The sequence below is a fragment of the Pseudomonas sp. 5P_3.1_Bac2 genome (assembly GCF_025465995.1).
Classification (GTDB): Bacteria; Pseudomonadota; Gammaproteobacteria; order Pseudomonadales; family Pseudomonadaceae; genus Aquipseudomonas.
The window spans coordinates 450,835-508,505 of sequence record NZ_JANLNY010000006.1; the positions used below are offsets into that span (position 1 = coordinate 450,835).

The following is a 57,671-nucleotide window of genomic DNA, read 5'->3' on the forward strand; positions in this document are numbered from 1 at the left end:
CTCGGATGCAAATTAGCTATTACAGGGTAGTAATCGCTTTGCTACTCAGTCAGGCCTTTCTAGCAATACTCATGCACAAAAATTTCTTTTTGATGAATTTCTCGAGCAATGGCTAAATTTAATGGTTTATATCGTGATTTGTTGTTGTTATGCAGTGATATTACTCGTTTTTAGTCTATTTTTTAGTGATAATGTTGAGCAAATATTGATCTGCTGCGCTTTATCCCGTGGCACAGCTGATGGGGCGGTATACAAGGTCGGTCTGGGGGATTACTGAAGGAAACAATCTGGTGCAGTGGTGTGGTTCAAAGTGGCGACAATGCTGTGTATTGGTGCACCATGGCGTAGTTACTGCGCGCTGGCGTGCGGCTGATTGTGAGCGCTGCTGCAGAGCCTCGGCAATCTGACTAGTCTTAGTTGTCATGCCGGCGTGGCAAACAGTCGCAGGCTTAAAATTTAGTTAAAAAGTGTGAAGTTAAGCAGGTTAGGGGTATTAGATGTTTGAACTTGATTCGCGGTTGCGGCAGGACACTATTTGGCTGGGCGACTTTGCTTTATCCAACTTGTTACTTATGAATGATTCTCAATACCCTTGGTTTATTCTTGTGCCGCGGCGGGCGCAGGTCAGTGAGTTATTTCAATTAAGTGCCGAAGACCAGCAACAGTTATGGAGCGAAACCACTCAGTTGGCCCAATTGCTTAAAGACTGTTTTGCTGCCGATAAAATGAACGTTGCCACTTTGGGTAACGTCGTCAGTCAGCTGCACATGCATGTGGTGGTGAGGCGGCGCGAAGATGTATCTTGGCCTGCGCCGGTGTGGGGGCGTCACCCGGCTAAGCCCTATACTGCTGAGCAGGTGCAGGCCTTGAAGGCACGTCTGCAACCGGTACTGGCCAAAGATTTTAGTTTTGCAGAGAGTTAATGGTGGAAAACGACGAGCGTATCAATGACCTGCAAAGCCGTCTGGCTTTCCAGGATGACACCATCCAGGCGTTGAATGATGTGGTGGTTGAACAGCAGCGCTTACTTGAGCGTCTGCAAATGCAGGTGGCTGCTCTGGCTCGGCGTCAGGCTGAAGTGAGTGCGCAATTTGGTATTGAGGAAGACGAGGCGCCGCCTCCGCACTATTAGAAACTCGCCATAAAAAAGGCCCGCTTTAAGCGGGCCTTTTACTTGCTGCGCTGTCTGGGGCTAGCGGCGGCTAGGCAGGGCGGCGATTACGTCTTCAGCTTGCAGGCCTTTGTCGCGCTGCATCACGGCGAACTCTACGCGCTGGCCTTCGACCAACACGCGATGGCCTTCGCCACGAATAGCGCGGAAGTGGACGAAGATATCGTCGCCAGAGTCGCGGGAAATAAAACCAAAGCCCTTCGAGGTGTTGAACCATTTAACCGTGCCAGTCTCGCGATCGCCGAGATCTTCACTGCGTACTTGGCTGCGCGCGCGTGGCTGCAGGCGCAGATTGGTGAGTAGGTGAATCAGTACCGCCAGTGCAGTCAGGCCGAGGCTGAACAGGTTGGCGGGCAGGTCGGCAATAACATCCAGCGGTGCCAGCAGGATCAAGGCTTGCAGCAGGGTGGCCAGAATTAACAAGGCATAGACTAAGTTTTGCCCTTGATTGCGCAGACCTTGTTGCCAGATTGGCAGTTGTGGGGCGAACAGCAGATTAAGCAGGCCAAGCAGGGCCAAGCACAGTGCGTTAGGTTGTTGCAGGAAAGGACTAGAGGTATCACTAAAGCTTGGAACGAAGGCAAGCACTAGGGCGATAGCGCCTATTGCCAGGTGGAGGATTTTCAACATGGTGGGTGAACTCGCTTAAATTAACTAAGTATCAGGACGTGCTGCTAAGGCAAAGTTGTCGCATTGAAAAGAAAGTGAGCACGAGAACTTTGCGCAATTGCTGGAAATCAGTGTCCGGCAATTCGGGGCGTATTTAACAGTAAAGAGTGGGGCTTCTCAATCAGCTGCTTGGCGGCCTGCCAAGTGGATCGCGCTGATTGGATCAAGCGGTGAGCGCTGGGTCGGTGGGTAGTAGGGCGTTAGTCTGGTGTGCCGGATTGGCTGGGGGAGTGTCTAGCTCGGCTGCTTGCATGTATGGCGGCTGGGATTAGAGGTCCGCCAGGCGAACCTCTAAGCGACTCGTTAGGCGGCCAGCAGGCTGCGCAACATCCAGGCATTTTTTTCGTGGGTGTGCATGCGCTGGGTCAGGAGGTCGGCAGTGGGTTCGTCACTGACTTTGTCCAGCAGAGGGAAAATGCCGCGAGCAGTGCGGGTGACGGCTTCTTGACCTTGCACCAGTTTACGGATCATCTCTTCGGCGTTCGGTACACCTTCCTCTTCTTTAATAGAGGACAGGCGCGCATACGCGGCGTAGGTGCCAGGTGCCGGGAAGCCCAGGGCGCGGATACGTTCGGCGATCAGATCAACAGCCAGCGCCAGTTCGTTGTACTGACCTTCAAACATCAGGTGCAGGGTGTTGAACATTGGACCGGTGACGTTCCAATGGAAGTTATGGGTTTTCAGGTACAGGGTATAAGTGTCGGCAAGTAAGCGTGACAGGCCTTCAGCGATGGCTGCGCGGTCCTGTTCGGCAATACCGATATTAATTTCCATACCATTTCTCCTCTCAAGTGACTGGGCTTGGCTGCCCGCTACAGTGCGCAGAGCCTAACATGGCTTAGTGCTTAGGTTGTGTGGCTTATGACTATTTAAGCCATTGGCACTAACGCAGCGCTGTAGTTTTTGTGGGCTGAACTATTTAAGTCGATTTTAACGGTGCCCCGGTTTATTGATCTGTCTGTGCTGCGGTTAATGCAGGCGTTGTGGCTTTCAGGGCTGCGCGCAAGGGGCGGCTGTACGTGGCGTGTTAACCATATATAATCCCCAGCTTTGTCGCGTTTTATAGGGGTTGCCAGTCGCGTGCAGCGCGCCGCTGGTCGTTAGTGTCCCTGCAAGATTGCGCAATTACGGAAAATGGCGCGTGCGCCTGCCGGCTCGCCGGCCAATCAGCGTCGCAGTCACTGCGGCCCACGAATTCAAGACCCAAGAGAAGCGATTACCACCATGATGCGCAGCCATTATTGCGGCCAACTGAACGAGAGCCTGGACGGCCAGGAAGTCACACTTTGCGGTTGGGTACACCGCCGCCGCGACCATGGCGGGGTGATCTTCCTCGATATCCGTGATCGTGAAGGCCTGGCTCAGGTGGTGTTTGACCCGGATCGCGCCGAGACCTTTGCCAAGGCTGACCGCGTGCGCAGCGAATACGTGGTGAAAGTCACCGGTAAAGTGCGTCTGCGCCCTGAAGGTGCACGTAACGCCAACATGGCCAGCGGCGCTATCGAAGTGCTGGGCTACGAGCTGGAAGTGCTCAACGAGGCCGAAACGCCGCCGTTCCCACTCAACGAATACACCGACGTGGGTGAAGAAACCCGCCTGCGTTATCGCTTTATCGACCTGCGCCGTCCGGAGATGGCGGAGAAGCTCAAGCTGCGTTCGCGCATCACTTCGAGCATTCGTCGTTATCTCGATGAGAACGGCTTCCTCGACGTGGAAACCCCGGTTCTGACCCGGGCAACCCCAGAAGGTGCGCGTGATTATCTGGTCCCCAGCCGTACCCACGCTGGTAGCTTCTTCGCGCTGCCGCAATCGCCGCAGCTGTTCAAGCAACTGCTGATGGTGGCTGGCTTCGACCGTTACTACCAAATCGCCAAGTGCTTCCGCGACGAAGACCTGCGTGCTGACCGCCAGCCAGAATTCACCCAGATCGACATCGAAACCAGCTTCCTTGATGAAGCCGACATCATGGCCATCACCGAGAAGATGGTGCGTCAGCTGTTTAAAGAAGTGCTGGATGTCGAGTTCGGCGAGCTGCCGCACATGACCCTGGCGGAAGCCATGCGCCGTTACGGCTCGGACAAGCCAGACCTGCGTAACCCGCTGGAGCTGGTGGACGTTGCCGATCAGCTGAAAGACGTCGAGTTCAAAGTCTTCGCCGGCCCTGCTAACGATCCGAAGAGCCGCGTCACCGCGCTGCGCGTACCGGGCGGGGCAAGCATGCCGCGCAGCAAAATCGACGAGTACACCAAGTTTGTCGGCATCTACGGCGCTAAAGGTCTGGCCTATATCAAGGTCAACGAGCGCGCCAACGGTGTTGAAGGCCTGCAATCGCCGATCGTGAAAAACATCCCGCTGGACAACATCAATGTGATCCTTGATCGCGTGGGTGCGGTGGATGGCGATATCGTCTTCTTCGGCGCCGACAAGGCCAAGATCGTCAGCGAGGCTCTGGGCGCGCTGCGGATCCGTGTTGGTAACGAACTCAACCTGCTGACCTGTGAGTGGGCTCCGCTGTGGGTAGTCGACTTCCCGATGTTCGAAGAGAACGACGACGGCAGCCTGACCGCTATGCACCACCCGTTCACGGCGCCTAAGTGCTCGCCGCAAGAGTTGCAAGCTGACCCATCGGCCGCGCTGTCGCGTGCTTACGACATGGTGTTGAACGGTACTGAACTGGGTGGCGGTTCGATCCGTATCCACGACAAGGCCATGCAGCAGACCGTGTTCCGCGTGCTGGGCATCAGTGAAGAAGAGCAGCAAGAGAAGTTCGGCTTCCTGCTTGATGCGCTGAAATACGGTGCACCACCCCACGGCGGCCTGGCCTTTGGCTTGGACCGTCTGGTCATGTTGATGACTGGCGCGCAGTCGATTCGTGAAGTAATCGCCTTCCCGAAAACCCAGAGCGCCGCTTGCGTCATGACGCAGGCGCCGGGCGAGGTGGACAACAAGTCGCTGCGTGAGCTGCACATTCGCCTGCGTGAACAGCCCAAGGCTGAATAAAGCATGACAAGAAGCCTGGTTTACCAGGCTTCTTGCATATGGCGGTGGCGAAAACGCGGCACAGGCTGCTGACAATAACCATGAGACAACCGGAGTGAGTTATGGCTGGTCATTCCAAATGGGCCAACATCAAACACCGTAAAGGGCGCCAAGACGCCAAGCGCGGCAAGATTTTTACCAAGCTGATTCGCGAGCTGACTGTCGCGGCCAAGCACGGCGGGCCAATCCCGGCGGATAACCCACGGCTGCGCCTGGCGGTAGATAAGGCGTTGACCGCCAACATGTCCCGCGACGTGATTGATCGCGCCATTGCCCGTGGTGCTGGCAACAACGAAGCCGACAACATGATCGAGCTCAGCTACGAGGGCTATGCGCCCAGTGGTGTGGCGATCATCGTTGAGGCCATGACGGATAACCGCAATCGCACGGCCGCCGAAGTGCGCCACGCCTTTACCAAATGCGGAGGCAACCTCGGCACCGACGGCTCGGTGGCTTATATGTTCGAGCGCAAAGGGCAGATCAGCTTTGCCGCAGGGGTGGATGAAGATGCCCTGATGGAGGCAGCACTGGATGCCGGCGCCGATGACGTGGAAATGGCCGAAGATGGCTCGGCCGTGGTCAGCACCAGCTTCAGTGAATTCCATGCGGTGCTCGAAGCGCTGAGCCAGGCTGGCTTCAAGAGCGAAGAGGCGGAGATCGCCATGGTGCCGTCGATTAGTGCACCGGTAAGCGATCTGGAGACTGCGCAGAAAGTCATCAAGCTGCTCGACATGCTGGAAGACTCGGATGACGTGCAGAACGTCTACCACAACGCCGAGATCCCGGATGAGATCATGGAGCAGTTGGTTTAAGCGTTAAGCCCGACAGCAGAGCCGGAACGCCTGGGCAGTTATGTTTGGGCTTCCGGCTTTTTGTTAACTGCGCGGCAATCGGGTGGGTGACGTGCGCGCGGCCTGCCCCTATACTCGCCAACTGGATAAATAGACAGTGCCCCTCGTGGGTGCGCTGGCTTGGCGAAGTGAGTACTCAGGCATGACCTTGATTCTGGGAATCGACCCCGGCTCGCGCATCACCGGGTATGGCGTGGTGCGCGATACCGGGCGTAAGTGTGAATACGTCGCTTCGGGCTGCATCCGTACCGGCTCTGGCAGCATGCCGGAGCGCTTGCAGGCGGTGTTTCGTGGTGTGGCTGAAGTCATCGCCACTTACGGGCCGGTGACCATGGGTATCGAGCAGGTGTTTATGGCGCGCAACCCGGACTCCGCGCTTAAGCTCGGCCAGGCTCGCGGCGCGGCGATTGTCGCGGGGGTTGAGGCCGGTTTAGACGTGGCCGAATACACGGCCACCCAAGTCAAGCAGGCCATTGCCGGCACGGGTGGGGCAGATAAAGAGCAGGTACAAATGATGGTCATGCATTTGCTTAAGCTGGTGCAAAAGCCGCAGATCGACGCTTCGGATGCCTTGGCGATTGCTCTGTGCCATGCCCATCATCGGCAAAGCCTGATCCCGCACGGCTTGCTCGGGGCGAAGCGGCGTGGTGGCCGTTTGCGCCTGTAGATGATGCGGGATAACAAGACTGACGCTTTTCAAAAGGAATTAGCTGGTGATCGGACGTTTGCGCGGGACCTTGGCAGAAAAACAGCCACCCCATGTGATAGTGGATGTAGGCGGCGTGGGCTACGAGTTGGAAGTGCCCATGACCACTCTCTATCGTTTGCCCAGTGTGGGTGAGCCACTGACCCTGCACACCCACTTGGTGGTGCGTGAAGATGCACAGTTGCTCTATGGCTTTGCGGAAAAACGCGAGCGCGAACTATTTCGCGAACTGATTCGTCTCAACGGGGTTGGTCCTAAGCTGGCCCTGGCCTTGATGAGCGGCCTGGAGGTGGACGAGCTGGTACGCTGCGTGCAGGCGCAAGACACCTCGGTGTTGGTCAAGGTGCCAGGGGTGGGTAAAAAGACTGCCGAGCGCTTGCTGGTGGAGCTTAAAGATCGCTTCAAGGCTTGGGAAACCTCTCCGACTATGGCCGGTTTGGTGGTTGAACCGCGAGCTGGCACTGCCAATAGTGCGGAAAATGACGCCGTCAGCGCATTAATTTCGCTAGGCTATAAACCCCAAGAGGCCAGTCGCGCCGTCTCAGCAATTAAGGAAGACGGTTTGAGCAGTGAAGATATGATTCGTCGAGCCCTGAAGGGAATGATTTAGTGCTAGAAGCTGATCGTTTGATTACCGCCACCAGTCGCGAGCGCGATGAGCAGGTGGATCGCGCTATTCGTCCGCTTAAACTGGCGGACTACATCGGTCAGCCGACGGTGCGTGAGCAGATGGAGTTGTTTATCCAGGCGGCGCGCGGGCGCAATGAGGCGCTGGATCACACGCTGATCTTCGGCCCACCTGGTTTGGGCAAGACCACCCTGGCCAACATCATTGCCCAGGAGATGAACGTCTCGATCAAAAGCACCTCCGGGCCGGTCCTGGAACGCCCCGGTGATTTGGCCGCGTTGCTGACCAACCTTGAGCCCGGCGATGTGTTGTTTATCGATGAAATCCATCGCTTGTCGCCCATCGTTGAAGAAGTGCTGTACCCGGCGATGGAAGACTTCCAGCTCGACATCATGATCGGTGAAGGCCCGGCCGCACGCTCGATCAAGCTGGATCTGCCGCCTTTTACCCTGGTTGGCGCCACCACTCGTGCTGGCATGCTGACTAACCCGTTGCGTGATCGCTTCGGGATTGTGCAGCGCTTGGAGTTCTACAGCATCGATGACCTGGCGACCATTGTGCTGCGCTCCGCCGGCATTCTGGGGTTGCCTATCGAGCCCTATGGCGCCTTGGAAATTGCCCGCCGCGCCCGCGGTACACCGCGTATCGCTAACCGTCTGCTGCGCCGCGTGCGCGACTTTGCCGAGGTGCGCGGGCAGGGTGACATTACCCGCGACATTGCCGACAAGGCGCTTAACCTGCTGGATGTGGATGAGCGTGGTTTTGATCATCAGGACCGTCGTCTGCTGCTGACCATGATTGAGAAGTTTGATGGTGGCCCGGTGGGTATCGATAACCTGGCGGCGGCGATTAGCGAGGAGCGACACACTATTGAGGATGTGTTGGAGCCCTATTTGATCCAACAAGGCTATATCATGCGCACACCGCGCGGGCGCGTGGTGACGCGGCATGCCTATCTGCACTTCGGTTTGAACGCGCCCAAGCGCATGGGTGAAGCAAGCACAGGGGATTTGTTTGCTCAGGATGATGACTAAGAAAAAATACTTGGCCAATGAGATTGGCAAGATCAGAGGCTGGCACTAGAGTATGCGCGCGCAAAACGAAGTTAAGCCGTTCACCCATCGTTGCCGGGTTTATTTCGAAGACACCGATGCGGGCGGTATCGTCTATTACGTCAACTACCTCAAATTTATGGAACGGGCCCGTACTGAGAGCCTGCGTGAGCTGGGCTATTTCCAGTCGACGTTGGCGGCAGAGGGTCTGTTGTTCGTTGTGCACACGGCCCAGGCGCGCTATCACGCGCCGGCTAAGCTCGACGATGAGTTACTGGTAAGTGCGCAAGTGGTCGAATTAAATCGCGCCAGCTTGAGCTTTAAGCAGCAAGTGCGGTTGGCAACGGACGGAACGCTGCTCTGCGAAGGGCAGTTTATGGTGGCCTGTGTGCGCGCCGACAATTTGAAACCGCGGGCGATACCCCCGGCAATGCGTACGGCTTTTGCCGAGCAGAGCGGGTTGGGTGGAGCTGTCGCGGGTCTATCTACAGCAGGAGAGTAAGTGTGGAAGCCAACGCCGTTGACCACATGTCGATGTGGAGTCTGATCAGCAACGCCAGTTTGGTGGTGCAACTGGTAATGCTGACACTGGTGGCCGCGTCGGTCACTTCGTGGATCATGATTTTCCAGCGTACATCGCTGCTGCGCGCGGCCAAGCGCGCACTGGATAGCTTTGAGGAACGTTTCTGGTCGGGTATCGACCTGTCCAAACTGTATCGTCAGGCCGGCAGCAACCCGGACCCAGATTCGGGCTTGGAACAAATCTTCCGTGCGGGCTTTAAAGAGTTTTCCCGTCTGCGTCAGCAGCCTGGTGTTGATCCGGCGGCGGTGATGGACGCGGTGGCCCGTGGCATGCGGGTGGCGATTTCCCGTGAAGAAGAGAAGCTCGAGCAGAGCCTGCCATTCTTGGCCACTGTCGGCTCGACCAGCCCTTACATCGGCCTGTTCGGCACCGTGTGGGGCATCATGAACTCCTTCCGTGGACTGGCTCAGGTGCAACAAGCCACCTTGGCCACTGTAGCGCCAGGTATTGCTGAGGCACTGATTGCCACTGCGATTGGTCTGTTCGCAGCAATCCCTGCGGTGATCGCGTACAACCGTTTCTCCGCCCGTGGCGAGATGCTGATTGCGCGTTACTACACCTTCGCCGATGAGTTCCATGCGATCCTGCACCGCAAAGTGCACACCAGCGACGACTAAGCCCTAGGCTTTTCACTATAGGTTTAAGCCATGGCCAGAATTCGCAACAGACGCAAACCCGTCGCCGAGATGAACGTGGTGCCGTACATCGACGTGATGTTGGTGCTGCTGGTGATCTTTATGGTGACCGCCCCGATGCTCAATCAGGGGGTTAAAGTTGATCTGCCGCAAGTCAGCAGTGAGGCCTTGCCGCAGGACAACAACTCGCAGGTGTTGACCATCTCGATCAAGGCCGACAAAACCTACTACTGGAATATGGGTACTGAGGTTGATGTCGATACGGTGCAGGATAAAGCCCTGACCCTGGAACAGATGACTCAGGCCGTGAAGGCCATCATCAGCCAGAGCCGCGCCACGGGTAAGCAGGTGCAGGTCTTTGTACGGGCTGACAAGCGCGTTGATTACGGCAGTGTGATGGCCGCCATGGGTGGCCTGCAAGAAGCTGCGGTGGGCAACGTCGGGCTGATTACTGAGGCTCCCTGATGCACTACCAGCGCGAGCGCTCACCTTCCGAAAGCCTGTTCTGGCCCATCCTTTGGGCAGTCGGCTTGCACCTGTTTATCTTCACCATGCTGTTTGTCAGCTTTGCCTTCACGCCTGAGTTGCCGCCGGCCAAGCCGGTGGTGCAGGCGACTCTGTATAAATTGCAGTCGCAGAGTCAGGCCACCACGCAAACCAATCAAAAAATCGCCGGCGAAGCCAAGAAGACTTCTGCACCTGTTTATGAAAGCGAGCAGTTAGAACAGAAGAAGGCAGAGCAGGCCAAAGAGGCTGCTAAAGCCGCGGAACAAAAGAAAGCCGCTGAGGCTCAGAAAGTAGAAGCTGCAAAGGCCGCAGATGCGGCGAAGAAAGCTGAAGCGGCTAAGGCCGAAACGGCGAAGAAAGAAGCCGAGCAGAAAGCAGTTGAGCAGAAAAAACTGGCGGATGTAGCTAAGAAAAAAGCGGCTGAGGAAGAGGCCGCGAAGAAAAAAGCCGCAGAAGACGCGAAGAAAAAAGCGGCTGAGGATGCCAAGAAAAAAGCCGCTGCCGACGCTGCGAAGAAAAAGGCTGCGGACGATGCCAAGAAGAAGGCGGCAAGCGAGGCATCGCAACGTAAAGCTGTAGAAGATAAAAAAGCGGCTGCTTTGGCTGAATTGCTTTCTGAGGATGTCGGGCGTCAACAGGCCCTGGCGGATACCGTAGGTGATGAGGTCGCAGGCAGTTTGGATGATTTGATTGTGAAGCTGGTGAGTGAACAGTGGCGGCGTCCACCCTCTGCGCGTAACGGGATGAGTGTCGAAGTGCTGATTGAGATGTTGCCCGACGGCACCATCACCAATGCCAGCGTGACACGCTCCAGCGGTGATTCACCTTTTGATAATTCGGCCGTGCAAGCAGTGCGCAACGTAGGCCGTATCGCTGAAATGCAACAGCTTGACCGCGCCACATTTGATCGACTTTACCGGCAGCGTAAAGCTGTCTTTAAACCGGAGGACTTAGGTCTGTGAATATCCTAATGCGAGTTGTTCTGCTCGGTCTGACCCTCATGGTCGGTGCCGTGCAGGCTGCTGATCCATTGGTCATTAGTAGTGGTACTGACCGTGCAACGCCCATCGCAGTCGTGCCGTTTGGCTGGCAGGGCGGCAGCGTGTTACCTGAGGATATGTCTACCATCATTGGTAATGACCTGCGCAACTCGGGCGTGTTTGAACCTATCCCGCGGCAGAACATGATCAGCTTGCCAGCCCAGGCCAGCGAAGTGATCTATCGCGACTGGCAAGCCCTCGGCGCGCAATACGTGCTGATCGGCAACATCGTGCCCAACGGTGGTCGTCTGCAGGTGCAATTTGGCCTGTTCAACGTCACCACGCAGCAACAGGTTCTGACCGGCAGTGTTGCCGGTGGCACTGACCAATTGCGCGACATGGCGCACCACATTGCTGACCAGTCCTTTGAAAAACTGACTGGGGTTAAAGGCGCGTTCTCCACTCGCATGCTCTACGTGACGGCCGAGCGTTTCGCCGTAAACAACACTCGCTATACCCTGCAGCGCAGTGACTATGACGGTGCCCGTGCAGTGACTCTGTTGCAGTCGCGCGAACCAATCCTGTCGCCTTCGTTTGCCCCCGATGGCCGTCGTATTGCCTATGTGTCGTTCGAGCAGAAGCGTCCGCGCATCTTCGTGCAGCACATTGATACCGGTCGCCGTGAGCAGATCACCAACTATGAAGGCCTCAACGGCGCACCAGCTTGGTCGCCTGATGGCAATCGCTTGGCGTTCGTTCTGTCGCGCGATGGCAACCCGGAAATCTATGTGATGGACATGGGGTCGCGCCAGGTTAAGCGCGTGACCAATTCTCCGTCGATTGATACCGAACCTTTCTGGGGCAAAGACGGCCAGACGCTGTACTTCACTTCTGACCGTTCCGGTAAGCCGCAGATTTATAAAACCAACATCAATGGTGGTTCGGCTGAGCGTGTGACCTTCGTGGGGAACTACAACGCCAACCCGAAACTGTCGGCGGATGAGAAGACCTTGGTAATGATCCATCGCCAAGAAGGCTACACCGTGTTCAAGGTAGCGGCGCAAGACCTGCAGCGCGGCAATTTGCGTATTCTTTCTGATACCAGTCTAGATGAGTCGCCTACTGTTGCGCCCAACGGCACCATGGTAATCTACGCCACCCGCCAGCAGGGTAGGGGAGTCTTGGTATTGGCGTCCACTAACGGACGCATCAGGGTTCCTCTTCCAACCGCTCAAGGTGAAGTTCGAGAGCCATCTTGGTCCCCTTACCTGAACTGATGCGGTGCTGTATTTCTCTGTAAACGGAATACTGCTTAACACACTGGGGTTCATTAGGAGTTACACATGGAAATGCTGAAATTTGGTAAGTTTGCTGCCCTGAGCTTGGCTCTGGCTGTAGCGGTTGGTTGCTCCTCCAAAGGCGGCGACGCTGCTGGCGAAGGCAATGTTGATCCAAACGCTGGTTACGGCGCTAACACTGGCGCTGTTGATGGCAGCCTGAGCGAAGAAGCTGCTCTGCGCGCTATCACCACCTTCTACTTCGAGTACGACAGCTCCGACCTGAAACCAGAAGCCATGCGCGCTCTGGATGTTCACGCGAAAGATCTGCAAGCCAATGGCGCTCGCGTAGTTCTGGAAGGCCACGCTGACGAGCGCGGTACTCGTGAATACAACATGGCTCTGGGCGAGCGTCGTGCCAAAGCTGTGCAGCGTTACCTGGTACTGCAAGGCGTTTCCCCAGCTCAACTGGAGCTGGTTTCCTATGGTGAAGAGCGCGCAATCGCTACTGGCCATGACGAGTCCTCCTGGGCTCAAAACCGTCGCGTCGAACTGCGTAAGTAATTCGGTATGCGTACGTGCCGTCGTGCTTTAACCGTTTTGGCGCTCAGCCTGCCGCTCGCGGCATTGGCTGAGGTTCCTGTAGTGGATAGTAATGCCGGTTACGGCAGCAGTTATCCGCCTGCAGGTTATGGTACGGCTGGCACCTCCGCCGCAGCTGGGGCTTCGGCCCCGGCTACGGCGCAGGGCATGCTGTTCAACCAACTGCAGCAAATGCAGGATGAGATCGCGCAATTGCGCGGCACGCTGGAAGAACAACAGAACGAAATTCAGCGCTTGAAAAAAGAGGGCCTGGAGCGTTATCAGGACCTTGATAAGCGTTTGAGTGGTGGTGCAGCAACGCCTGTAACTAACCAAAATTCCTCTGCCACTGGTGCGATTGACGCCGGGGCTACACCTGCAGCGCCCGCTGCGCAGCAGGGCCAAGCAGCGGCCGGCAATGAGTCGGCTGATCCTGCTAAAGAAAAGCTTTATTACGATGCCGCCTTTGACCTGATTAAGGCCAAGGACTTCGATAAAGCGGCGCAAGCTTTTAACGGCTTCTTGCGCAAATACCCGAACAGTCAATACGCGGGCAATGCCCAGTACTGGCTGGGCGAGGTGAATCTAACTAAAGGTGATCTGCAAAGCGCTGGTCAGGCCTTTGCCCGTGTCAGCCAGGCTTATCCGAACCACGCTAAGGTGCCGGATTCTCTGTTCAAGCTGGCTGATGTAGAGCAGCGTTTAGGCCATAGCGATAAAGCCAAAGGCATCTTGCAGCAAGTGATTGCTCAATATCCCGGCAGCTCGGCTGCCCAGTTAGCTCAGCGCGATCTGCAGCGTTTGCCTTAAAACTGTGCTGCTGATCAACAAACCCGCGCTTTGCGCGGGTTTTTTCGTTAGAATCCACGCCCCTTTTAACGCAACGGAGGCGGACAGCCTGTTTAGCTGTTACGCCCGTGGCTGATATGCAAGATACCCTGCGCATTACCGAGATTTTTTACTCGCTGCAGGGCGAGACGCGCACCGCCGGTTTACCGACTGTGTTCGTTCGCCTGACCGGCTGCCCATTACGCTGCCAGTACTGCGATACCGCCTACGCCTTTAATGGTGGCGAGATCATGACGCTGGAGGCCATCCTCGCCCAAGTTGCCAGCTACCGGCCGCGCTATATCTGCGTGACTGGCGGTGAGCCGTTGGCGCAACCTAATTGCATCCCCTTGCTCAAGGCGCTGTGCGACGCAGGCTACGAGGTGTCGCTGGAAACCAGCGGGGCCATGGACGTAGCCGCGGTTGATCCGCGGGTGAGCAAGGTGATGGACTTGAAGACGCCGGGCTCAGCGGAAGTAGGGCGCAACCGCTACGAAAATATTCCGTTGTTAACGCCGAACGATCAGGTCAAGTTCGTCATTTGCAGTCGTGAAGACTATGACTGGGCGGTGAGCAAGCTGATTCAGTATCAGCTCGACCAGCGCGTCGATGAGGTGCTGTTGTCGCCGAGTCATCATCAGGTCAGTGCGCGCGAGTTGGCCGAGTGGATCATCGCCGACAACTTGCCTGTACGCCTGCAGTTGCAACTGCACAAAATCCTCTGGAACGACGAGCCGGGACATTGATATGAGCAGCAAAAAAGCAGTCATCCTGTTATCGGGCGGCCTTGATTCGGCCACCGTCGTCGCCATGGCTAAAGACCAAGGCTACGCCTGCTACAGCATGAGTTTTGACTACGGCCAGCGCCATCGCGCCGAACTGCAAGCGGCGGAGCGGGTAGCCAAGCAGTTGGGGGTGGTTGAGCACAAGGTGATTGGCCTGAACCTCAATGGCATGGGTGGCTCAGCCTTAACCGACAGCTCCATCGATGTGCCGGAAAGCCCCACTGAGGGTATTCCGGTGACCTATGTGCCGGCGCGCAATACCGTGTTCTTGTCGCTCGCTCTGGGTTGGGCTGAAGTACTCGGGGCGCAGGACATTTTTATCGGGGTTAATGCCGTGGATTACTCCGGTTACCCGGATTGCCGTCCTGAGTTTGTAGAAGCGTTCGAGCGCATGGCCAACTTGGCGACTAAGGCAGGGGTTGAAGGTCAGGGATTCCGTATCCAGGCGCCGCTGCAGAATATGAGTAAGGCGCAGATTGTTCAGGCCGGCGTGCGTCTGGGTGTCGACTACGGGCTCACCGTGTCGTGCTATCAGGCGGATGAGCAGGGACGTGCCTGCGGTAAGTGTGACAGCTGCCGTCTGCGTGCGGCGGGCTTTGCTCAAGCTGAGGTGGCGGACCCAACGCGATATTTCTAAAAAAATATTTCGTTAAGTGTTGAATTCCTCAATAAAATCAGTATTATACGCCTCGCGTTGGGTCGTTAGCTCAGTTGGTAGAGCAGTTGGCTTTTAACCAATTGGTCGTAGGTTCGAATCCTACACGACCCACCATTATTTAAGGTGGATGAGTGTGATGCTGGGGTAGCTGAGAAATCGGTTTATCTAACCCGTCACTTATCCCAGCAGCAGGTGTTGATTAACTTGCTGCATGATGTCAATGTGCATCGGTTTTCCGCTGCATATACCGGGGTATAGCGCAGTCCGGTAGCGCGCCTGCTTTGGGAGCAGGATGTCGGGAGTTCGAATCCCCCTACCCCGACCATACAGCAACAAGCGGAGCCTGCTCAGGCTCTGTGTTTACACAGCAAGCGCATCGCTAAAAGCTCCGTATCGAAAGATGCGGAGCTTTTTTTATGGCTATATCCCACTAAATAGTGCGCTCAGATCCCGGTTGCGCTTTCTCTGGAGCGTTAGCTCAGTTATCTGTGTGAGCAGCGCTTACCTCTCGCCATGGATGCTTGTGCGCCTCGTATATCGCAAGGCGTCGAGCATGACTATTGCGATCCTGTTGAGCCGTTATAGCAAGGCTTCGGCGGCTATTTTCCGGCTGCTTGCTTATTGCCGTCCCTGTACTGTCCAGGCGACTCCTGCCGTGTGCGGTCGATGCTCAATCAAAGTTGTTTTGGCCGCTAATCGGTATTAAGCGCCTGCCTGCATTGACGCTCTACTTATCTCTGCCCAGGCCTTTATGGTCGATTCGCGGCCGTGATAGCGGCTTGGAATATATTAGTGAGTTAAATATTAGGCAGTGATGGCTATTACATGTCATGTGAGGATGCTTGCACTGTTAATTACCAGCTGAAACATTGATCTAGATCAATAGATATGAACTGCTCTGCTCGAGAGAGAGGGTATTTTTTTTAGAACTTATTACAAATTCCAAATTTATTACATTTGTACTGTCTGGTTATATAGGTTTCTATCTATTTGATTTTGTATTGGTTTTTGTTAGTTATTGGACGATTGTTCATTGTTAAGGTGGCGAAAATTAAGCGCCATTTTTGAAATCTGGAAATACTATTTTTCATGTTGCTTTTATTTTCATCTGGTGCTTACTATTTTAAAGCATATTTATTCTTCGAATAAATAATTGCTATTCAACGGAATGAAAAAGGTGGGAGTTTTATGGCAAATTCATTTGATAATGATGAGTTGGAATTTCTGGTGTTGATTAATGATGAGCAGCAAAGGTCGTTGTGGCCTGAGTTCATCGCACGGCCACAGGGTTGGCTATTGGAATTCGGTCCTGCAAGTCGCCAGGAGTGCCTGGATTATATCGATACGCATTGGAAGGATATGCGTCCTGCGAGCTTGGTAGAGGCGATGCGTAGAGAGGAGTTGTTAAATAAATAGGTATAGCATCTATCGAGATGTGTTGGTTTTTGTGCAATCGCTAGGTTAGGCATGATCTAACTGGTTATGCCGCCTGCTATTGCTTGGATGTGTTGATGTGGTGCATGGAGGCACGCATGAATAATATAGTTGGATTGCCAGCGCACTTTCCTTTGACGTCTGCTCAAATGGGGGTTTTCTGGGGGCATGAGCTAAGTGAGCACCCTCAGAACTTTAATGTCAGTGGTTACTGGCTGATTGATGGTGTTGTCGAGATGCAAAGCTTTAAATCGGCGGTCCGTCTGGTGGTCGCAGAAATTCCAACTTTGCATATTCGGCTTGTTCGTCAGCAGCATGAGATCCGCCAGCTATTTGAGATAGATGTGGACTTTGAGCTGACTGTTCTGGATTTTAGCTCAGATGCGGATCCCCTTCATGCAGCACATCAATACATGGCGGGCGACAGCGAAAAGGCGTGTGACTTATTTGTTTCGCCGTTGTTCCACTTTGCTTTAATCAAATATGATAAAGATAAGTTTATTTTTTATGAGCGATACCATCACATTGTCCAGGATGCGTTGGGTACTCATTTATTCATTAATAGGCTGGCTGATGTTTACAATGCAACGTTGCTCAAGCTGTTGCCGCCAGCTTGTGAGTTTGGATCTTTCGAAAGTCTGATTTCTTCTGATCTTGTTTATCGCAGTTCTTCTAAATTTGAAGACGATAAAAGTTTTTGGATCTCGCGTTTTTCTGATTTACCCGAACCTACTAGTTTGTCAGGTAAAGAAGCACCTGACGGCAGCGTTTGCCGTTATAGAAAGACTTTATCTCCTGCCTTGGTCACGCGGTTGCGTGAACAGTCGAAAGAGTTGGGCGCCAGTTTTTCTCAATTTTTGATAACACTGACTTGTCTTTATCTCTATAAAGTGGCTGATCAGCATCATGTTGTTATTGGCTTGCCCGTGACTGGGCGAGTAGGGCGGGCTCTACGGGCTATTCCTGGGTTAATGTCAAATATCTTGCCCATGCGCTTAACGTTACTGCCAAGCAGCAGCTTGCAGACAGTGTTGGGACAGGTTCGATCAGAAATTAAAGCAGTATTACTGCATCAGCGATTCCGTTATGAAGATCTTCTTCGTGAACTAAACTTGCTGACTGGCCAGCAGGAGTTATTTAAAACCACTATCAATATCGAGAGTTTTGGCAGCCTTCCGCAGTTCGCTGATTGTGTGGCGAATCCGCACCATATTGGTAATGGCCCTGCTAAAGATCTAAATATATTTTTCTTCTGCAATGATGCAGCGGACAGCGTGGTTTTGGGGTTGGATGGCAATAGCCATTTGTACGATGAAAGTCAGTTGCAAGCCCATGCAGAGGGTCTGTCAGATTTTTTTGCGCAGGTATTAAGCAATACCGATCAGCCCATTGGCTTGCTCAACTTGTTGAATAAGAACGCAGCCCAAAGAGCGCAGGGGGAGGTCAATCAAACCCAACGCGTGTTCCCCGATCTGACCCTCATTGAGTTATTTGCAGCGCAGGTGGCGCAAACACCGGATGCACTGGCTGTAAGGGATGACGCCGAACAGCTGACTTATTCTCAACTCAATAGACGGGTCAATAGCCTGGCCCGCTATCTGGTAAGCCTGGGTGTTTCCAGGGGGATGGGGGTTGGTGTTTTGTTACCCCGTTCTACGCAGATGCTGGTGGCGTTGCTGGCGGTTGCTAAGGCTGGAGCGTCGTACATCCCGATGGACCCTCACTACCCGAAAGAACGTCTGCAAGTGATTCTTAAGGTGGGTACGCCGGCTTTGTTGTTACTTGAGAGTGCAAGTGCGCAGGCTTTCCCCGGGATGCAATGCTGCGCACTTGACGACGCTCTGGTGCAGGCTGAGGTAGCGAGCTATGACTCTTCAGACTTTGTTCAGGCTTCACTAAGCGGGCTGGATGCTGCCTATGTCTTATTTACCTCGGGTTCTACCGGAACGCCTAAAGGCGTGGTGGTTTCCCATGGGGCGTTAAGCAATTTTCTGTTTTCCATGCAGGAACAGATGCAGCTGAAGCTGGGTGATCGTTTTTTGGCGACCACTACTCTCGGCTTTGATATTGCCGGTCTTGAGCTGTTTTTACCGCTGATTTGCGGCGGCGAAGTGGTCATTGCCTCTCGCGAGGCCACAGTTGATCCGGCCTTGTTGGCGCAGCAGATAACCCGCCAGCAAATCACCCACCTGCAAGGTACACCTGCGTTGTGGCAAGGCTTGGTGGAGTACCAATCTAGCGCTTTAACTGCGCTGACGGCACTGGTGGGGGGCGATACGCTGCCCAGTCGTCTAGCCACGGATATGTGCCGTCTGGCGCATCAGGTTCTTCACGTTTACGGCCCGACCGAAACAACCATCTGGTCGACTTTGGACGTCCTGGGTGAGGGCAGTGGCGATGACCTGTCGATAGGCAGACCCATTGCCAATACTCAAGTTTATATTCTGGATTCTGCGCTGCAGCCGCGCCCTGTGGGCTTGGCTGGAGAGTTGTATATCGGTGGCGACGGCCTTGCGCAGGGGTATTTGACGCGGCCGGGCTTAAGCAGTGAGCGTTTTGTCGCCAACCCCTATGGCGCGCCTGGCAGCCGCATGTATCGCACGGGCGATGTGGCATATCTGCGCGAGGATGGCCGTTTGTACTTCCTTGGGCGTGTCGATAACCAGGTAAAAATTCGTGGATACCGAATTGAGCTTGGTGAAATCGAAACGGTTTTGGCGCACTGCCCAGGTGTCAAAAGTGCCGTGGTTATCGCTCGGGATGAGCAAAAGAATCTGGTCGGTTATGTCGTGGCCGAGGACGGGCATACACTGAGCGGTCAGGACTTGCGCCAGGCGATCAGCGCGCATCTGCCGGAGTACATGGTGCCGGCGGCAATCATGGTGTTGCCGGCCCTGCCTTTGACGCCGAACGGCAAAGTCAACCGTTTGGCTTTGCCTGAGCCACTGTTCGAAGCCCGTAGTAAAAAGCTGCCGACTACCCTCTGGGAGCAGAAACTGTGCGACGCATTCGCTGAGGTTTTGGCGATTGCGCCTCCTGGAATCGATGAAAGTTTCTTTGATTTAGGTGGCCATTCGTTGCTGGCGATGCAGTTGGTAAGCCGCATCCGCTCACTGTTCCAGATGGAGTTACCGCTAAAAGCGATTTTCGATGCGCCCACTGTTGAGCAGTTGTGCGAGGCAATGGCGCATCGCGGATTTATTCCCGCGCGTGCGCCGCTTAAGCAACTGACACGTCCGGCTCTGCTACCGATGTCTTTTGCTCAGCAGCGCCTGTGGTTCCTTGAGGATATGGCGCCAAGCTCGGCCTACAACATGCCGCTTGTTCTTGCTCTGCAAGGTCCGTTGGATGAGGCCTGTCTGAACCTGGCTGTGCGTGATGTGCTATTGCGTCATGAGAGCTTGCGTACCTTACTGCTTCGGCAAGGGGAGTCTGCTGTTCAGCAGATCGTCGAGGCACAACAGCTGGCGTTTGCGCTCGAACGCAAAGAGGTTGAGCCGCAGCAAGTACTGCAGTGTATTACCGAGGATAGTCAGCAACATTTCCACTTATCCCAAGCGTTACCGGTCAAGGGTGTGCTGTATGCCTTGGGCTCTGAGCGTTATCGGTTGTTATTGCTGATTCACCATGTGGCGGGTGATGGTGGATCGCTGCGCCCATTGATGAACGATCTGGCCACAGCCTACCGTGCACGTAGCCAAGGGTTGCAGCCAGAGTGGTCGGCGCTGCCTGTGCAATATGCCGATTATTGCCTGTGGCAGCGTCAGTTGCTGGGGGACGAACAGCATCCGACACAAACCTGTCTGCAACAGATCCAGTATTGGAAGCAGCAACTGGCTGACCTGCCTGATGAGTTGAATCTGATCAAAGACCGTCCTCGTCAGGCCTCACCGACCCATCAAGGGGCTCAGGTCGCCCTGCCGTTACCAGCAGCGCTGTACGCAAAGCTACAGGCTTTGGCGCAGGATAATGCTGTCAGCCTCTTTATGCTGTTGCAGGCAAGCCTTGCCGCGTTTCTCCATCGTATGGGCGCGGGTACAGATATCCCGATTGGTACGGCTGTGGATGGGCGTACGGATCAGGCCCTGAGTGATTTGGTCGGCTTCTTCGTCAATACACTGGTCGTGCGCACAGATTTGTCTGCTGACCCCGATATGCCCAGTCTGCTTGCTCAGGTACGGGAAACCATTTTGCAGGGCATGGCTAACCAGGATGTGCCGTTTGAACGAATCGTTGAAGAGCTCAACCCAGTGCGGTCATTGTCCCGGCACCCGTTGTTTCAGATCATGTTGGTGCTGCAAAACCACGAGCGATCGACTGCGGACTTCGCACCGTTACAGGTCGAGCAGCTGGAGCTAGCCGTCAGCACAGCAAAATTCGACCTGTTATTTATCTTTGATGAAGACCGAAATGGCAACGTTCTGAATGGGCGCATTGAGTACTCATCTGATCTCTACGATGAGCACAGCATAAGGGCATTTGCCGAGCGCTTTGTGTGGCTGCTCAGCGCTATTGTGGAACAGCCTCATCAGCGTATCAGCCAGTTCGAGCTGTTACCGGCGCAAGAGCGCAAGAAAGTATTGCACCTGTGGAATGACACTGATCATCCATTGCCTGAAAACACCTTGGCGGCCTTGTTTGAACAGCAGGTGCGAAAGACGCCAGAGCATGTCGCGGCCAACGATGGTGTTCGCCAGCTTAGCTACCGGCAGTTGAATGCGATGGCTAACCGACTGGCTCAGCGCTTGTTGCAGCTGGTTGAGGACAGCGAACCGCGGATTGGGCTGTTGCTGGAGCACTCGCTCGAGTGTGTGGTAGCGATCCTGGCAACGGTCAAAATCGGCGGTGCGTATGTGCCCCTGCGTCCTAGCGATCCCGTTGAGCGACAACAAACCATGCTAGACGCTGCTGATGTGCAGGTCTTGCTATGTGATTCGGCGCAAGACCCCTCAACACTGCGGGTGGAGCATGTGGTGTTGATTGATCAGGATGTAACACGTCCTGTCGATGAGGCACAGATGGGCAACCCGCAGCTTGTGGTTGCAGCCGATGCGTTGGCGTACATCATGTATTCCTCAGGTTCAACCGGCGTTGCCAAAGGCATCGCGGTTACCCAAAAGAATGTCATCGCCTTGGCCTGTGATCGCTTTTGGCAGCAAGGCAATTATCAGCGGGTGTTGTTGCATTCGCCGCTGGCTTTCGATGCATCAACGTTCGAGTTCTGGGTGCCGTTGCTCCACGGTGGGCAATTAGTCGTCGCCTCTGGTGGCACGCCGGATGTTGCCTCGCTGTCTCGCCTTATTGTGCGGGAGAAGGTCACGGCGCTCTGGCTGACCGCTGGCTTGTTCAGGCTGATCGCTGAAGAAGATCCTGAATCCTTAGCCGGCGTACAGCAAATTCTAGCGGGTGGTGATGTCCTGCCTAAAGCGTCCGTGGATGCTTTGCTGGCCAGGCATCCACAGCAGACCATCATCAATGGCTACGGGCCGACTGAAGCGACGACCTTTACAACCGTGCACGCACTGCGTTCAAGCATGGCGAAGCACACGTCGGTGCCTATCGGCGTGCCGCTGGACAATACGCAGGTCTATGTTCTGGATAAGCAGCTGCAACCGGTCCCGGTTGGGGTTCCTGGCGAGTTGTACATTGCCGGTGCGGGCTTGGCCAGGGGCTATATCAATAACCCAAGGCTGACCGCCAAGCACTTTGTGGCTAACCCTTTTGGCCTGCCAGGTGAGCGTTTGTACCGCTCCGGAGATTGGGTGCGTTGGTTGCCTGAGCAGGTGTTGGAGTATCTGGGGCGCAATGATAGCCAGTTAAAAATCCGTGGCTTCAGAATTGAAACGGGCGAGGTTGAGTCTGTTTTGGCCCGTTATTCTGGCGTGGCACAGGTGCTGGTTAAAGGTATTGAAAGCCGCCCTGGTATCAAGCAGCTCGTGGCCTATGTCATTGCTCAAGAAGGCATGAGCTGTGCAACGGCTGAGTTGCTGGCGTATGCCAGGGAACATTTGCCGGATTACATGGTGCCGGCGGCAGTGGTGCGCTTATCGCATTTCCCTTTGACGGCCAATGGCAAGATCGACCAGCGCGCCTTGCCCGCTCCCGAGTTTGCCGCTGGCCAAGGGCGTGTGGCGCGCACCGCCCAAGAGGAGCTGTTATGCCGGCTGTTTGCCGACACGCTGGGCGTCGAGTCGGTCAGCATTGACGATAACTTCTTTGATCTGGGTGGCCACTCGCTGTTGGCCATGGGCTTAATCAACAATATCCGCAAGACCTTCCAGGTCGAAGTCAGTGTCCGCCGTTTGTTTGAGGCCCCCAGTGTGGCCCAACTGGCTGGCGTACTGACGCAAGGCGCACCGGCTCGCCCGGCATTGGAGGCAAAACTGCGGCCTCAGCACTTGCCGTTATCCTTTGCCCAACAACGGCTTTGGCTGATTGACCGTATTGAAGGGCGCAAAGCCACTTACAACATGCCATTGGTGCTGCACCTCAATGGGGTGTTGGATGAGCAGGCTTTGCAGGCGGCGTTGAATGATGTGGTCAAGCGCCATGAGTCGTTACGCACGCATTTTCATGAAGGTGCAGACGGGCAGGCGTATCAGCATATCGTCAGTGTGGAAGAGGCAACTTGCCAATGGGTGAGTCAGCAAGTAAGTGCCGAGCAACTGCCTGAGGCATTGCAGCAAGCCAGTGCGTATTTGTTTGACTTAACGCGGGAGAATCCATTGCGCGCCTGGTTATTCCAACAGGGCGATCAGCAGGCAACACTACTGCTTTTGATGCACCACATTGCCAGTGATGGTCTGTCTCTGGAACCGCTGCTCAGCGACTTTTCGAACAGTTATAACGCCCGGCTTCAGGGGCATCTGCCTCAGCTTGAGGCGTTGCCGGTGCAGTATGCCGATTACGCACTTTGGCAACGGGAGTTCCTGGGCGATGAACAAGACCCCAGCAGCGCCTTGAATTACCTGCTGGATTATTGGCGCACAGCCCTGAGCGATCTTCCCCAAGAGCTGGCATTGCCTGTTGATCGCCCCCGAGGGATGACCGCCAGTTACCGTGGCGAACACCTGCGTTTCACCATTGAGCCTGCATTGCACCAGGGATTGCTTGCCCTGGCGCGTCAGCACAATGCGAGCCTGTATATGCTGCTGCAAGCCGCCCTGGCGACCTTGCTGAGCCGCCTTGGCGGGGGCGTCGACATCCCGTTGGGAATGGCTGTGGCTGGCCGTAGTGATGCAGCCTTGGCGCCCTTGGTAGGGTTCTTTACCAACACCCTTGTCTTGCGTACGGATGTCTCCGGCAACCCGGTTTTTGCGGACTTGCTCAAGCGTGTGCGGGAGCAGGCGTTGCAAGCCTATGCGCATCAGGAGGTGCCATTCGAAGCGTTGGTTGATGCCATTAATCCTGAACGTTCTCTGGCTCGCCACCCATTGTTCCAAGTGATGCTGGTCTTGCAGAACCAGGCTGGCGGAACACTTGAGCTGGATCAGTTGCAGTCGCATATCGAGATGCCGCAGCTGGCTGTATCCAAGTTCGACTTGACCTTCAATGTAATCGAAGGGCCTTCAGTCGATGGAAAGCCCGGCGAGCTGAAAGGGGAGATCGAGTACGCCACAGACCTCTTCGATGCGCCGACGATTGCGCGCATGGCCGCCTACTTCAACACCCTGTTGGCGGCCATAGCCGAGGCACCGCAAAGCCCGATCAGCCAGTTGTCCATACTGCCGCCGCCAGAACATGAGCAAATCATTGCCCAGTGGAGCGTCCACCACCGCGAAACGCTACAGCCTAAAACCTTCCCTGAGCAGTTTGAGTACTTTGCTCAGCACAGCCCGCACGCCCAGGCCTTGTGCGGTAATGGCATTGACCTGAGCTATGCCCAGTTAAACCAGCAGGCCGAGCGTTTGGCGCGGCATTTACAGGTGATGGGGGTCGGCGTTGAGGATGTCGTAGCAATCGCCTTGCCACGCTCTGTGCAGTTGATTGTCAGCATGCTGGCGATCTTCAAGGCCGGAGGCACCTACCTGTCACTGGACCCTGATTACCCGCTGGAACGTCTGCGCTACATGCTCGAAGATGCAACGCCCCGCTTGTTGCTGAGTGATCAGCAAACTGCGCTAAGGCTTGGGGCTGACTGCCCGTATCTTGACCTCACTACCGCCGAAACGCAGGCGCTGCTGGACAGCCTTAGTGATGCGCCAGCAGTAGCGCTGGGCCGCACCTTGCACGTCGATAACGCTGCCTATGTGATTTACACCTCTGGCTCCACCGGCCGTCCTAAGGCGGTCTGGGTCACCCATCGGGGCATTAACAGCCTGGCGACCAGCGTCAGAGAAGCATTCCAGATCAGCCCGCAGAGCCGTATTTTGCAGTTTGCTTCGCCGAGCTTCGATGCTGCGTTCTGGGATATCAGCATGGCGCTGCTCAATGGTGCCGCGTTGGTCATTGCCGATGCCGAAAGCTTGTTGCCGGGTGATGCCCTGTGTCAGTTGATTGATGAGCAGCGTGTGAGTCATGCCACCTTGCCGCCGGTAGGTCTGGCGGTCATGTCCAAAGAGCGCTCTTTGCCAAGCTTGAAAACCTTGGTTGTGGCCGGTGACGCTTGTCAGCCAGAGCTGGTTGAGCACTGGTCAAAAGGGCGGCAGATGATCAATGCCTATGGCCCCAGTGAGTCCACCGTCTGCGCGACGATGAGCAGCGCCTTGTCAGGACGAGCCGTGCCAACTATCGGCACGCCCATCATCAATACTCAGGTGTATGTACTGGATGCGTATCTGCAACCCGTAGCGCCGGGTGTGGACGGTGATCTGTACATTGCCGGGCAAGGTCTGGCCCGCGGTTACATGAAGCAAGCGTCACTGACCTCCGGACGTTTTGTGGCCAACCCTTATGGCCCGCCGGGCAGCCGTATGTACCGCAGCGGCGATGTCGTGCGCTGGCGTGCTGATGGTCAGCTGGTCTTTGTGGGGCGTGCCGATCAGCAAATCAAGATTCGCGGCTTCCGGGTAGAGCTTGGGGAAATCGAGTCGGTGTTGCTGCAACACCCAGCCGTGGCGCAGGTGGCGGTTATCCTGCGCGAAAGAGAGGCCGGGCAGAAGAAATTGCTGGGTTATGTCGTACTGAATGATCCTGAGTTCGACCTCAAAAGTCTGCGGCAGTACCTGTTTGGCCATTTGCCGGATTACATGGTGCCTGCCGCCTTGGTCGGCCTTGAGGCCATACCAACGACGCCGAACGGCAAACTGGACGTGCGCGCTTTACCTGAACCTGAATTGAGCGCCAGTGATGCACGAGCAGCACGTAATCAGAGTGAACAAATGCTCTGTGAGCTGTTTGCTGAGGTGCTTGGTCTGCAACAGGTCGGGATCGATGACAGCTTCTTCGAGCTGGGAGGGGACAGCATCAGTGCAATCCAACTGGTGGCCCGCGTGCGGCTCAGGGGCTGGCGTCTATTACCTCGGGATATTTTCGAACATAAGAGCCCGGTGGCGTTGGCCGTGCAGCTTGCGCCTCTGGAGGAAGTGTCCAGCGAAGCCCAGCTCGCCGCCGTTGGCAGCTTACCTGCCACTGCGATCATGCACTGGTTGGCGGCTAACCCTGGGCCGATTGAAGGCTTTGCCCAAGCGGTTCTGATTCAGGTGCCCAGCCAGATTAATGCGTTGGAGCTGCATGAGCTTGTGACGTTGCTGGTTCGCCAGCATGACGTACTACGTCTGCGTGCGAGCCGTAGCGATGATCAACTCTGGAGCCTGCAAATCCCTGATGCCGAACAGGCTGAAGCCGCGTTTGAGTGGCAGGTGGTCAATGCACAGGCGCTGGATGATGAGCAACTGCATCAGCACATGCTTAGCCATGCCGAGCAGGCGAAGCGGCGTTTATCTCCCGCAGAAGGGCGAATGGGGGTGGCCATATGGTTTGATCGCGGTCCGCAGCGGCCGGGTCGCTTGCTTTGGGCGTTGCATCACCTGGTTGTGGATGGGGTCTCCTGGCGCATTCTTCTGACTGATCTGGCGGCGGCCTGGCAAGCACGCAGCCGTGGCGCAAACGCGTCATTGGCAGTGGTGCCGACTTCATTCAGAGCCTGGGCGCACGGACTGGTAGCCGAGGCCGCGCAACGTGCCGGACAACTGCCGTACTGGCTTGAGACTCTGAACACGCCTGATCCGCTGTTGAGCGCGCGAGCGCTGGAGCCACGCCAGGACACCACGCAGCGCAGCGCTTCGTTGCAGTTGCGCTTGCCCGGCAGTGTCACGCAACCCTTGCTCGGCAGCGTGCCTGCGCTTTTCCACGGCGGGGTGAATGATGTGCTGCTGGCGGCATTTGCTCTCGCCATCAGCGATTGGCGCAGACGCTTTAAGGTCGGGTTGGGTTCGGCGGTTTTAGTCGATGTCGAAGGTCACGGCCGTGAGGCGGTGGCGGGCATGGAGCTATCGCGGACGGTCGGCTGGTTTACCAGCCTCTATCCGCTATGCCTGGACCCCGGACAGGTGCGCATTGAAGACCTGGACAGCCAAGGGCAGGCGATCAAACGGATCAAAGAACAGTTGCGTCAGGTGCCCGGCAATGGCCTGGATTTTGGCCTTCTGCGTTACCTCAACCCGCTCACGGGCGAACAACTGGCCACACGGCCTGCGCGGCAGATCGGCTTCAACTACATGGGGCGGATGGCGGCAGGTGATGAGCGTGACTGGGCTCCGGTCAAAGCATCCGCGGACTTGGACCCAAGGGCCGATGCCGACTTCGCCTTGCCCCACGCTATTTCACTCAACGCGGTAGCAGAGGACCTGCCAGGCGAAACCGTATTAGTGGCCAACTGGACATGGGCCACAGGCTTATTCACTGAGGGGGATATCCAGGCGCTGGCCGAGCGCTGGTTCTACTGGTTGCAAGCATTCTCACAGCTCACTGAATCGGCAACGGTGGGCGGCTTGACGCCTTCTGACTTGAGCATGGTGGACGTTGATCAATCAGCGATTAATGCACTGCAAAGCAAATGGGGTAAGAAGAAATGAGTATTGAAGTGATTGAAATGCTTCCCTTGTCCCCATTGCAGAAGGGCTTGCTGTTCCATCTGATTGACGACACCGACGGCGGTGAGGCGTATCACGTTCAGCAGAACTTTGAACTGCGTGGCCGCCTGGATCGTGCTGCACTCAAACAGGCCGTGGCGCAACTGCTGCAGCGCCATCGCCATCTGTGCTGTGGCTTTGAATATGAGGAGTTGGCCGAGCCCGCGCAGATTGTCCTGAGTGGCTTGCCGCTGCCTTGGCATGAGCAGGACCTGAGCCAGTTACCCGCACAGGCTAAGCAACAGGCGCTGCTAGACGCACTGCTGGCCGATTACGCGCAACGCTTTGATCCACTGGACCCGCCATTACTGCGCTTTACCCTGATTCGGCTTGAGGATGAGCTGCATCAACTCGTGTTTACCAACCATCACTTGCTGTTGGATGGATGGTCGATACCGGTGCTGCTGCACGAGTTATTTACGCTTTATCACGCCGCTGGCCAGCCTGCTCGCTTGCCGCCAGCGAACGCCTATCGTCAGTACTTGCAGTGGCTGAGTCAGCGCGACAAGGAGCACATGCGTCAGGTATGGTGTGAGACGCTGGCAGGGTTATCCAGCCCTACGTGTCTGGCCAGAGGGCGAGTCAGCACGGATAAACGGCCTTTGGCGCTGGAGCGCAACTTAAGCGAGGTGCAAACCCAGCAGTTGGGGCAGTTGGCCAAGCGCTTGGGGGTGACGCTCAATACCTTGATTCAGGGCGCTTGGGGCGTGCTGCTGGGCGAGATGAGCGGTGTGCAGGATGTGACGTTTGGCGTCACGGTGTCGGGGCGGCCAGGTGAGTTGGAGGGTGTCGAGCACGTTGTCGGGCTCTTGATCAACACCATCCCATTACGCCTGCGCTTCAGCCTGGCCGAGTCCTTTAGTTCATTGTTGCAACGTCTGCAGGCTGAGCAAACGCAGTTGCTTGACTATCAGTATCTGGAGCTGACGACGATCCAGGCCGACAGTGGCCACGACAAGTTGTTCGATACCCTGGTGGTCTTTGAAAATTACCCGCTGCTGGACAGTTCAGCTGATAGCTCTGCAACGGCGTTGGATGTTCGTCTGGCCGGACATGCAGGCGGGGATGCATCGCATTACCCGCTGGGCTTGATCGCAGTGCCAGGCAAGCACTTGCTACTGCGCTTTAGTTGGCTGCCGTCGCTATTTGATCAGGAGCAGATTACGCGCGTGGTAGAGCGCTTTGAGTACCTGCTGCAAGGCCTGCTGGAGCATCCTGAGCGCCCGATTGGGGCCTTGCCTTTGCTGTTGCCGCACGAGCAACAGGCGCTGCGTTGGCCAGAGTTGCCCAGCGAACCAGCAAGCGTCAGCCTGATTGAGCTGTTTGAGCAGCAAGTTCGGCAAGCGCCAAACGCCACCGCCTTGAGTGTGGGCGAGACCACGCTTGCTTATGCTGAGCTTAATCAGCGGGCGAATCGTCTGGCCCGTTATCTGGTCAGCCAGGGTGTGGGCAGCGAAGACATTGTGGCGCTGACCTTGGCGCGCTCGGACGAGATGATCATAGCCCTGCTGGCCGTGCTCAAAAGCGGGGCCGCCTACCTGCCGCTGGACCCGCACAGCCCGGCGGATCGGTTGGCGTTTATTCTCTCTGATGCGCGGCCTAGGTTGTTGCTAAGCCAGCGCGAGGTGCCGCAGCTTCCTGATTGGCGAGGGCCTTCTCTGCTGCTTGATGAGGAAGAAAGTCAGGCGTTGATCAGCACGTTCAGCGCTGAAGATTTGCACAATGAACAACGCGTTCGTCCTCTGACTCCAGACAGTCTGGCCTATATCATTTACACCTCAGGCTCCACAGGCAAACCCAAGGGTGTGCAGATCACCCAGCGCAATGTGGTGCGTTTGTTTAGCACCTGCCAGCCTTGGTTTAACTTTGATAAGCGGGATGTCTGGACGCTGTTTCACTCCTACGCGTTCGACTTTTCGGTTTGGGAAATCTGGGGCCCGTTGCTACAGGGTGGGCGCTTGCTGATCGTGCCCTATGACGTCAGCCGTTCGCCCTCGGCCTTCTTGCAGTTGCTGGTCGATGAGCAGGTCACGGTGCTCAACCAGACCCCATCGGCGTTTTATCAGTTGATCGAAGCCGACCAGCAGGCTGCCCAATTGGGCGATCAATTAGCCCTGCGCTATGTGATCTTTGGTGGCGAGGCCCTGGACTTGGCGCGCCTAGAGCGCTGGTATGCGCGGCATGCGCCAGACGCCCCACGCCTGATCAATATGTATGGTATTACCGAAACTACGGTGCATGTGAGCTACCAGCCACTCGATGCTGAGCAGGCGCGCAGTGAGCGCGATAGCTTGATCGGCTGCGCTATTCCCGATTTACGCATCTACGTGTTGGATGATGCTTTGCGCCCGGTTCCGGTGGGTGTCGAGGGCGAGATGTACATTGCCGGGGCAGGGCTCGCCCGTGGTTATCTGCATCAAGTTGGCCTTAGCGCTACACGCTTTGTTGCAGACCCATTCGGCCTACCGGGCACGCGCATGTACCGCTCCGGCGACCTGGCCTGCTGGCGCAAGGATGGAAGCCTGAGTTACCTGGGCCGGGCTGACCAGCAAGTGAAAATCCGTGGTTTCCGTATTGAACTGGGGGAGATCGAGTCGGCGCTCAGCGAGCATCCCCAGGTTGCCAACGCCGCTGTCCTGCTGCGCGAAGATCGCCCCGGTCATCAACAACTGGTGGCCTATGTCACCGCCGTGGAGGGCGCCGCATTAGAGACTCAGGCGCTGCGTGATTACCTCGGTGATAGCCTGCCCGATTACATGGTGCCAAGCGCGATCGTGCTGCTAGAGGTTTTGCCACTGACGATCAATGGCAAACTTGACCGTCGCGCTTTGCCAGCACCGGTGCTGAGCCATCACGGTGGGCGGCAGCAGGCCGCAAGTTTGCAGGAGGAGATCCTCGCCAGCTTGTTTGCCCAAGTGCTTGGGGTGGATGAAGTGTTCATGGATGACGACTTCTTCAGCCTGGGTGGCCATTCACTGCTGGTCATGCGGCTGGTCAGCCTGATCCGCTCTCGCTTCGATATTGAGTTGCCGATTCGGGCCATATTTGAAGCGCCTACGGTTGCGCAACTGGCCAAGCGTCTTGGTGAAGGGCAGGAGGCCGGACCCGCCTTGAGCGCACAGCCGCGCGAAGCGTTCCCGCCATTGTCCTTTGCCCAGCAACGGATGTGGTTACTCGACCAGCTCGATGATCAAGCCACCTATAACATGCCGCTTGCTATACGCCTGCAAGGAGCGCTGCAAGCTGAGGCGTTGCAAGCGGCGTTGAATGATGTGCTGGCCAGGCATGAAGTGCTGCGCACGCTGTATCGCATTCACAATGAACAGGCTTATCAGCATATTTTGCCGTTGGACGTGGCCAAGGTTGAGCTTGAGCGTCGGCAACTGGCTGAAGCCGGACTGGCTGAACAAATTGATCGTGCCGCTCAGCGTGGTTTTGATTTGAGCCAGGAGCTGCCCGTGCGTGGCTGGCTGTTCGCCTTGGAACACACTCAGGAGCATGTGCTGTTGCTGGTGTTCCACCATATTGCCTGTGACGGTGGTTCGTTGTGGCCCATCTGGCGCGATCTGGCTTCGGCCTATAGCGCACGGCTTAGCGGCCAGCCACCGCATTGGCCAGCACTGCCTGTGCAGTATGCGGACTATGCGCAGTGGCAGCAGCAACTGTTGGGCGATGGTCGCGATCCCGATAGCCAGATGGCTCGGCAAATTGATTTCTGGAGTCAAACCCTGGCGGGTGTACCGGAAGAAGTGACGTTGCCGACGGATCGACGGCGGCCTTTATTGCTGAGTAATCAAGGCGCTCGAGTAAGCTACTCAATTGATGAGGCTTTGTATAAACGCCTGAAAAGCGTAGCGCAGGCGCAAGGTGTCACCCTGTTTATGTTGCTACAGACCGCCATGGCGGGCCTGTTGAGCAAGCTCGGCGCAGGTCGCGATATTGCTTTGGGCTCAGTGGTGGCGGGGCGTACAGAAGAAGCCTTAGCCGAGTTGGTGGGCTTTTTTGTCAATACGCTGGTTGTACGCCTCGATACTGCTGGAGACCCTGCGTTTACTGACTTGTTGGCCCAGCTGCGCGAATATTCTCTGCGCGCTTACGCCAATCAGGATGTACCGTTTGACCGTGTGGTTGAAGCGTTAAACCCTGTGCGCAGTCAATCACGCCATCCACTGTTTCAGGTCATGCTGGTGCTGCAGAACAATAGCCATGAGCGTGTTGATTTTCCTGATCTGCAAGTGCGGGCCGAGCCCATTGGATTTAGTCCGGCTAAGTTCGATCTGACCTGCAACTTCGATGAGCGTCTGGATGCTCATGGCAAAGTGATCGCGCTGGAGGCACAGGTTGATTACGCCAGTGAGCTGTACGATCACGCGACCATCGAAGCCTTTACTCGCTACTTTGTGCGCCTGCTGCATCAGGTTGCCGAGCAGCCTGAGCGACGTTTGAGTCAGGTTGATCTATTAAGTACCGAGCAGCGTCAGCGTTTGCTTGAGTGGCTGCCACAGCACCGCGCCGGGTTGCCTGAGCAAGACTTGGCAGCACTGTTCGCCCAACAGGTTGCCCGCACGCCAGATGCAATCGCACTGGTCTGCGGACAGCAGCATTTGAGCTATGCGCAGCTCGACGCCCAAGCAAACCACTTGGCTCAACGCTTGTTGAAGTGTGGCTTGCAACCCGAGTCTGGGGTCGCCTTGTTGATGCAGCGCTCACTGTCTTGGGTGGTGGCGACGTTAGCGGTGATCAAGGCCGGCGGGTTTTATGTACCGCTGCGCGGCAGTGACCCACGGGAGCGTTGGCAGCATATTGTTGATCAGGCTAAGCTGCGCATCTTGCTGGTCGATGAAACCTACGCCGAGGCAGACCTGCCTGTTGTGACGTTTATTGAGACGGTGAGTCGCGAGGGCAGCACGGGACAGGCAGCAGCCGTGAGCGTTGCTAACCAGCAAGCGCTGCCTGGCACCCGCTTGGCGTATCTCATGTTCACCTCAGGTTCAACCGGTGAGCCAAAAGGCATTGCCATCACTCAGGCAAGCATCATTGCTTTGGCTCAGGATCAGCGCTGGTCAGCAGGTTTGCGACACAGAATCCTGCTGCACTCTGCCCATGCTTTTGACGCCTCTACCTATGAGTTGTGGGCAACTTTGCTCAACGGCCATCAGGGCGTAATTGTTCCTGGTGACGAGCTGGATTTACCGACGCTGAGCAGAACCATTGTTGAGCACGAAGTGACTGCTGCGTGGCTCACGGCAGGCTTGTTTCGGCTGTTGGCGGAGGAACAAATTGAGTGCTTACAGGGCCTGCAGGAAATCTTTACCGGTGGCGAAGCCATCTCAGGAGATACCGTCAGGAGAGTGCGTGAGCATTATCCGTCCAGTGCCATCATTAATGCCTATGGACCTACAGAAACGACCACGTTTGTCTGTTCTTACCGGGTTAGCGAGGCCGATGCACCGTATGTCACGATTCCTATTGGCCAGGCTTTGGACGGTGATCAGTTGTATGTATTGGATGAACGCCTGCAGCTTGCGGCCATCGGCACGCCAGGCGAGTTGTATGTCGCGGGGCAGGGGCTGGCGCGGGGTTACTTAAACCGGCCAGGGCTGACTGCGGGGCATTTTGTCGCGAACCCTTATGGCCCTCCTGGCAGCCGCATGTACCGTACAGGCGATGTCGTGCGCTGGCGCCATGACGGGCAGCTGGATTTTATCGGGCGTATAGACCAGCAAGTGAAGATTCGAGGCTTTCGTATTGAGCCCGCAGAGGTCGAGAGTGTCATTTGCAAACACCCAACTGTCTCTCAAGCCTTGGTTATTGCCCGAGAGGGCGTCAAGGGCAGCAAGCAACTGGTGGCTTATGTGATTGCCGAGCACGGTCAGCCATACGATAGCTTGGCGTTGCTGGCCTATCTCAAAGGGCAGTTGCCGGACTTCATGGTGCCTGCCGCATTGGTCCCGCTGGCGGCGTTCCCTTTGACGGCCAACGGCAAGATTGATCTGCGGGCGTTGCCTGAGCCGCAGATTAAACAGGCACAAATACAGGCCCCGCGCTCTCCACAAGAGCAAGAGCTGTGTCAGCTGTTTGCTGCGATTCTTGAGCTGGACAGCGTAGGTGTTGAGGATAACTTCTTTGAAATTGGCGGCCACTCACTGTTGGCTGCGCGGTTGATGAACCGGATCGCTTCGCGTTTTAACGTACGGCTCGGTATTCGCGCGTTGTTTGAGGCGCCCACGGTCGCTTTGCTGGCGCAGCGCTTGGAGGAACAGGCGCAGGATCACTCTCTGGATGTGTTATTGCCCCTTAAACGTGAGGGCACGCAAAGCCCATTGTTTTGCCTGCATCCTGGTGGTGGTTTGGGGTGGTCCTATGCGGGATTGATTCCTTACATAGACAATCACCCGCTGTATGCGATTCAGGCGCGCAGGTTGAGTAGCGGTGAAAGCCCAGACTCGATAGACAGCATGGCGCAGGATTATCTGGCGCAGATCCTCAGTGTTCAGCCGCAAGGGCCTTATGCCTTGCTGGGTTGGTCGTTTGGCTGCCATTTGGCGCATAAAGTGGCGACCTTACTGCAGGAGCAGGGGCAGGAGGTGGCATTTCTGGCATTGCTCGACGGTTATCCAGTCTGGCATCTCTATAAAGACATGGTGCGTAGCGATGCCGAGAGCCTCAAGGCGCTATTCGAGTCATTATGTGGCGCAGTGCCGGAGCAGGCAGAGTCGCTGACTATCGCCAATCTGAAGCTCAGGTTGACCGAGTTAGAGCATCCCCTTGCCAGTTATGAGGCTCAGATTTTCGAGCGAATTCTCGCTGAGCTCCGGGATGCCCCGCGTTTGCTGCGTAATTTTTCACCGCATCGCTTTAATGGCGAGGTGCTGTTCTTCCAGGCGCTGCAGGTGGAAGAGGGTGGCTTGGTCCATGACCCATATGAGTGGCAGGAGTACGTTAGCCATGGGGTGACTGTACATGAGGTCAAATGCACCCATGAAAATATGCTGAGTGCGCAGGCCTTGAGTGTTATTGGCCCTGTCATACGGCAGGTCTTGCACACATTGCGGGAGGCGCAGGCGGGTTATTTGCCTTGATGCAGGACGGCCTGTTTCCGAGTGGATAGGGCGGGCGAGCAGGCCTGTTTGTCGAGTGCAGTGGCATCAAGAAGCGGATGACCACTGCACTGAGGCAGGTTATGCCAGCCTCGTTTTTAGAAAATCTACATGCCCTTTTGTGCACAACTGCTATGCCGCCACAGTGCTGTTTGCTGTGGCCGCGAGTTCGTACAGTGATTCCTCCAGCCGTGCAGACCATGAGGATAGCCAGATGAACCGTGAAACCCTCCCCACGTTGAGCGCTTATGAGCATGAGGCCGAGTACTTCGAGTACAGCAAGGCGGCTAATCCGATCAGTGCCAAGCTGATCAGCCGCATTCCTTACCGCAGTTTTCCTGCGTCGCTGTATGCCGACGGGCCCTCGCGGGTGTTGCCGCTGGACTTAAGTGATGTGCTGGAGTGTCAGGGCCCCGCGACCGGGCCGGGACTGTGCGCCAACTTTATTCGTCTTAATGCGGGCGACACATTAACCCTGCACCCCAACGCCACCTCACAGGTGCTGTATGTGATAGCCGGGAAGGGGCATTTGAGTCAGGCTGAGCATGCTTTTGACTGGTCGGCCGGCAGCTTTATTGCCTTGCCTAGCCTGCATCCTACCCAGTTGCGCGCCAGTGAAGATGCACGCTTTTACTATGTGCATGACGAGCCATTGCTGCGCTATCTCGGTGTGCAGCAGGTGGTGGACCGTTTTGCGCCCACCCTCTATCCCTCTGCTGTGGCCAATGCCAAGTTGCGTGAGGCGGCGGATGACCCGCATGCGCAGGATCGCAGCCGGATCAGCATCTTGCTCGGTAATCGAAACTTCCCCCAGACCCGAACCGTGACCCATGTGCTCTGGGCCATGTATGGCATTCTGCCGGCTGGCTCGGTACAAAAGCCCCATCGGCACCAGTCCATCGCCTTGGACTTTATCGTTGATTGTCCGCCAGGCTGTTATTCCTTGGTGGGGACTGAGCTTGATGCTGACGGGCATATTGTGAATCCGCAGCGCGTCGATTGGGCGCCGGGCCTGGCCTTTGTCACGCCGCCAGGTTATTGGCATGCGCATTTCAATGAGGCAGACCGCGAGGCGTATCTTATCCCCATTCAGGATGCCGGCCTGCAAACCTATCTGCGTTCGCTGGATATTCGCTTTAGCTGAGTGCACTCCAGTCGGGTGCAGGGCCTAGCTGGGCGAGAACAAAGTCGATAAAGCAGCGCACCTTCGACGAGACGATGCGTTTAGGTGGGTACACAAACCAGATCGCCGTGGGCGGCGCGCTGTACAGCGGCTCCCGCTCAGGTTGCCAGCTGTGCAGCTCGCCTCGGCGAATGGCCGCGTCGGCCAGCCAGTCAGGTAGCAGGGCGACGCCCAGGCCCTGTTTAGCGGCGATTAAGCGCGCCTCCAAGTCGCTGATACGCAGGATGTCAGCGGTTTTACTGGCCAGTTGACGGCTGTCGGTGATCAGCGTGAGTGGGTCATGGACCGAGGTGCCTAGAATCAGCGGCAAGCGACTAAGCTCGCTCAGATTCGTGGGGATGGGCTGCTGGTTCGCGAACTGCGGGCTGACGCACAGTCGCATGTGCTCATCGGCCAACTTGCGAGCCTTGAGCCCAGACTCCGCTAAGGTGCCGATGCGGATGGCTAAATCCACGCCGGCATCAATAAGGTTGACCGTGCTGTTATCCAGCACCAGCTCCAGCTTTATCTCCGGGTACTGCGCGCAAAAGTCTTTGAGCAGCGGCAGTACGTGCAGGCGGCAAAAAGCCGGGGGGAGGTTGAGTTTGAGTACGCCGCGAGGATGTTGATTGAGTGCAGAGGTCGCGGCTTTGGCTTGTTCCAGTTCACTCAGCACTACCCGGGCGCGGGCTAAGAAGGTTTCGCCACCTTCGGTCAGGTGCAGTTTGCGGGTCGAGCGATTGAACAGGGCAATCCCTAAGTCTTGCTCTAAGTCGCGGATATAGCGCGACACGGTCGAGGCCTTGATGCCGAGGTGCTCGGCGGCGCTGGAGAAGTTACTGGTTTGTGCGGCCTCAACAAAAGCTGTGAGTGCGGCAAAGTAATCCACGGGCTTGCCTCCTTGGCGGCGTGTTAGTGAAGATAACAGCCTATGGATTTAAGAGAAGTCTACTAACATTGAACCCGCTGCTGTTTTACCTCGCCGGGTAGAATAGGCTTTTGAATTCAATGGATATTCTGTAGCCTTGCGCAGCTTCAGTGGTAACCGTGCCTGATGAACACCCTAGATCTCCCGGCGCAACCCAGACGGGCCAAGAGCCGGTGGTATACTCGACTTACGCGCAATTCGCGCCTGCAGGTCTTGCGAACATGACGCAAATTTCTGAACGCTTGCTGGTACAGGCTCACCTCGATGCCAAGCAGCCCAAGCCGCTAACTCCCGAGCAAGAGGCGTTTTACCGCGCCGAAATTGCCGCCGAACTGAAAAAGCAAAACGCAGTTTTAGTCGCCCACTACTATTGTGACCCGGTCCTGCAAGCTTTGGCGGAAGAGACCGGCGGTTGCGTCTCCGACTCCTTGGAAATGGCCCGCTTCGGCAACAGTCACCCCGCGCAAACCGTGCTGGTGGCCGGTGTGAAGTTTATGGGGGAGACAGCCAAGATCCTCAACCCGGAAAAACGTGTGTTGATGCCAACCTTGGAGGCGACTTGCTCGCTGGACTTAGGTTGCCCGGTGGATGAGTTCTCGGCCTTTTGCGATCAGCATCCCAATCGCACCGTGGTGGTTTACGCCAATACCTCGGCCGCGGTTAAAGCCCGGGCTGACTGGGTGGTGACCTCCAGTTGCGCGGTGGAAATCGTAGAGCACCTGATGGATAACGGTGAGAGCATTATCTGGGCGCCGGATCAGCATCTGGGGCGTTATATCCAGAATAAAACCGGGGCTGACATGCTGCTGTGGGACGGTGCCTGCATCGTTCACGAAGAGTTTAAAGCCAAGCAGCTGCAGGATATGAAAGCTTTATACCCGGAGGCCGCCGTACTGGTGCATCCGGAGTCGCCGACTGCGGTGATTGAGCTGGCTGATGCGGTTGGATCTACGAGCCAACTGATCGCTGCGGCGCAGCGCCTGCCGAACAAGACCTTTATCGTCGCCACCGATCGCGGCATCTTCTACAAGATGCAGCAGCTGTGCCCGGATAAAGAATTTGTTGAGGCGCCCACCGCAGGTAACGGCGCGGCTTGCCGCAGCTGTGCCAACTGCCCGTGGATGGCGATGAATACCTTGGAGCGCACACTGAATTGTCTGCGTGAAGGCAGCAACGAAATCTTCGTTGATCCGGCGCTGATACCCAAGGCAATCAAACCGCTTAAGCGCATGCTCGACTTCACCCATGCCGCCAAGCTGAAGCTGAGTGGCAACGCATAAGGCCTAGTGCTGGGCCTGTTTGGGCTTAAGTCAGTTTAAAAACGCCGCGTCTCAACAATGAGTCGCGGCGTTTTTTATTGGCCTGCTGCACGCTTTACTGGCCTAGGGCTAGGGGCGTTTGAGGGAGCAGGCAAGTCCGATTATGGCGATGGCGAGGTAGCTCAAGGCCATTGGCCCAATCAGCCTGACCTGCGGCCGCCTTAAACCCTCAGGCTCAAGGTGGCCGCAGGCCGCAGGCCGCTGGCGGTTAGCGCATCATTTGCTCGATCAGGCGCTGCTCTTCACGCAGTTCGCGCTCGCGGGCATCGATGCGGGAGGCCAGTTGGAAGTTGTTGTTGGCTCGGCGCTTGGCGAAGTCCAGCTGTTGCAGGGCTTGTTTGTAGTCGCCCACCAAGGCAAAAAACTCCGCGCGGGCTTGGTGCAGGCCCACTGTGTTGCCGCGCAGGCCGCGTACTTCGGCCATCTGATACCACACGTCGGGGTCTTTCGGACGGCTTTTGAGCAGCTGATCCAGGGCTTGTTCGGCTTGCTGGGTACGGCCTTGCTTCATCAGGAGGTTGATATTGGCCTGGTTCACCGAATAACTGCTGGGATACAGGCTGAGCATGCGTTTGACCCGGCTCTGCACGTCATCCAGGCGGTTATTGAACATGTCCACCGAGATCATGGCCAGGTTGTAGGTGATGTCATTCGGTGCGCCGGCCAGCAGCGGCTGTAGGGCCTCGCGGGCGGGCTGGGCCTGGCCGCTTTTAGTCAGGGCAATGGCCAAACCGTAGCGTGCAGCATCGAGCTTAGGATTTTCATCGAGCTGGCTGCGAAAGCGTTTCACTGCCACGCCTGGGGTTTCTTCGTAAATCAGTTGCACCCGGGCGCGCATCAGTTGGTAGCGCAGGCTGTCGGAGACGCCGCTATTGGGGTACTGCTCGGCACGGTTGCGGGTGTCGGCGATCCGCGATTCGGACACCGGGTGAGTCAAGAGAAACTCCGGCGGTTTAGCGTCGTAACGGTATTGGCGCATCAGGCGCTCAAACATGGTCGGCATGGCGCGGGGGTCAAAGCCGGCTTTCTCCAGGTTGAGCAGGCCGATACGGTCGGCCTCTTGCTCGTTTTGCCGGGAGAAGCGGCGTTGCTCTTGCAAGGCTGCGGCTTGGGTTGAGGCAATGGCGGCAATGCCAGCATCGGCGGCACCGGCGGCGGCAGCGATGATGCCGGCGAGCATGCCGGCCAGTACTGGCAGTTGCATATGTTGCTGCGCTTCGAGGCCACGGGCAAAGTGGCGCTGGGATAAGTGCGCCAATTCGTGGGCCATTACCGAGGCATATTCGGCCTCAGTTTGCGCATAGAGAAACAAGCCGCCGTTGACCCCGACGATGCCGCCGGGGGCCGCAAAGGCGTTCAGTTGCGGGCTGTTGAGCAGGATAAATTCGAGGCGGCGATCCTGCACCTGGCTGGTTTCGCTGAGGCGATACACGCTGTTTTCGACAAACTCTTTAAGCTGCGGATCATCCAGTTGGCTGACTTGGCCGCGCAGCAGGCTGAGCCAAGCGCGACCGAGTTGATATTCTTGTTGTGGCGAAACCAGGGCCGAGCTGGCGTCACCCAGTGACGGCAAGTCATCTGCGTAACTGGGCATGGCCAGCAGGCAGGCAAGCGTAAGCAGGGTTGGGCGCAAAAGTGTCATGCACAAAACTCGTGATGGACAAAGTCTCTACTGTAGCTGCCTCGTAGCAGTGCTGGCCAGAGCTGTGCAGCCTTGGGTATTCTGCAGCCCCCAGGGAGTGACTTCATGACTGATCTGCAATGGCGTGCCGAAGACTTCGACGCGCAACTCGATGCCAGCGGCCTTAACTGCCCCATGCCGTTACTGAAAGCCAAACTTGAACTCAATCGCCTAGCCAGCGGCGCAGTGCTACATGTGCTCGCCACCGATGCCGGTTCGCAACGGGACTTTCGCGCCTTCGCGAAATTAGCTGGCCATGAGCTGTTACGTGAGGAAGAAGAGAGCGGAATTTTCCGCTACTGGTTGCGCAAGGCTTGAGGCCTAGCCAAGCGCGGCCTATAAAAAAACCGGCCATTGGCCGGTTTTTTTATCCTGTGCGATCTAGCCTTGCTGCAGGGCTTGGGCGGCTGCCAGGACCTTGTCGACGTGGCCGGCGATTTTGATATTGCGCCATTCCTGACGCAGCACGCCGTTAGCATCGATAAGGAAGGTACTGCGCACGATGCCCATGTACTCCTTGCCGTAGTTCTTCTTCAGCTGATACACGCCGAACAGGTCGCACAGCTCATGCTCTGGATCGCTGATCAGCGCAAACGGAAATTCCTGCTTGGCTTTGAAGTTCTCGTGCTTGGCCAGGCTGTCCATGGACACGCCAAAGACTAAGGTGTTGGCCGCTTGGAAGGCCGGGTATTGATCGCGGAAGGCTTGGCCCTCCGTGGTGCAGCCAGGAGTGGCGTCTTTCGGATAGAAGTACAGCACCACTTGCTGGCCTTTGAGCGCCGACAATTGGATCTGCTGCTCGCCGGTGGCTTGCGCCTGAAAGTCCGCGACGGGGGTGTTGAGTGCTACAGCCATGCAAAGGCTCCTTATGGATTCTGTGGGCGCCAAGGCTCGATCAGGGCATCAAGATTCAGCGCATCGGCAAAGTCGAGGAACTGATCGCGCAGCCAGCTGATTTGCGTGCCGGCCGGCAGCGTCACGGTCAGCGTCGCATTAAGCATGGTGCCGCCGGTTTGCGGAGCTTGATAGGTGTCGCAGGTGAGGTTTTCCAGCTCGACGTGATGGTCGATAAAGAACTGGCACAGCTCATTGAGGATGTCCGGGCGATACACCGAGCTGACGTAGGCCACGTAAGGCAGGGCTTGCGGACGATTTTCCGCTGCCGCGCTGCGAATCACATTGACAGAGAAGCTGTGCTTTTTCGCCAGGCTCGGCAGGCTCGACTCCAGTCGCGCCAGGGCATCCCAGCTACCGGAGATTTGCAGAACCAGTGCGCTGTACTCGCCGTGGCGACTCAGGCGGGTGCTGATGACTGCGCAGCGGCACTCGTGGCTGGTGCGGCACAGCACGTTAGTCAGCTCCATGGCATTGGGGCCAAGGGCGCTAATAAGTAGGAATTGTTCGCGAACTGGGGGGGTGGACATGCAGCCTTCCTAAACCAATAAGCGGCCGCTGCACAGTGATGGCACCGACCAAAGCAGGCAGGTTAGCGAAAAGCACCGCTGAGGGGAATGCTGGCAGGGCAGGCAAGCGCGGTTGATTCATGAATATCTGAGCAATATTGCTTAAATAGGCGGCGGGACTTCGCTTGTACAAGGCAGATGGCACCAGTACCATTACGGCTCTCATTTTCCGGCAGGAGCGGTTGCATGATTGCGGGTAGTATGGTGGCACTGGTTACGCCCATGGATGCGCAAGGTAATCTTGATTGGGCTGCCCTAAGCAAGTTGGTGGACTTCCACCTGCAAGAGGGTACCAACGCCATCGTAGCGGTCGGCACCACGGGTGAGTCGGCCACGCTAGAAGTCGGCGAACACGTGGAGGTCATCCGCCGCGTGGTTGATCAGGTGGCTGGGCGCATCCCTGTCATCGCAGGTACTGGTGGTAACTCCACCCGTGAGTCGGTCGAACTGACCCGCGCGGCCAAAGAAGTAGGCGCTGACGCTTGCTTGCTGGTGACCCCGTACTACAACAAACCGACCCAAGAAGGGTTGTACTTACATTTCCGGCATATCGCTGAGTCGGTAGCCATTCCGCAGATTCTCTACAACGTACCGGGCCGCACGGTGTGCGACATGCTGCCGGAAACCGTCGAGCGTCTGGCCAAAATCGACCACATCATCGGCATCAAAGAAGCCACTGGCGATCTGCAGCGCGCGCAAGAAGTGCTGGATCGCGTAGGCAAGGACTTCCTCGTCTATTCCGGTGATGATCCGACTGCCGTTGAGCTGATGCTGATGGGCGGCAAGGGCAATATCTCGGTAACCGCCAACGTCGCTCCGCGTGCCATGGCGGATATGTGCGCCGCAGCCATGCGTGGCGATGCAGCCATCGCCCGGGCCATCAACGATCGTCTGATGCCGCTGCACAAAGCGCTGTTCAGTGAATCGAACCCCATTCCAGTGAAGTGGGCGATGCACGAGATGGGCCTGATGCAGGAAGGTATCCGCCTGCCTCTGACCTGGCTCAGCCCGCGTTGTCATGAACCGCTGCGTCAGGCCCTGCGCCAGTCCGGCGTACTGGTTTAATTGAGGAAACACTACGCATGAAGCGATTCACCGGACTCTCTGCGCTAACTCTGATCATCGCTAGTACCAGCGGTTGTGGCTGGATCTATGGTGAAGATGGCTACTTCCGCGATCGCGGCAGTGACTACTTAGAAGCGCGGCAAACCGCGCCGATGCAAGTGCCTGCTGACGTCGAGGCTAAGCATCTGGATCCATTGCTGCCGATTCCTGAGCAAGTGGCCAACAGCACCGCAAAGGGCGAGTTTGAGGTGCCGCGTCCGCAGCCCTTGAACGCCAAAGCTGATGTCAGTGATTTCAGCCTGCAGAAAAGTGGTGATTCGCGTTGGGTAGTGGCACAGCGTGTACCGGCTGAAGTATGGCCAATTGCGCGGCAATTCTTCGCTGATAACGGTTTTGAGATCGCTGAAGAGCGCGCGCAAACCGGTGAATTCAGCACCGCCTGGCAACCTTACTCGGCGTTGTCGAGCACCGTCCTGCGGCGCTTGGGCAGCAATGCCCAAGACGGCGAAGAAGTGCGGGTGCGGGTGCGCATCGAGCCCGGCGTACAGCGCAACACCAGCGAAATCTTTGTGGTCAGCGCCCAGCGTCCGGCTGGCAGCAGCGCCGATGTGGCCTTCACCAATCGCAGCAGCAATGCCAGTGTGGATGCCGCACTGATTGACGAAATGCTGGTTAGCCTGGCCCGTAGCGCCGAGCAGGGCGGTTCGGTGTCGTTGTTGGCCGCTCGCGACTTTGACGCACCTAACCGGGTGAGCTTGTCGCAAGACGGCAACGGCAGCCCGGTGCTGACTCTGGGGGCGGACTTTGACCGCGCCTGGTCCAGCGTAGGCCGTGCTCTGGAAATGGGTGATGTGCGCATCGACGACATCAACCGCAGCCTGGGTATCTACTACATCAACTTGGCTGAGTCGGCGAAGAAAGACGATGACAAGCCAGGCTTCTTCAGCAGCTTGTTTGGCAGCGCGCCCAGCAAAGAAGAAGTTGAAGCCCGTGCCGAGCGCTATCAGGTGCACCTCACTACCACTGGTGATAGCGTGCAAGTGGCGGTGGAGAAGGACGGTAACACCAACGCCCCGGACGATATCGCCCGCCGCGTATTGGATCTGATCCAGGAAAACATGGGCTGATCCACGGCTTATCGAGATGCAACACCAATAGGCGAAACCCAGCGGGTTTCGCCTGTTTTGTTTACTAAAGGCGGAAATGTCGAAATGAGCACAGCCACCACCCTGAGCCTGAAGAAAATCTATTCGGGTAAAGTCCGTGATCTTTACGAGATCGACGATAAACGCATGTTGATGGTCGCCACCGACCGCCTCTCGGCATTCGACGTGATCCTCGATGAGCCCATTCCTGAAAAGGGCAAAATCCTCACCGCCATCTCCAATTTCTGGTTTGCCAAGCTGGCTGATCTGGTGCCTAACCATTTCACTGGCGACAAAGTTGAAGATATCGTCAGCGCCGCTGAGCTGCCGTTGGTAGAAGGCCGTGCGGTAGTGGCCAAGCGTCTGCAGCCGGTGGCCGTGGAAGCCATCGTGCGCGGCTATATCGTTGGTTCCGGCTGGAAGGAATACCAAAAGCACGGCACCGTGTGCGGCATTCAACTGCCTGCTGGGCTGAAAGAAGCGGCCAAGTTGCCTGAGCCGATCTTCACTCCATCGACCAAGGCGGCGGTGGGCGATCACGACGAAAACATCTCCTTTGCCCGCTGTGAAGAGATCATCGGCGCTGAGCTGGCAGCCAAGGTGCGTGACACCTCCATTGCCCTGTATAGCGCAGCGGTGGAATACGCGGCCACGCGCGGCATTATCATCGCCGACACCAAGTTCGAGTTCGGCCTGGACGAGAACGGCACCCTGACCCTGATGGATGAGGCCCTGACGCCTGACTCCAGCCGCTTCTGGCCAGCCGACAGCTACGTGGAAGGGAAAAACCCACCGAGCTTCGATAAGCAGTTCGTGCGTGACTGGTTGGAGTCCACCGGCTGGAACAAAGAGCCACCAGCTCCAGCCGTGCCCGCTGATGTCGCGCAGAAGACCGCTGACAAGTACCGCGAAGCACTGACTCGCCTGACCGAGTAAGCGCTGCACAGCAGCAAGAGAGAAGGGCGCTACGGCGCCCTTTTTGCTGCCTGACGGCCGGATAGACGCGCCACCAAGGCGCGCTTAATTGATGCGTTTGAACGCAAGCGTATGAAATTAAGCGAAAATTTTTCCAAAATTGCTTCGCCAAACGCAAAGATACTGTTACTATGCGCGCCGTTCGGGAAGATGCCGGAGTGGCCGAACGGGACGGATTCGAAATCCGTTGTGTTAGCAATAGCACCTAGGGTTCAAATCCCTATCTTCCCGCCATATTCAAGGGCTCCAGAGGGTTAAACCTCTGGAGCATTTTTCGTTTGGGGGAATTGGTGGGAATAACGACGGATCCCCTATTAGGCGCAGACAATCCGCCTTCCCGAGGTAACGGCTGATTGGTTCTAGGCTTACGGCGAATCACTGACCGGGCCGGACGAAAGCGAGCGTGTGATGAAGGAAATTAGAAAAAATTAGTCACTAACTTTTAGTTAGATGCCACTCGTCTTCTAGGAAAGTTTTCATAGAAGAAATGAGTCCATGACTCTGCTGAATTATCTTGAGTCACGAAATGCAGCTATTTCTTTCCAAATATAGCCATAGCTATATCGTAGCCAAGCAACTAATAACTTATGTAGCTGACGCTTTACCCAGCTAGCCTCACGAGCCTGGGTCTGTATGGCTATTGCGCTAAGTAACCACTGATTATCAAACCCTGTCCAAATGGGCGGCACTGGGGTTTCAAGGTTGCTGAAGCACACCGGCGCTACATCTTCGTAAAGTATGTCTTGGACAACCTTCGGGTCGTAGTCACGAACCTGCTCTGCAATCTCTTGATAGTCCACAGCACTATCAACAAATGCTTCTGCTAGGGCGATTTGTATCTTGGCTCGGTCCTGGGGGGTTAGAACACGTCCCAATGGGCAAGCTCCTCTAACTCTGCATCGAAAGTATCGGCGGCAACTCCACCAGCTATGCCCCCTGCCGCGCTGCCAACAAGCACAACGGCAATTGCGCAAACGGGTGCGCCAGGGCCGCACAATGCTGAAACGCCTAAGCCGGCCAGAAAACCACCCAGTACCCCACCGCCGACAATAGTGGCTTGCCGCGCGGTTTCTTTGGCTTTGTCTTCAGCATTGAGGATTTGGTAAGTGGCCAGAGCTGCGGTCATGATGATGCCAACCTTCCCCATAACAGAAAGAATTTTAGTACCTGAGGTGAACTTGGCGTTTGCACTGCCTGAGCGTTCAAGTGCTTTGTAAAGAATTTCCCGCTGTTGGGCTTTAGTCAGTTGGTCATAGTTCTTATTGAATTGGGCGCGGGATTTTTCGTTAATGATTTCTGCGTAGGTTTTACCTGTGCTCTTCTTCTTTTCAACAATGGCGCGCCCGTGTGCGGAGGTGTACTTACGGTGCTCGTACATGATCTTGTTGCGCATTTCATTGCTGAATTTGGTTCCCTCTTCAACGGTCATTTTACCGGCTTTGACCTCCGCAAATATCTGCTGTGACATTCGGCGGATATTTCGTTCATAGCTGCTACGAACACGAGGATCTTTGATGGCGTCAATTGAAAAACGACTAGCTGCACCCTCCATGCCGGCTACAGCTAGTTGCAGGGGAGAGCGGTCCAGTGTGTGCTGGCTGTTGACGATATAGCTGCCGGTGACCAGGGCTGGTTCTGTCATTGGAAAATCCTTATCCCAAAATGTCGTTCAGTAGCCCGTCGATACTCGATGCTGTACAGGCGTGGTCGTCTTGAGCAAAAGACAAGGTGTGGCAAATTCTGCCTGTGGGATTGGAGAATTTGACGGAGTTGTTTGCGTCAAATACACCCGGTAACGATGAGCCATCATCGAAGTGAGCAGTGCAGGTTAGGCCTTCGTAGCTCTCTGCTGCCGGGATGGTGAAACCAATCCATTTGCCATAGGTGGCCATTGGCGTTGGCGGAACGAATGCGGCCGGTGTGTGGCTGTCACCAATAATGATTGTTCCAGATCCACCGATAACTACATCACCATGCGTGCCAACCGTACCGATCAACGCAGCGTTTTTACCATTTATAAACACGGTGCTGGATAGTGCAGATGCTAGTGCACTGCCACAGGTACAGGAGTCACCCTGGCGTGCAGCGGCAAGACCATCAAACAAGACGTTGGGTGAGCCGGAGGCAATTTGTTGGGAACCATGTCCTGGTACGGGACAGTTGGTAGGGTCGGTTATGCGTGCGGCAGGCTTTGCCATGCTTGACTCCCTGTCAATTGATACACGTGCTGGACTGTAACAGACTTGATTTGGTGTTTGTCCAGCAAGCTAGAGCTGTTCATCTCCTAGGCTTAGGCTAGGCCTTGGTGCTGATGCTGATGCTGATGCGGTATTTAAGAAGTGTCGAAAACAATGAGCCAAATAGAGTCGAATTGAGACTGTTGTAGACGGGTTCAAATCCCTATCTTCCCGCCATATTCAAGGGCTCCAGAGGGTTAAACCTCTGGGGCCTTTTTCGTTTGGTACAATTTTGGTACACCGCTGATACACCTGCTGGTTGTGCAAAAATACGTTGTGCCAAGTAAAGTTGTCGCCCATGGCCACTTATCAGAAGCGCGGTGACGCATGGCGGGCGCTGATCCGTCGCAAAGGTTACCCAACTCTCACAGCAACCTTTGATACAAAAGCAGAAGCTCAAAAATGGGCGCTTGGTATTGAGGGTGATATGTCGCGCAATCCATTTTAGTGGCGCATCGCTCGAAACTGCCTGGCTGGCGAATCTGTGCCGGCACGGCTTGGCGCTGCGATGCTTCACTTCAGTACGCTTTAAGTGCGCGGTGAGCTACTCGCTTACATTCTGCCCGTCCAGGTTAAAGCACTAATTGAATTGCTAATCAGCAGAGTAACTGTCCCGCTCTCTCGCGAGAAGTTATCTCGCTGCCCCCCACCTAACGAGCAGGGAGGGGCTGAGTCCTTGAGTATTTCTTGCAGCAGCCACGATCAGCCGAATCTCTTTGCGGCTGAACGGGCTGGCAAACTCAGGCGCGAGCAGTTTTAGCCCGGTGGGGCCGTGTGAATACTTAGGTGTCAGTGCAATGCTTGAAACAAGCCGAGGTTTGTGGCTGTCTTATGTAGGACTGGATATTGATGAGGTCTACCAAAATGCAGGCTGTCAAAACATTACATAGGGCGATTGCAGGAAGCCTAATACTGTTGCTTGCCTCGCCTCTGGCATTGGCAGACCCCGGCAATGGAAAGGGCCAAGGGCATGGCAAAAAAGGCCACGACGATGACAGTGCGATATCTGTCGATTTGAGAGGCGGCAGTCCTCAGATCGACGTCGGTAACATTCGGGTGATCCTAGGTGATAACCGGGGTTACTGGTCCCCAGGGCCTGCCTTACCGCCAGGTATTCAGAAGAACTTGGCACGAGGTAAACCGCTACCTCCAGGGATAGCCAAACGCTTAGATGGCCGTTTGGTGCAACAACTGCCGCATTATGAGGGTTATGAGTGGATGCAGACTGGGCGAGATTTGATTCTCGTGGCCGCAGCTACTGGCGTGATCTATGAGGTTTTGAACAGCGTTTTTGACTGATTGCGCTTAAGTCAGGACATAAACAAAGTGTCGAAACACTGCGACGAATTGAGTTGCAGCTAGCCGTTGAGGGAGCCAAGCCCCGTATTGAGTGGGCTTGGCGCTTACTGAAACCCTCCCAGGCGGGTTCAAAACGCTATCTTCCCGCTATATGCCAAACCAAGCCCCTGAAGCTCACTGGGTTTCAGGGGCTTTGTCGTTTTGTCTGCAGAAATAGCCGTAGGTGCTCGTTAACCCATGGCCAGGAGGGATCAACTGGCAGTGGGCGCAAGCGGGTTATGTTCTTAGCGAACTCTAGGGGATGAGCCGCAGTCTTCAATCAAAGGGTTTGTCATAACGATAAGGAGATTGGGATGGGCTTTAAGGGATTGTTGACTTGGTTTGGCGTTGCCGGGGCGACGGTTGTGGCGGCGGGGGATACGCTGATGATCAATGCGCAGGAATACGGTGAGGCTTGGCCCTTTACCGTTGCGGAGGTCCAGCTGCAATGTCATCCGGGGATGGTGCTTTTGGTCAAGGATCTTGAAAGTGGTGACAGCTATCCCATTAACGGTGCAGCCAGTGCTAGTGCCGATAAACTCAAGCTTAAGCCCCTGGAAAATATATGGCGCTCTGATCCACAGGTTGAGGATGCAAAAATTTCTTTAAATCCAGTCATTCAGCGGGGCATCAGTTTATGTGTGGATTGATGCTCCGGAATTTGACTGAGTGATTAGCTCGGTTATTTTATGAAATAACAAAAAGCAGGACGTATGTCCTGCTTTTTGTTACATCTTTATTTGCTCAATCTGAGCGCTTGCTTGTCACTTTTTCTCAGATTTTTGTCGCGCTATAAGTTAAATAATCTTGCCGCATTGGTGCGGCCGATTTTTATCCGGTCATTTTCGCTAATAAGGGCTTTATCAAACCACTCGCTGGCGGTGTGCATACTTTCATAGGGGTAGTCGGCGGAGAATAATACGCGGTCGACGCCAATTTCACTGATGGAATCGAGCAAGCCTTTGGTATGGAAGTGGCCGGCGGTAGTCAGATAGAAGTTATTGCTGAAGTAATGGCTCACTGGTTTTTCAGCATTACCTAAGCCGACGCCCTCACGCTGCATATTTAAGCGGTGTTCCAGGCGCGGCAGCATCAGCGGCAGGCCTTCGGCGAGGTGTCCGAGGATAATGGTCAGGTTAGGGTAGCGATCGAACAGTCCGCTAAGCATCAGGCGGATGGCGTGGGTAGCGGTTTCATGGGCGAAGCCCCAGGCGGAACCTACCAGCGAAGGGTAGCCTTCATACAGGCGGCGCTGCGAGGGTAATGGCTCGCGCGGATGCAGATAGACCGGCACATTGAGCTGGGCGACCTTATCCCAGAACTCCCAGACTGGCTGTTCATCCAGATACTGGGCGGTGTTGTTGTCACCGATGTTGGTATAGCCATTGATAAGCGCGCCGAGCATGCCGTGCTGTTTGACCGCACGCTCCAGTTCATCTGCCGCCGCGCGGGGCGACTGCAGGGCCACGGTGGCGAAGGCCTTGAGCCGCTGCGGATGTTTGCCTACATAGTGCTCGGTGATGTAGTCATTGGTTTGCCGGGCGAAGTCGACGGCTTGGTTAACATCCAGCAGAGACTGTGCGCCGGGTGAGGTCAGGGAAATAACCGAGGTGGCTATGCCGCTGCTGTCCATATCGGCGATGCGTTGCTCGGTCTCAAGCAAGCGTTTATCGACGTTCTCCATATAGGCCTTGCCGTTGCGCGCGGCTTCACCACTGGCATCCCATAAGCTGTTGTTTAAGGGGGTGGTGACATGCTCTTCCAGAACAATTTTGCCTTTCATGCAGTATTCCTCAGATGAGTGGGTCGTTTTAACGGTGTTGAAGTCGTCGATAACAAGAGCTTTAAATTTAATTAATGCAATTGCGTACTAAGTTCTATTGGCTAAATCCTTTTTGTGCCGTGGTTCGATCAGGTTAGTGATCATGCTTACATAAGTTGACGTTGTCTCGGTGTGAAAGGTTTTAGAAGGAGTTGATCTAGGTTGATTGGCGGATATAGCGAGTAATTTTATATGGTTGAAATGCTATGGCTTTGTGTTGTTTAAACTATGGCTGATGGCTAGCATTTAAGTTTTTATCTTTGCTCGGGCCGTTAATTTCGAATATTTGGCTATTTAAGCGGGTGTAAAGCTATGCTGCTATCGTTTATTGCTATAGGTGTGTCAATGCCACTATGTTTTGTATTGAACGGTATTCTTTGTGTATGGCCTTCTAATATTTAATGTGAAGTTGACAGCATAGTTATGCAGCCTTTGCCAAGTGATCGGCAGTCAATAAACAGGGTATTTGCTAAAACTTGCTTGAGAGGGCTGCTACTCGCGGCGCTCAGGTTGAGGGCGAGGGATGAGGTCGGATTGGCAGGATGCACCGCCGCGTGTGCGTGGGCGGCGGCGTGCGAGTGGTTGGGGACTCTGGTGGGGATTGCTAGGGCTGCTGGCACTGCTCTGCGCGGGGCTGCTGAGCTATGGCAAAACCTGGGTGGTCGATTTAGCGGCGCTGCAACAGCTGGTGCACATCCTCGATACGGGCCAGCCACCCCAGCCAGAATCCGCCACGCTGCCTGCCAGCGAAGCCGAGACTGAGCAAGCGCAGAGTGAGCCGCTTACTCAGCAAGAGCATGGTGCCGGTGTGATGGCTGAGTTGGCTTGGCAGGCTGCGCCGCCGATCCGTTCGGGCCAGCAACTGCGCAATGAGTTTAATGACAGTAACTATCGTCCCCGGGCGCCGCAGAATATCTATGCGCCGCCGAGTTATCAGGCTGCGCCAGTAACGCCTGAACGAGAGCGGGCAGCGCGCGCGGCGCCTGAGCTAAGCGCACTCTGGATTAAAAGTTGGCGCGGCGGTACGCGTTATTGGGCGCAGTGGTACTCGCTGCACAACTACATCGATGGCGCTACGGTGTGCGGCAATCACCGTAAGGGGTCGATTGACTATCGCGAGTGCCGCAAGGGCGCTAAGCAATACTTCCATGAGCAGTGCCGGCTATGGCGCGCTAAATACTTGGAGGATCGGGCTGATTCCAGCGAGCGCAGGCGCCAGCGCTATTGTTCGGCTTCCAGCAGCTTTAACCCCATGGGCTAATAGCGCCCGCAGCGGAGCTGATAAAACCAGACGGCGGATGCAGGGACGAAACTGTTGGTTTTCTGTGGGAATTACACGCGTTTTTTGGTCTTGATGACTTATTCAGCCGCATCAGCACAGGCACTGTCTGGTCCGTTGCTGGCGGGCAATGTTGCAAGCTGGGTTATTGCTCTGGGTGGAAAAGTAACCGTGCATGCACTGTTCTGTAACACTTGCCGATGTCGAAGCGCGCTGCCGTCACGCCGAGTCCGTCTGATTCACAGCGGTTGTGCCTGATTTTAAAAGGTTAACCGGCATATCTGGAGGCGGCCAGGTCGCTTCACCACTTGGGGCTTGTGAACGGCGTAGAACGTGGCCCTTGGGTAAACTTTAGAATGCTGGCGGATAGCTATTTAATCTGCACGCGTGGGGCTGTTCTTTGTTTGTGACCGGTTAAATCCACAAAACCACAAATTTATCGCCAATGGCATGTGGGCTGCAGGCTAGAGCGCTGTAATGCGAATTTCACAGGCCAGTACATGCACAATCTCAATTCGAAGCTAGACGGGGTCTACGACGTGGTCGTGGTAGGCGGTGGTGTCGTCGGCTGCGCGATGGCTCGGCGCTTTACCCTAGAGGGCGCCAGGGTTCTATTGCTGGAGAAGGGCGCGGATATTTTGTCCGGCGCGAGCAAGGGCAATAGCGCCATTTTGCACACCGGCTTCGATGCGCCATTGGCCAGCACCGAATTGCACTGCATGCAAGCCGGTTATGCCGAGTACTTGGCGATTTATCACAAGCTCAACCTGCCGCTGCTGCGCACTGGCGCCATGGTGGTGGCGTGGACGCCAGAGGATGTGGTCAAGCTCGACGGCATCTTGCAGCAGGCCCACGCCAACGGCGTGCTGGATGCCAGGTTAATCGACGCCCAGGCGATCCGTGCTCGCGAACCGAATTTATCGGCCAAGGCCTTGGCCGCGGTGGAAGTGCCGGGCGAGTTTTTGATCGATCCCTGGTCGGCGCCCTTGGCTTATTTGTCCCAAGCCATGCTGGCCGGCGCGCAAGTGCGGCTGAGCTGCGAAGTGTTGGCCGGTTACTTTGATGGCCGGCGTTGGGCGCTGCGTACCAGTCAAGGCGATGTGGTGACCAACAGCGTGATCAACTGCGCCGGTTTATACGGCGATCAGCTGGAGGAGCGCCTGTTAGGCGAGGCGTCGTTCAGTATCCATCCGCGCAAAGGCCAGTTTGTGGTGTTCGATAAGGCCAGCGCCAAACTGCTCAAGCATATCGTGCTGCCGGTGCCCAACGAGCGCACCAAGGGCATTGTGTTAACCCGCACTATCTTCGGCAATTTACTGGTGGGGCCGACGGCCGAAGAGCAGGACGACCGCGTGCATGCCGACCTCGATCGCGACACCTTGCAGCAGTTGATCGACGCGGCGGTGGAGCGCATCCCCGGTTTGGCCAATATGCCGGTAACGGCCACCTACGCGGGCCTGCGCCCAGCCAGCGATAAGAAGGAATACCGCATTCGGCGAGTGCCTGAGCGCAACTGGATCAGCGTCGGCGGCATTCGGTCCACTGGCTTGACCGCCGCCTTGGGTATCGCCCAGCACGTGTTCGACTTGTATGAGGGGCAACATCAGCGGCTGCCCGAGCAGACCCTGCAGTGGCCACATATGCCCAACTTGGCTGAGCATCTGCCACGGGATTATCAGCAGCCGGGCTACGGCGAGATCGTCTGCCACTGCGAGATGGTCACGCGACGGGAAATCGATGCGGCGCTCAGCAGCTTATTGCCGCCGGGAGATTTGGGTGGCTTAAAGCGCCGTACCCGGGCCTGCATGGGCCGTTGTCAGGGTTTTTACTGTGGTGCCGAAGTTGCGCAGATCAGCGCAAAGCGGCTGGCTGTGCCACTGGCTACAGGTGTATGTCATGCGAAACATTGAGACGCAAGAAGTCGCGGTGGCCATTATCGGTAGCGGCCCGGCGGGGTTAGCGGCGGCTATCGAACTGCGCCGTCAGGGCGTCGGTGAAGTGCTGGTGTTGGAGCGCGAAGCCGAGGCGGGCGGTATCCCCCGGCACTGCGGGCATCCACCCTTTGGTTTTTGGGAATACGGGCATATCTACAGTGGCCCGGGTTATGCCCGGCGCAATGTGCAAGAGGCGCAAGACGCTGGCGTGAACATTGCCCTCAAACATACGGTGACGCATTTAGGCGCCCATGGTTTGCTCGATGGCGTGTCGCCCGAAGGCAGTTTCCGCATCCAGGCGCAACGGGTGTTGATCGCTACCGGCGCGCGGGAAACCCCGCGTTCGGCGCGTTTGCTCGGTGGTGATCGGCCAGTGGGGGTGATCAACACCGGAGCGCTGCAAGCCTACCTGTACTTGCAACAGATCAAACCCTTTGAGCGACCGCTGATTATTGGCACTGAGCTGGTCAGCTTGTCGGCTGTGCTAAGTTGCCGCCGCGCCGGGATCAAACCCGTGGCGGTGCTGGAGCGTAATTCGCGGCCGACGGCACGCTGGCCGCTGTCGTTATTCCCGCGCTTATGTGGCGTGCCGCTGCACTTGGGGGCGGAGCTGATCAAGGTGCATGGCACCGGCCGGGTGGAGTCGGCCAGCGTGCGCATGGCCGATGGCAGCGTGCAGGAGTTTGCTTGTGACGGCGTGCTACTGACCGGGGAATTTACCCCCGAGTCGAGTCTGGCGCGGCTTAGCGAGCTACAGATTGACCCGCGCAGTGGCGGGCCGCTGATCGATCAATACGGACGCTGTTCCGATCCCCGTTATTTTGCTGCGGGCAACTTGCTGCGGCCAATCGAGACGGCCGGTTGGTCGTTCCGTGAAGGCCGGCAGATTGCCCGCCTGCTCGCTCAGGATCTGCGCGGCGAGCTGCCAGCGGCCTTGGGCGGGATGCGCATTGAATGCCAGGCGGGGCTGAAGTTATGTGTGCCGCAGGTGCTGTTGCCGAGCCCCGAGCCGGGCCTCAAACACCTGCAACTACGGGTGAATAAGGCGCGGCGCGGACAGTTAGTGGTGCGCGCTGATGGTCGGGAAATTTGGCGCAAAAGCCGCGCTTGCCTGCCCGAGCGCAGGCTGTTGATCGCTCTGCAGGAGCTGGACATCCCGCGTGGCACGCAACACCTTGAAGTCGACTTTGTCGGCGAATAATCCCCTTAAGCAGCAGGAATCGACCCCGTGCGTATTGCAGCTCTCGATCAAGGCACCACCAGTACGCGGGTATTGGTGGTTGCGCAAAATGGTAATGCCGATATTCAGCTGGCTGTGCGCCATCAGCAGCATCACCCGCAGCCGGGTTGGGTCGAGCATGACCCGCTGGAGCTGCTGAGTAACCTGCAACGCTGCCTGGAAGAAGCCGGCCGGGTGGATGCCATTGGCCTGGCTAACCAAGGTGAAAGTTGCCTGGCGTGGGATGCTGTCACGGGCGCGCCGTTGTCGCCGGTGATCGTCTGGCAGGATAACCGCACCGCCGAGCAAATCGCCGCGCTGCGTGCCGCTGGTGGTGAGGCCTTAACCTTGGAGCGCGCGGGCCTGCCGTTGGACCCGTACTTCTCGGCGTCGAAGCTGGCCTGGATTCTCCAGCATCTGCCGGCCGCCGCTGAGGCCTATACGCAAGGGCGGCTGCGCTTGGGCACCACCGATGCGTATTTCCTTGATCGCCTGACTGGGGTGTTTGCCACCGACGTCACCACCGCTTCGCGCACTTCTTTGATGAACCTGGCCACGGCCCAGTGGGACCCGCAGCTGTGTGAGCTGTTCGGGGTGCCCATCGAGGTGCTGCCGGAAATCCGCGACACCGTGGGCAACTTTGGCCACATCGGCGGCATTCCCGTGACCGCCTCCCTGGTTGATCAGCAAGCCTCTTTGTATGGTCACGGCTGCCGCAATCCCGGCGATGCGAAAATCACTTTCGGCACCGGTGCCTTCGCCCTGACCTTAAGCGGCGAAGAGATGATCCGCGCGCCGGAGAAAGGCTTGCTGGCCACCATCGCCTGGCAGATCGACGGCAAGCCACAGTACGCCATGGACGGTGGCGTATACGACGCCAGTGCTGCGGTGGAGTGGGCAGGGCGCTTGGGTTTATTCAGCGACTTTTCCGAACTGGCGGCCTTTGATAACCCACCGGCCATTGGCCGCAAACTGACCTTCGTGCCGGCGTTGTCGGGCCTGGCGTGCCCCCATTGGGATCGCAGCGCTGCGGCGCTGTGGGTGGGGATGAACGGGGGCACCACCAAGGCCGATATGTGCCAGGCCTTGCTTGAAGGCGTGGCCCTGCGCAGCGTGGAAGTGATCAGCGCAATGGATGGTTTCCTCAACGTCACCGATCGCTTGTCGATTGATGGCGGCTTGGCGCGCAGCCCGTACTTTGCCCAGTTCCTCGCCGATGCCTTGCAGCGCGAGATCGTCACCCAGCGCTTCGATGAACTCACCGCCTTCGGCTGTGCGGCACTGGCGGCGCGGGGCTTGGGCGTCGATCTAATGCCACCGCACAACACCAGCACCACCTTCAGCCCACGGGTGGCGGCCAGCGTCGCCGAGCAGTGGCGTGCCACCTTCAGTGAGGCGGTCAGCCGCTGCCGCACCTGGCGTTAAGCCAATACCAGCAGGTGCAGGGACGCGCCGACGTTAATCACCAAGCTCATTGAGCAGTCCCATATAAAAACTGAGTACACACGATGCCGATCCGGATCATTTCGAGACTGACCCTGGGGATTCTCTTCGTCCTCATCATCACTACTTTGAGTATTTACGGGGTGATGGTCCTACGCGGCGAGCCCATGCTCGAAGAGGCGGCGCATAAGAGTACTGAGCAATCGGCTTTGGCCATCGCCCGCCAGCTGTCGATCAAAATCAGTGAAATCCATACGCGCACCTCGGCCCTGGCCAACTTGGCGCAAACCCTGCCGCTGGATGTCGATAACGCCATCCACAACCTCACCCCGATTGTTGCCGCCAATGGCGACTTAACCATTGCCGGCGGTGGTATCTGGCCCGAGCCCAACGCCTTTACCCCTGGCGAGGCGCTGCGCAGTTTGTATTGGTCGCGCAATGCCCAGGGCGAGCTTAATTACAGTGACGAGAACAACGCCGCCGGCATGGCGCCGTATCAGGACAGCGACTGGTACCGTCAAGGCAAAGCCGCGGCTCGCGGCGAGTGTGGCTGGTCGGATGTGTATCAGGACCCGGTCAGCAAGGTACTGATGGTCACCTGCACCATCGGTTATCAGCGTGATCAGCAGTTTGCCGGGGTCGCCACCCTTGATCTGGCACTTAACGGTATCGCCGACTTCCTCAAAGAAAACGGCTCGCTCAATGGCGGCTACGCCTTTGCTCTGGACCGCTCCGGCAATGTGCTGCATTACCCCGGCAGCCAGGAGGTGGATGGCAAGGCCTTGATGGCGCGTTATCCATGGTTGCAAAAGGTTGATCAGTGGCGCACCAGTGGCTCGGACCAGGCCGGGGTGTTTGAACTGGAACACGAACACATTATCGATGCTGCCGCTTACGTGACCTTGGTGCGGGTGCCGCAAACCGGTTGGGTGATCGGTCTGGTCACGCCCCATGAACAAGTCAGCGGCATGGCCAATGCGCTGACCCGCGACATGTTGCTGATCATTATTCCCGTGCTGGCCATCGTGTTTGGTTTGCTCTGGCTTGCCGGTCGTACGCTGCTGAGCCAGCTCAACGAAACCACCCAGCAGATCCTCAGCTTTGGCCAGAACCGTGGCGGCCAGAGCGAGTTGCGGGTGGATCGTAACGATGAAATCGGCGCTCTGCGCCGCGCCGTCAACAGTTACGCCGGCACCTTACGGACCATGCTGCAAGACATCAGTGGCGAGGCTAAACGCTTGCTGGAGCAGGCCGCGCAGGTGTCGCAATTGGCGGCGGTGATTGCTGAGCGCGCGGAAACTCAGCGTGAAGACAACACCTTACTGGCCACCGCGATCACCGAGATGGCGTCTAACGCCAACGAGGTGGCGCGCAACACCAGCGACTGTTCCAGCACCGCCGAGCAATCGCTGCAAACCGCTAAGGTCAGCCAGCATCATGTGGAAGAAAACAGCGGCACCATCGGCTCGCTGACTGCTGATATCACCCATGTCGCCGGGGCCATTTCCAGCCTGGGCCGCGATATTGAGTCGGTCAGCGGGGTGTTGGAAGTGATCAAGGCGATCTCTTCACAGACCAACTTGCTGGCTCTGAACGCCGCCATTGAAGCCGCGCGGGCCGGTGAGCAGGGCCGCGGCTTTGCCGTGGTGGCGGATGAGGTGCGGACCTTGGCCGGGCGTACGCAAACTTCAGCCGATCAGATTCAGGAGATGATTGGCGAGCTGCGCCAAGCCTCGGTGCATGCGGTTAACACCATGGTCGCCGGGGAAGAGCGCACTCGCGTAGTGGCGCGGCAATCGCAGTCGCTGGATCAATCCCTGCGCGAGACCATTGGCGGCTTTGAAGACATCGTGCAGCGCGCCCAGCAAATCGCCGTAGCAGCCCATCAGCAGAGCCACGTCACCCAGGAAATCAACGAGCTGGCCGTGCGTATCCACGGCGCCAGTGAGGAGAGCGCCCGCGATGCCGGCACCCTGAAGGAACTGAGTCAGGGCTTGCAGGAACTGTCGCGCCGCCTGAGCGCCCACGCCCGCCACTGATATCCCGGCTACGGACCTGGCCGCCGGCGCGGCGGCCAGGACCATCCCTCGTATTGGCCGTGGTT

Annotated in this window: 42 protein-coding genes, 3 tRNA genes and 3 pseudogenes; 37 read left to right on the forward strand and 11 right to left on the reverse strand. The window is 56.6% G+C overall.

Going from position 1 to position 57,671, the window contains the following annotated elements:
* Positions 1-497 precede the first annotated feature (497 nt).
* Positions 498-923: an HIT domain-containing protein gene (locus tag NTD81_RS06480; protein ID WP_262180701.1), complete on the forward strand. Its 426-nt coding sequence runs from the start codon at positions 498-500 to the stop codon at positions 921-923.
* The gene (locus NTD81_RS06485) at positions 923-1,132 is read left to right on the forward strand and encodes a SlyX family protein (protein ID WP_410017117.1); all 210 of its coding nucleotides are present in this window, start codon (positions 923-925) and stop codon (positions 1,130-1,132) included. Before NTD81_RS06480 ends, NTD81_RS06485 begins: the two co-directional genes overlap by 1 nt.
* Positions 1,133-1,192: 60 nt before the next feature.
* On the opposite strand, the gene NTD81_RS06490 is transcribed toward NTD81_RS06485, so the two are convergent.
* From NTD81_RS06490 to NTD81_RS06495, 3 genes and pseudogenes are all read right to left on the reverse strand, one after another.
* The gene (locus tag NTD81_RS06490; RefSeq protein WP_262182061.1) at positions 1,193-1,456 is read right to left on the reverse strand and encodes a cold-shock protein; all 264 of its coding nucleotides are present in this window, start codon (positions 1,454-1,456) and stop codon (positions 1,193-1,195) included.
* Positions 1,457-1,480: 24 nt separating this feature from the next.
* Positions 1,481-1,801: pseudogene (locus NTD81_RS21365) on the reverse strand (cold shock domain-containing protein membrane protein); the annotation flags it as partial.
* 342 nt (positions 1,802-2,143) lie between these two features.
* A complete protein-coding gene (locus NTD81_RS06495) occupies positions 2,144-2,614 on the reverse strand; it encodes a Dps family protein (RefSeq protein ID WP_262180703.1) in 471 nt (156 codons plus the stop codon).
* A gap of 450 nt (positions 2,615-3,064) precedes the next feature.
* On the opposite strand from NTD81_RS06495, the gene aspS reads away from it, so the two are divergent.
* The 20 genes from aspS (at position 3,065) to NTD81_RS06595 (ending at position 35,701) form a co-directional block, all read left to right on the forward strand.
* Positions 3,065-4,840 carry an aspartate--tRNA ligase gene (gene aspS / locus NTD81_RS06500; protein ID WP_262180706.1) on the forward strand — a complete coding sequence of 592 codons (1,776 nt, stop codon included), beginning with the start codon at positions 3,065-3,067 and terminating at the stop codon, positions 4,838-4,840.
* 101 nt (positions 4,841-4,941) lie between these two features.
* A complete protein-coding gene (locus NTD81_RS06505; protein WP_262180708.1) occupies positions 4,942-5,691 on the forward strand; it encodes a YebC/PmpR family DNA-binding transcriptional regulator in 750 nt (249 codons plus the stop codon).
* 181 nt (positions 5,692-5,872) lie between these two features.
* Positions 5,873-6,397, forward strand: coding sequence for a crossover junction endodeoxyribonuclease RuvC (gene ruvC, locus NTD81_RS06510; protein ID WP_262180710.1), 525 nt, complete (start codon positions 5,873-5,875; stop codon positions 6,395-6,397).
* 46 nt (positions 6,398-6,443) lie between these two features.
* Entirely contained in the window at positions 6,444-7,046 is a 603-nt protein-coding gene (gene ruvA / locus NTD81_RS06515) for a Holliday junction branch migration protein RuvA (protein ID WP_262180713.1), read from the forward strand.
* Positions 7,046-8,098 carry a Holliday junction branch migration DNA helicase RuvB gene (ruvB, locus tag NTD81_RS06520; protein ID WP_262180715.1) on the forward strand — a complete coding sequence of 351 codons (1,053 nt, stop codon included), beginning with the start codon at positions 7,046-7,048 and terminating at the stop codon, positions 8,096-8,098. Before ruvA ends, ruvB begins: the two co-directional genes overlap by 1 nt.
* A gap of 52 nt (positions 8,099-8,150) precedes the next feature.
* The gene (gene ybgC / locus NTD81_RS06525) at positions 8,151-8,618 is read left to right on the forward strand and encodes a tol-pal system-associated acyl-CoA thioesterase (RefSeq protein ID WP_262180717.1); all 468 of its coding nucleotides are present in this window, start codon (positions 8,151-8,153) and stop codon (positions 8,616-8,618) included.
* 2 nt (positions 8,619-8,620) lie between these two features.
* Positions 8,621-9,316, forward strand: coding sequence for a protein TolQ (gene tolQ / locus NTD81_RS06530; RefSeq protein ID WP_262180719.1), 696 nt, complete (start codon positions 8,621-8,623; stop codon positions 9,314-9,316).
* Positions 9,317-9,346: 30 nt separating this feature from the next.
* Positions 9,347-9,799, forward strand: coding sequence for a protein TolR (gene tolR, locus NTD81_RS06535; RefSeq protein ID WP_262180722.1), 453 nt, complete (start codon positions 9,347-9,349; stop codon positions 9,797-9,799).
* The gene (tolA, locus tag NTD81_RS06540; protein WP_262180724.1) at positions 9,799-10,803 is read left to right on the forward strand and encodes a cell envelope integrity protein TolA; all 1,005 of its coding nucleotides are present in this window, start codon (positions 9,799-9,801) and stop codon (positions 10,801-10,803) included. Before tolR ends, tolA begins: the two co-directional genes overlap by 1 nt.
* Before the next feature lie 38 nt (positions 10,804-10,841).
* Complete coding sequence (tolB, locus tag NTD81_RS06545) at positions 10,842-12,098, forward strand: Tol-Pal system beta propeller repeat protein TolB (protein ID WP_410017131.1); 1,257 nt, start codon at positions 10,842-10,844, stop codon at positions 12,096-12,098.
* A 66-nt stretch (positions 12,099-12,164) separates the two neighbouring features.
* Positions 12,165-12,662 (forward strand): peptidoglycan-associated lipoprotein Pal, encoded by a 498-nt coding sequence (gene pal, locus NTD81_RS06550; protein ID WP_262180728.1) that lies wholly within the window; start codon positions 12,165-12,167, stop codon positions 12,660-12,662.
* A 6-nt stretch (positions 12,663-12,668) separates the two neighbouring features.
* Entirely contained in the window at positions 12,669-13,490 is an 822-nt protein-coding gene (ybgF, locus tag NTD81_RS06555) for a tol-pal system protein YbgF (RefSeq protein WP_262180730.1), read from the forward strand.
* A gap of 116 nt (positions 13,491-13,606) precedes the next feature.
* Positions 13,607-14,254, forward strand: a complete 648-nt coding sequence (gene queE, locus NTD81_RS06560) for a 7-carboxy-7-deazaguanine synthase QueE (protein ID WP_262180731.1) — start codon at positions 13,607-13,609, stop codon at positions 14,252-14,254.
* Position 14,255: 1 nt separating this feature from the next.
* Positions 14,256-14,930, forward strand: a complete 675-nt coding sequence (gene queC / locus NTD81_RS06565; protein WP_262180733.1) for a 7-cyano-7-deazaguanine synthase QueC — start codon at positions 14,256-14,258, stop codon at positions 14,928-14,930.
* A 59-nt stretch (positions 14,931-14,989) separates the two neighbouring features.
* Positions 14,990-15,065, forward strand: a tRNA-Lys gene (locus NTD81_RS06570).
* 134 nt (positions 15,066-15,199) lie between these two features.
* Positions 15,200-15,276: transfer RNA gene (locus NTD81_RS06575), tRNA-Pro, on the forward strand.
* Positions 15,277-16,139: 863 nt separating this feature from the next.
* Positions 16,140-16,367 (forward strand): MbtH family protein, encoded by a 228-nt coding sequence (locus tag NTD81_RS06580; protein WP_262180736.1) that lies wholly within the window; start codon positions 16,140-16,142, stop codon positions 16,365-16,367.
* A gap of 116 nt (positions 16,368-16,483) precedes the next feature.
* Positions 16,484-27,400: a non-ribosomal peptide synthetase gene (locus tag NTD81_RS06585; RefSeq protein WP_262180738.1), complete on the forward strand. Its 10,917-nt coding sequence runs from the start codon at positions 16,484-16,486 to the stop codon at positions 27,398-27,400.
* The gene (locus tag NTD81_RS06590) at positions 27,397-34,539 is read left to right on the forward strand and encodes an amino acid adenylation domain-containing protein (protein ID WP_262180741.1); all 7,143 of its coding nucleotides are present in this window, start codon (positions 27,397-27,399) and stop codon (positions 34,537-34,539) included. The genes NTD81_RS06585 and NTD81_RS06590 overlap by 4 nt, the downstream gene beginning before the upstream one ends.
* Before the next feature lie 232 nt (positions 34,540-34,771).
* A complete protein-coding gene (locus tag NTD81_RS06595) occupies positions 34,772-35,701 on the forward strand; it encodes a cupin (RefSeq protein WP_262180743.1) in 930 nt (309 codons plus the stop codon).
* Here the strand turns inward: NTD81_RS06595 and NTD81_RS06600 are convergent.
* Positions 35,694-36,608 (reverse strand): LysR family transcriptional regulator, encoded by a 915-nt coding sequence (locus NTD81_RS06600; protein ID WP_262180745.1) that lies wholly within the window; start codon positions 36,606-36,608, stop codon positions 35,694-35,696. The two genes, NTD81_RS06595 and NTD81_RS06600, sit on opposite strands and share 8 nt — an antisense overlap.
* Positions 36,609-36,868: 260 nt before the next feature.
* Between NTD81_RS06600 and nadA the strand changes: the two genes are divergently transcribed.
* Positions 36,869-37,927: a quinolinate synthase NadA gene (gene nadA / locus NTD81_RS06605; RefSeq protein WP_262180747.1), complete on the forward strand. Its 1,059-nt coding sequence runs from the start codon at positions 36,869-36,871 to the stop codon at positions 37,925-37,927.
* A gap of 247 nt (positions 37,928-38,174) precedes the next feature.
* On the opposite strand, the gene NTD81_RS06610 is transcribed toward nadA, so the two are convergent.
* A complete protein-coding gene (locus tag NTD81_RS06610; RefSeq protein ID WP_262180749.1) occupies positions 38,175-39,608 on the reverse strand; it encodes a M48 family metalloprotease in 1,434 nt (477 codons plus the stop codon).
* A 105-nt stretch (positions 39,609-39,713) separates the two neighbouring features.
* Here NTD81_RS06610 and NTD81_RS06615 point away from each other — a divergent pair, with 105 nt between their 5' ends.
* Positions 39,714-39,965: a sulfurtransferase TusA family protein gene (locus NTD81_RS06615; RefSeq protein WP_262180751.1), complete on the forward strand. Its 252-nt coding sequence runs from the start codon at positions 39,714-39,716 to the stop codon at positions 39,963-39,965.
* Positions 39,966-40,028: 63 nt separating this feature from the next.
* Here NTD81_RS06615 and NTD81_RS06620 read toward each other — a convergent pair whose 3' ends face one another.
* Complete coding sequence (locus NTD81_RS06620; protein ID WP_262180753.1) at positions 40,029-40,502, reverse strand: peroxiredoxin; 474 nt, start codon at positions 40,500-40,502, stop codon at positions 40,029-40,031.
* 11 nt (positions 40,503-40,513) lie between these two features.
* Complete coding sequence (locus NTD81_RS06625; RefSeq protein ID WP_262180755.1) at positions 40,514-41,071, reverse strand: glycine cleavage system protein R; 558 nt, start codon at positions 41,069-41,071, stop codon at positions 40,514-40,516.
* Between the two features lie 225 nt (positions 41,072-41,296).
* Here NTD81_RS06625 and dapA point away from each other — a divergent pair, with 225 nt between their 5' ends.
* The 4 genes from dapA (at position 41,297) to NTD81_RS06645 (ending at position 44,529) form a co-directional block, all read left to right on the forward strand.
* Positions 41,297-42,175 (forward strand): 4-hydroxy-tetrahydrodipicolinate synthase, encoded by an 879-nt coding sequence (gene dapA, locus NTD81_RS06630; RefSeq protein WP_262180757.1) that lies wholly within the window; start codon positions 41,297-41,299, stop codon positions 42,173-42,175.
* Positions 42,176-42,192: 17 nt separating this feature from the next.
* Complete coding sequence (bamC, locus tag NTD81_RS06635) at positions 42,193-43,302, forward strand: outer membrane protein assembly factor BamC (protein WP_262180759.1); 1,110 nt, start codon at positions 42,193-42,195, stop codon at positions 43,300-43,302.
* Between the two features lie 84 nt (positions 43,303-43,386).
* Positions 43,387-44,256: a phosphoribosylaminoimidazolesuccinocarboxamide synthase gene (locus NTD81_RS06640; RefSeq protein ID WP_262180762.1), complete on the forward strand. Its 870-nt coding sequence runs from the start codon at positions 43,387-43,389 to the stop codon at positions 44,254-44,256.
* 183 nt (positions 44,257-44,439) lie between these two features.
* Positions 44,440-44,529 (forward strand) — tRNA-Ser (locus tag NTD81_RS06645).
* 275 nt (positions 44,530-44,804) lie between these two features.
* Here NTD81_RS06645 and NTD81_RS06650 read toward each other — a convergent pair.
* From NTD81_RS06650 to NTD81_RS06660, 3 genes are read right to left on the reverse strand one after another with little or no spacing between them, the layout of a single operon-like run.
* Positions 44,805-45,170, reverse strand: coding sequence for a hypothetical protein (locus NTD81_RS06650; RefSeq protein ID WP_262180764.1), 366 nt, complete (start codon positions 45,168-45,170; stop codon positions 44,805-44,807).
* On the reverse strand, positions 45,155-45,937 hold the full coding sequence (locus tag NTD81_RS06655) for a hypothetical protein (protein WP_262180766.1): 783 nt from the start codon (positions 45,935-45,937) through the stop codon (positions 45,155-45,157). The genes NTD81_RS06650 and NTD81_RS06655 overlap by 16 nt, the downstream gene beginning before the upstream one ends.
* A 10-nt stretch (positions 45,938-45,947) precedes the next feature.
* Complete coding sequence (locus NTD81_RS06660; RefSeq protein WP_262180768.1) at positions 45,948-46,493, reverse strand: PAAR domain-containing protein; 546 nt, start codon at positions 46,491-46,493, stop codon at positions 45,948-45,950.
* Between the two features lie 337 nt (positions 46,494-46,830).
* On the opposite strand from NTD81_RS06660, the pseudogene NTD81_RS06665 reads away from it, so the two are divergent.
* The 3 genes and pseudogenes from NTD81_RS06665 to NTD81_RS06675 form a co-directional block, all read left to right on the forward strand.
* A pseudogene (locus NTD81_RS06665) lies at positions 46,831-46,977 on the forward strand (site-specific integrase); the annotation flags it as partial.
* Between the two features lie 404 nt (positions 46,978-47,381).
* Complete coding sequence (locus NTD81_RS06670; RefSeq protein ID WP_410017118.1) at positions 47,382-47,831, forward strand: anti-virulence regulator CigR family protein; 450 nt, start codon at positions 47,382-47,384, stop codon at positions 47,829-47,831.
* A gap of 353 nt (positions 47,832-48,184) precedes the next feature.
* Positions 48,185-48,520 (forward strand): YebY family protein, encoded by a 336-nt coding sequence (locus NTD81_RS06675; protein ID WP_262180772.1) that lies wholly within the window; start codon positions 48,185-48,187, stop codon positions 48,518-48,520.
* 140 nt (positions 48,521-48,660) lie between these two features.
* Here the strand turns inward: NTD81_RS06675 and NTD81_RS06680 are convergent, their stop codons facing one another.
* Complete coding sequence (locus tag NTD81_RS06680; RefSeq protein ID WP_262180774.1) at positions 48,661-49,653, reverse strand: amidohydrolase family protein; 993 nt, start codon at positions 49,651-49,653, stop codon at positions 48,661-48,663.
* Positions 49,654-50,215: 562 nt separating this feature from the next.
* On the opposite strand from NTD81_RS06680, the gene NTD81_RS06685 reads away from it, so the two are divergent.
* From NTD81_RS06685 to NTD81_RS21400, 6 genes and pseudogenes are all read left to right on the forward strand, one after another.
* Positions 50,216-50,953, forward strand: coding sequence for a hypothetical protein (locus NTD81_RS06685; protein WP_262180776.1), 738 nt, complete (start codon positions 50,216-50,218; stop codon positions 50,951-50,953).
* Between the two features lie 518 nt (positions 50,954-51,471).
* Positions 51,472-52,881 (forward strand): NAD(P)/FAD-dependent oxidoreductase, encoded by a 1,410-nt coding sequence (locus tag NTD81_RS06690; protein ID WP_262180778.1) that lies wholly within the window; start codon positions 51,472-51,474, stop codon positions 52,879-52,881.
* Positions 52,868-54,106 (forward strand): NAD(P)/FAD-dependent oxidoreductase, encoded by a 1,239-nt coding sequence (locus tag NTD81_RS06695; RefSeq protein WP_262180780.1) that lies wholly within the window; start codon positions 52,868-52,870, stop codon positions 54,104-54,106. Before NTD81_RS06690 ends, NTD81_RS06695 begins: the two co-directional genes overlap by 14 nt.
* A 27-nt stretch (positions 54,107-54,133) precedes the next feature.
* On the forward strand, positions 54,134-55,549 hold the full coding sequence (locus tag NTD81_RS06700; RefSeq protein ID WP_262180781.1) for an FGGY-family carbohydrate kinase: 1,416 nt from the start codon (positions 54,134-54,136) through the stop codon (positions 55,547-55,549).
* Positions 55,550-55,734: 185 nt separating this feature from the next.
* Positions 55,735-56,490: pseudogene (locus NTD81_RS21395) on the forward strand (cache domain-containing protein); the annotation flags it as partial.
* A gap of 420 nt (positions 56,491-56,910) precedes the next feature.
* Complete coding sequence (locus NTD81_RS21400; RefSeq protein WP_410017132.1) at positions 56,911-57,606, forward strand: methyl-accepting chemotaxis protein; 696 nt, start codon at positions 56,911-56,913, stop codon at positions 57,604-57,606.
* The last annotated feature ends 65 nt before the right edge of the window (positions 57,607-57,671 follow it).

What these genes read in the sequence shown, in the direction of transcription:
- NTD81_RS06675 (WP_262180772.1), top strand. Translation starts at nt 48,185, where the DNA reads ATGGGCTTTAAGGGATTGTTGACTTGGTTTGGCGTTGCCGGGGCGACG.
- NTD81_RS06620 (WP_262180753.1), bottom strand. Translation starts at nt 40,502, where the DNA reads ATGGCTGTAGCACTCAACACCCCCGTCGCGGACTTTCAGGCGCAAGCC.
- dapA (WP_262180757.1), top strand. Translation starts at nt 41,297, where the DNA reads ATGATTGCGGGTAGTATGGTGGCACTGGTTACGCCCATGGATGCGCAA.
- NTD81_RS06685 (WP_262180776.1), top strand. Translation starts at nt 50,216, where the DNA reads ATGAGGTCGGATTGGCAGGATGCACCGCCGCGTGTGCGTGGGCGGCGG.
- NTD81_RS21400 (WP_410017132.1), top strand. Translation starts at nt 56,911, where the DNA reads ATGGCGTCTAACGCCAACGAGGTGGCGCGCAACACCAGCGACTGTTCC.
- ruvC (WP_262180710.1), top strand. Translation starts at nt 5,873, where the DNA reads ATGACCTTGATTCTGGGAATCGACCCCGGCTCGCGCATCACCGGGTAT.
- tolA (WP_262180724.1), top strand. Translation starts at nt 9,799, where the DNA reads ATGCACTACCAGCGCGAGCGCTCACCTTCCGAAAGCCTGTTCTGGCCC.
- queC (WP_262180733.1), top strand. Translation starts at nt 14,256, where the DNA reads ATGAGCAGCAAAAAAGCAGTCATCCTGTTATCGGGCGGCCTTGATTCG.
- queE (WP_262180731.1), top strand. Translation starts at nt 13,607, where the DNA reads ATGCAAGATACCCTGCGCATTACCGAGATTTTTTACTCGCTGCAGGGC.
- aspS (WP_262180706.1), top strand. Translation starts at nt 3,065, where the DNA reads ATGATGCGCAGCCATTATTGCGGCCAACTGAACGAGAGCCTGGACGGC.
- nadA (WP_262180747.1), top strand. Translation starts at nt 36,869, where the DNA reads ATGACGCAAATTTCTGAACGCTTGCTGGTACAGGCTCACCTCGATGCC.
- NTD81_RS06640 (WP_262180762.1), top strand. Translation starts at nt 43,387, where the DNA reads ATGAGCACAGCCACCACCCTGAGCCTGAAGAAAATCTATTCGGGTAAA.
- ybgC (WP_262180717.1), top strand. Translation starts at nt 8,151, where the DNA reads ATGCGCGCGCAAAACGAAGTTAAGCCGTTCACCCATCGTTGCCGGGTT.
- NTD81_RS06590 (WP_262180741.1), top strand. Translation starts at nt 27,397, where the DNA reads ATGAGTATTGAAGTGATTGAAATGCTTCCCTTGTCCCCATTGCAGAAG.
- NTD81_RS06660 (WP_262180768.1), bottom strand. Translation starts at nt 46,493, where the DNA reads ATGGCAAAGCCTGCCGCACGCATAACCGACCCTACCAACTGTCCCGTA.
- NTD81_RS06625 (WP_262180755.1), bottom strand. Translation starts at nt 41,071, where the DNA reads ATGTCCACCCCCCCAGTTCGCGAACAATTCCTACTTATTAGCGCCCTT.
- NTD81_RS06610 (WP_262180749.1), bottom strand. Translation starts at nt 39,608, where the DNA reads ATGACACTTTTGCGCCCAACCCTGCTTACGCTTGCCTGCCTGCTGGCC.
- NTD81_RS06480 (WP_262180701.1), top strand. Translation starts at nt 498, where the DNA reads ATGTTTGAACTTGATTCGCGGTTGCGGCAGGACACTATTTGGCTGGGC.
- tolB (WP_410017131.1), top strand. Translation starts at nt 10,842, where the DNA reads ATGGTCGGTGCCGTGCAGGCTGCTGATCCATTGGTCATTAGTAGTGGT.
- NTD81_RS06655 (WP_262180766.1), bottom strand. Translation starts at nt 45,937, where the DNA reads ATGACAGAACCAGCCCTGGTCACCGGCAGCTATATCGTCAACAGCCAG.
- tolR (WP_262180722.1), top strand. Translation starts at nt 9,347, where the DNA reads ATGGCCAGAATTCGCAACAGACGCAAACCCGTCGCCGAGATGAACGTG.
- NTD81_RS06495 (WP_262180703.1), bottom strand. Translation starts at nt 2,614, where the DNA reads ATGGAAATTAATATCGGTATTGCCGAACAGGACCGCGCAGCCATCGCT.
- NTD81_RS06585 (WP_262180738.1), top strand. Translation starts at nt 16,484, where the DNA reads ATGAATAATATAGTTGGATTGCCAGCGCACTTTCCTTTGACGTCTGCT.
- ybgF (WP_262180730.1), top strand. Translation starts at nt 12,669, where the DNA reads ATGCGTACGTGCCGTCGTGCTTTAACCGTTTTGGCGCTCAGCCTGCCG.
- NTD81_RS06580 (WP_262180736.1), top strand. Translation starts at nt 16,140, where the DNA reads ATGGCAAATTCATTTGATAATGATGAGTTGGAATTTCTGGTGTTGATT.
- bamC (WP_262180759.1), top strand. Translation starts at nt 42,193, where the DNA reads ATGAAGCGATTCACCGGACTCTCTGCGCTAACTCTGATCATCGCTAGT.
- NTD81_RS06615 (WP_262180751.1), top strand. Translation starts at nt 39,714, where the DNA reads ATGACTGATCTGCAATGGCGTGCCGAAGACTTCGACGCGCAACTCGAT.
- NTD81_RS06690 (WP_262180778.1), top strand. Translation starts at nt 51,472, where the DNA reads ATGCACAATCTCAATTCGAAGCTAGACGGGGTCTACGACGTGGTCGTG.
- NTD81_RS06670 (WP_410017118.1), top strand. Translation starts at nt 47,382, where the DNA reads ATGAGGTCTACCAAAATGCAGGCTGTCAAAACATTACATAGGGCGATT.
- NTD81_RS06505 (WP_262180708.1), top strand. Translation starts at nt 4,942, where the DNA reads ATGGCTGGTCATTCCAAATGGGCCAACATCAAACACCGTAAAGGGCGC.
- NTD81_RS06595 (WP_262180743.1), top strand. Translation starts at nt 34,772, where the DNA reads ATGAACCGTGAAACCCTCCCCACGTTGAGCGCTTATGAGCATGAGGCC.
- NTD81_RS06695 (WP_262180780.1), top strand. Translation starts at nt 52,868, where the DNA reads ATGCGAAACATTGAGACGCAAGAAGTCGCGGTGGCCATTATCGGTAGC.
- NTD81_RS06680 (WP_262180774.1), bottom strand. Translation starts at nt 49,653, where the DNA reads ATGAAAGGCAAAATTGTTCTGGAAGAGCATGTCACCACCCCCTTAAAC.
- NTD81_RS06485 (WP_410017117.1), top strand. Translation starts at nt 923, where the DNA reads ATGGTGGAAAACGACGAGCGTATCAATGACCTGCAAAGCCGTCTGGCT.
- pal (WP_262180728.1), top strand. Translation starts at nt 12,165, where the DNA reads ATGGAAATGCTGAAATTTGGTAAGTTTGCTGCCCTGAGCTTGGCTCTG.